The organism is Pseudomonas matsuisoli (genome assembly GCF_014647635.1).
In the GTDB taxonomy this organism is placed as follows: Bacteria; Pseudomonadota; Gammaproteobacteria; order Pseudomonadales; family Pseudomonadaceae; genus Pseudomonas_P; species Pseudomonas_P matsuisoli.
The window spans coordinates 57405-113325 of the sequence record NZ_BMPO01000010.1; the positions used below are offsets into that span (position 1 = coordinate 57405).

The following is a 55921-nucleotide window of genomic DNA, read 5'->3' on the forward strand; positions in this document are numbered from 1 at the left end:
TGCGAACAGCGAGCGATAGGAGTTTTCCGCGTAACCGCGCGAATCGGTGGAGGTCTTTCGCGCCGTACCACTTTTCCCCGCCACGTGATAGCCAGGCACCTGTGCCCGGTAGACGCCACCCGGCGCCTCGACCACCTGTTGCAACATGCCTTGCATCGTTTTGGCGATGTTTTCAGGAATGACCTGCGCGCCCTCAGGCACGTTATCCACGCGGGTCATAGACAGCGGGACGATTTTGCCGTTGTTGGCGAAAACCGAGTACGCATGCACCAGCTGCACAGCGGTCACGGAGAGTCCGTAGCCGTAGGAAAGCGTTGCGGTTTCCGCTTTGCGCCACTCGCGGTAGTTCGGCAGGTTGCCAACGCGCTCACCTGGGAAGCCGAGCCCCGTATCGCGTCCCAACCCCACTTGATGCATGACATTAAAGATGGATTGGCCGCCAATATCGAAGGCGACCTTACTCATGCCGACGTTACTCGACTTGATAAGAATGCCGGTCAGGTCCAGATCGCGACCTTCGGAGCGCGAAACGTCCTTGATGGTATAGCGTCCGATACGCAACGAACCTGGCCATACCTCTACCTTGTCCTCCGGCTTCCAGCGACCGGACTCTAGCGCGGCAGTCATCGAGAACGGCTTCATCGTCGAGCCCGGCTCGAACACGTCGATCATGGCGCGGTTGCGCATCGCGGACGGTTGCAGATTTCGCCGATTGTTCGGGTTGTAGCTCGGCTGATTGACCATGGCGAGGATTTCGCCGGTCTTTACATCAACCATCACCAGGCTGCCCGCCTTCGCGCCGAACTCAGTGATTGCGTTACGCAACTCGCGATGAGCGAGGTACTGCAAGCGCAGGTCCAGAGACAGTGCCAGCGTCTTTCCAGGCTTGGCGTTCTGTGAGACCTGAACCGCCTTGATCAGGCGTCCACGGCGATCCTTGAGGACCTGACGCTTACCTGGAACACCGGACAGCCAATCGTTGAACGCAAGCTCGAGGCCTTCACGCCCGTGATCATCGATATCGGTAAAGCCCAGGACGTGCGCGGTGACGTCCGCGGCCGGGTAAAAACGACGAAACTCCTCTTGGGAATAAACGCCAGGCACTTTGAGATCCAGTACTTGCTCGCCCTTTTCCGGAGTGAGGCCACGGACCAAATACATGAATTCGCGATCCGAGCTTTGCGCGAGACGTTCACTGAGGGCTTTGGGGTCTTGCCCCAACGCACTGGCCAACTCTCCCCAGCGATCGCGGGCGCCAGCCAGCTCCTTACCATTCGCCCACAAGGTGACGACAGGGGTGCTTACCGCGAGTGGCTCACCGTTCCTATCGCTGATCAATCCACGGTGAGCAGGAATAGGAATATGACGAACGCTTCGCGCATCGCCATGCGCTTGCAGGAAGTCGTGATCGAGCACCTGGAGCGTGACGATACGCCAGGCTATCGCCCCGACCATGATGGCCAGCAGCCCGAGCACGACCTGGAACCGCCATGGGATCAGACTGAAATTAATCTTTTTCATGGCGCCACCAACTTAATGTCAGTGGCCGCGGGTACGTGCATGTTCAGCTTTTCGTTCGCCAGCATTTCGATGCGGTTGTGCGCGGTCCAGGTACTCTGCTCGAGGACGAGACGACCCCATTCGGCCTGCACTTTGTCACGGGCGCTCATTTCGGAATAAAGGTTGTTAAGCAGTTGGCGATTCCAGTGCGCGCAGTACGAAACACCAAGCGCCGATACCAGCACGCAAAGAAAAAGCACAGCGATGAGCAGGCCGCCCTTAGGCATCGCTTTACCCTGAGCGCGACTCATCGGACTTTCTCCGCAACACGCATCACGGCGCTGCGCGCACGCGGGTTGGCGCGCACTTCGGCGTCGGAGGCATAAACAGGCTTGCCCAGCAATTTCAGCCGTGGCTCGAACGCGACGGGGCGGATAGGCAGGTCGCGCGGCAGCGTGTCCGCTTCGCCCTTGGCGTGGCGGCGCATGAACTGTTTGACGATGCGATCTTCAAGCGAATGGAAACTGATGACGACCAGACGTCCACCTACGGCAAGCACCTCGAGCGCAGCGTCCAGCCCCTGTTCCAGGTCGGCAAGCTCACTGTTCAGGTGAATGCGCATACCTTGGAAAGCACGGGTCGCCGGATTCTTGCCTTTCTCCCATGCAGGATTGGCCTCTGCCAGAACGGCGGCAAGATCGGCGGTACGCTCGAACGGGCGTTCCTGCCGGCGCGCAACGACTGCCTTCGCCATTCGCTTGGCGAAACGCTCTTCGCCATAGTCACGGAACACCCGTGCGATTTCCGCTTCAGGTGCTTCCGCGATCCATTGTGTGGCGCTCACGCCGACAGCAGGATTCATCCGCATGTCGAGGGGACCATCATGGAGAAAGCTGAAACCGCGTTCAGGGTCGTCGAGTTGTGGCGATGAAACGCCTAAATCCAACAAGACACCATTCACGCGCCCTTCCAGCCCCTGTGCAGACGCCTCCGCCCCAAGCTCGCCGAAGCTGCGCTGCACAACGACGAAGCGGCCGTCCTCGGCCGCTAGCGTTTGTCCTGTTTCGATCGCCCTCGGATCCTTGTCGAATCCGAGCAATCGGCCTGATTCTCCTAGCAACCCCAGTATCCGGCGGCTATGCCCGCCTCTACCGAAGGTCCCATCCAGATAGCGACCATCCGGACGCACATCGAGCGCCGCGACGGCTTCGTCGAGGAGCACGGTGATATGTAGGTAGTCGCTATGAGTGTTCACAGAATCAGATCACGTAGTTCTTCCGGCAAACCGCCGGGTTCTTTAATAGCTGCAAGGTCCGCTTCAGCAACGGCGTTCCATGCATCCTCGTCCCACAGTTGAAACTTGTTCAGCTGGCCCACCAGCATCGCCCGCTTTTCGAGCTTGGCGTAATCACGCAAACGTGGCGGAACCAGAAATCGACCACTGCCATCGAGCTCAAGATCGACCGCGTTGCCGATCAAGAGGCGTTGAAGGCGGCGAGACTCTTCACGTAGCGAGGGCAGCTCTCGAAGCTTGGCCTCGATGAGTTCCCATTCCGGCAGTGGATACACACATAAGCAGGGATCGACGGCATCAATGGTCACGATGAGCTGGCCACTGCAACGCGAAACGAGCTCGTCACGAAACCTGCTCGGCATCGCGAGGCGCCCTTTGGCATCGAGATTGATGGCGTTCGCTCCGCGAAACACGTGACTCCCCTGAATCGCTTAAATGTGCACTTAGAAACCCACTTTGTGCCACTTCCTACCACTTCGGCACACTATAGGAATCCCAGCCCCCCACCGTCAAGGTGGCACGAAGGCTAAAAACTCCTTGCCGGACCGAGCTTTAGCGGCATTCCAAAGATAAACAGAGGGGTATTCGCAGGTCGCGAATAGTAGAAAAGGGAGAAAAATCAAACAGGTAAGAACAGCACTTAAAGCTGTTTCTTAAGAGAAAGACTTTTTCGGTCTTAAAATCGGGGAGTTTTGCGAAAAAAGGAGGTGGAGAGTCGATCTGTAAGCCGGGTTCTGTCGAGGACAGTCATTCCTCTACGACATACATCACTGCATGCCTCTAGCAACCTACCCGGTTCCAGCGCGGGCCACGCCAGCGGAACCCTATTTGGTCTTGCTCCAGGTGGGGTTTACCTAGCCACGAACTGTTGCCAGCCGCGCGGTGCGCTCTTACCGCACCTTTTCACCCTTACCGGCACTTGCGTGCTTTGGCGGTTATTTTCTGTGGCACTTTCCGTAGGCTCACGCCTCCCAGGCATTACCTGGCACCTCGCCCTATGGAGCCCGGACTTTCCTCCCCTGACTTTGCGGAACAAAGTGCAGCGGCGACTGTCCGATCGACTCTCCGGGCGCTAGGGTACTGATGCGCTGCCGCCAGCGCAACCTCGCACGAGGTTAACGCGCCTGCTTGCTCAATGCCCGCTGGTACAGCAGGTTCTTTCGAACCCCCGTGATTTCAGCCGCCAAAACCGCTGCCTGCTTGACGGGTAGCTCGGCTAGCAAGATATCCAGCACACGTTCGGCATTTCCGTCCACGGCATCTTCACCAACCGGAGCGACCCAACCGCCGACGAGTAGCACGCATTCACCGCGCTGTTGATTAGTGTCGTTTTCTATCCATGCGCGAAGCTCCGATAGCGGCAGCGATTTGAGCGTTTCGAATGACTTCGTCAGTTCCCGCGCCAGCACCGCGGCGCGATCCCCACCGAATACATTGGCGAGATCCGCCACCGTAGCAAGCACCCGATGCGGAGCCTCGTAGAAAATAAGGGTTCTGACCTCTTCCTTTATAAGCGCCAATCGAGCCTTCCGAGCAGCCTCCTTCGCGGGCAAGAACCCTTCGAATGCGAACCTGTCAGACGGCAACCCCGCTGCGGATAGCGCCGCGATCAATGCGCAGGCACCAGGCACTGGGACGACCGTAATGCCCGCCGCTCGCGCTTGCCGCACCAGATGGAAACCGGGATCGGAGATCAGCGGAGTGCCCGCATCCGAAATCAGCGCCACGTCCTGACCTTCGAGCAACCGCGCGATGAACCGGGAACCCTGCTCACGCTCATTGTGCTCATGGCACGCGAGCAAAGGCGTCTGGATCCCGAAATGCTGCATCAAGCGGGACGAATGACGGGTGTCTTCCGCGGCGATGACACTGACCTCTCGCAAAATCCGCAAGGCTCGGGCGGTGACATCCTCCAAGTTTCCGATCGGCGTCGCCACCACGTAAAGACACCCTATCGAACCTTCTGACGCAGCCACATTTCACCCCCGGAATACAAAAGTGCCAATTGTAGCCGCTTACGTCATCGCGCACCCGCGGCTCCCTTGGGTACAATCCGGGCCACTTTGGAACGAGACTGGGACCGCTCATGCCCGTTAGATTGCGCTTGATCACCGCCCTGTGCCTCGTCGGCCTTTTCGCCGGCTGTGCCAGCCAGCCCACCAACACACTGGGCGATTTACCACGCGCACCCGCTGCCAGCATCGAGCAGATGCTGCAACAGGCTGCTCAGGCAGGGCCCGAAGAGGCCGCAGCGTTACGCCTGGCCGCCGCGGACAAAGCCATGTCCGACAAGGATTACCGTCGCGCCAATAGCATCCTCCAGGAACCCCCCAATCAGGGCCTCAAGCCGGCGCTAGCGATCTTCGCGAACACACTGCGCGCAGAATTGGCGCTGGTCGACGCCGATTTCAAAGCAGCTCTAGCGTTGCTCGACGCCCCCGAAATGGCACGTTTGGACGAGCTCCCGGTGCAGCAGCAGGTACGCACGCATATGGCGCGTGCGCGGGCACTCGAAGGTGACCAGCAAATACTGGCTGCCGCTCGCCAGCGTACGTTCATCGCCCCCTTGCTCAGCGGAGAGCATGCCACTGCGAACCATGAAAAAATTTGGACGCTCATCGCCTCATTGCCTCGCGAAGAAACCACACAATCAACCGGCGATGTAGACCTCGATGGTTGGCTTGCGCTGGCGAACGCCATTCAAAACGTCGGCACCGTCGCTCAGCAACAGAGTGCGATCGAAAACTGGCGGATGACGCATCCACAGCACCCCGCCGCATTGCAACTGCCGGAGTCGTTGCAAAAGCTGCAGCAACTGGCCAATGAACCGCTAAAGAAGATTGCCTTGCTACTGCCTCAACAAGGGCAGTTGGCGACTGTTTCACGTGCCCTGCGCGACGGTTTCCTCGCTTCACGGTTTACCGAAGCCAGTACTGGCAGCGCCGCACCGGAAGTGGTGTTCTATGACAGTAGCCGCATCGGATCACTGGATGAGTTCTATCGCCAAGCACAGACGGACGGCGTTCAGCTCGTAGTCGGCCCACTGGAAAAGCCACTGGTGCGTCAGCTTGGCGAGCGCAAGCAACTGCCGATCACGACGCTCGCGCTCAACTACAGCGACTCCGCCAGCGGCGTGCCGCCGCAACTCTTCCAGTTCGGCTTAGCAGCAGAAGACGAAGCACGGGAAGCCGCGCGCCGGGCATGGGCTGACGGCAAACGCAACGCGGTCGCAATGGTGCCAATGGGGGAATGGGGAGACCGCGTGCTGGCTGCGTTCCAGCAAGAGTGGCAAGCCCAAGGCGGAATTCTGAGCGGCAGCCAGCGCATCGGCCAGCCGGTCGAGCTTTCCCGGCAAATCGCTAGCCTTCTGCAGGTCAGCGGGAACAGCCGCCGCCAGGACGTAGACTTCATGTTCCTCGCCGCAACGCCGCAGCAAGCGCGCCAGATCAAGCCTACATTGTCCTATCAATACGCCGCCGACCTTCCGGTCTATGCCACCTCGAACCTGTATACCGGCATCGCCGCACAGGGCCAGGACAGTGATCTGGACGGCATCTATTTCTGTGATACACCGTGGCTCCTGAATCCTGATGACCCCCTGCGCCAGCAGATCACCCGTCAATGGCCTCAGGCCGCTGGCAGCATGGGCCGGCTGTATGCAATGGGCGCGGATGCCTATCGACTGGCGCCCCGACTCGCACAGCTCGAAGCGATTCCCGAGACTCGCTTAGAAGGCCTCTCCGGCACGCTAGGACTGACGCCTGATCACCGTATCGAGCGCACCTTGCCGTGGGCACAATTCCGCAACGGCCTCGCTCAGCCAGTGGACGGACTGCTTCCGAGCCCATGATCAGCACGGATCGTCGCGCCAATGGCCAGAATGCAGAGCAACGCGCGCTCGACTACTTGCAGTCGAACGGGCTCAAGCTCGTTGCGAAAAACTGGTCTTGCCGGCGCGGTGAGCTCGATCTGGTCATGCTCGATAGCGATACAGTAGTATTCGTCGAGGTCCGCTTCCGCAAACACGCCGCCTGGGGCGGTGCCGCGGCCAGCGTTGACACCCGAAAGAGGCAGCGGATCATTCTGGCAGCGCAATACTTTCTACAGCGCGAGCCGCGCCTGTCGAACCGCCCCTGCCGATTCGATGTCATTGCAATCAACGCCAACGGCGCTCTCCCCCCAAAGCTGGACTGGATCGCCAACGCATTCGAGGCCTGATACCCCAGGCGAAGGTATTTAGATGGACATGCAATCCCGTATACGCCAGCTCTTCCAAGCCAGCATAGAGACAAAACAGCAGGCGATGGATGTACTGACGCCAACCATCGAGCAAGCCAGCATGCTCATGGTCCAGACACTATTGAGTGAGGGCAAGATTCTGTCCTGCGGCAACGGCGGGTCTGCAGGTGATGCCCAGCATTTCTCGTCGGAGCTGTTGAACCGTTTTGAGCGTGAGCGCCCTAGCCTCCCCGCGCTCGCATTGACGACCGACAGTTCCACCATCACGTCGATCGCCAACGACTACAGCTACAACGAGGTGTTTTCCAAGCAGATTCGCGCGCTCGGCCAGCCGGGCGACGTGCTGCTCGCCATTTCTACGAGCGGCAATTCTGCCAACGTGATTCAAGCAATCCAGGCCGCCCACGACCGGGAAATGCTCGTCGTCGCGCTTACCGGACGCGACGGTGGCGGCATGGCCTCGTTGCTATTGCCGGAAGACGTCGAAATCCGCGTTCCATCGAAGGTGACCGCCCGCATTCAGGAAGTACACCTACTGGCAATTCATTGCCTTTGCGATTTGATCGATCGTCAATTGTTCGGGAGTGAAGAATGAGCCGTACCAAGCTGTTTTGCGCAACCCTTTGCGTTGCCTTAGTCCTTGGCGGGTGCAGCGGCCGCAGCATCGGCAACAAGATAGATGACCAGTTCGTAGCGCCGGATGTAGAGCGCGCTATCGAGAAAGCGAACAAGGACCTCACCTCGCCCAGTTCGCACATCGTCGTCAGCAGCTACAACGGCGTGATATTGCTGGCGGGACAAACCCCGCGCAACGAGCTCAAGGAAACGGCAGAGCGGGCAGCACGCACCGTTCAGGGCGTACGAAACGTGCACAACGAGCTGCACATCAGTGCACCCTCCTCGGCAGTCGCGCGTAGCAACGACGCTTTGCTCACCACACGCATCAAGACGCAGATGTTCGCTGATTCGAACGTACCAGGCAGCCGCATCAAGGTCATCACCGAAAACGGCATCGTGTACTTGCTAGGGCTCGTTACGCGAGCGGAAGCCAATGCCGCAACCAGCCTTGTACAAAGCGTTTCCGGCGTCCAGCGCATCGTTCGCCTGTTCGAGTACACAGACTAAACGCCACTCCGCGCCCCGTTATGAAAGCCCCATTACTGGGGCTTTTTCATTTCCGTAGTCCATCCGATGAAAAGCGCTTGCCGCCTCACAGCCGTAGGGCGGAGTTGTGAAAGACGCCCACCGATCGCGGCATGTGCCTGGCCTAATCCCGTAGCCCTGAAACAAAAATGCCCGATGCATCGCATCGGGCATTTTTGCACCGCACCCCCATTCGCGAACAGGAAATGCGCTACCGAACGAACAGACGTCCTGTCACGATCAGATGACGCCTCGTTCGCGCAGCAGGCTCAGGACCTGCTTCACACATTCGTCGACATCGTGCGCCTGCGTATCGAGCACAAGGTCCGCATCGAGCGGCACGTCGTAAGGGAAGGACTCCCCAGGGACGTTATCCGCTCCTGCTGCGTATAGCCCCTGAGGATCACGTTCGGCGCATATCTGTGGCGATGCCTGGACATAAACCGTCAGCGTGCGACCAGCGCCGATCAGCGCCTTCGCCTGTTCACGGCCTTCGGCGCTTGGCGCGACGAACGCAGCCAGCGAAATGATCCCCGCTTCGTTGAACTGACGGGCTACGTGCGCCGCACGGCGCCAATTCTCGGTACGACCCGCCAGATCCTGTGGCAACCCCTTGTTGAGATCATGACGCAGGTTTTGCCCATCCAGCACATAGACCGCACGCCCCATATCGAAGAGCTTGCGCTCGACCGCGTACGCAAGCGTACTTTTGCCAGCGCCAGACAGCCCTGTAAAAAGAACGGTCGCGGGCTCCTGGCCAAAACGCGCAGCGCGCTCAGCACTCGATACATGGGCGTCACGACCGCCCCGTCCCCGCACACCGGTGCCTATTGGCTCAGAGATGATCATCCCGGCACCCACGGTGCCGTTGGTAAGACGATCGATCACGATGAATGCGCCGGTGGTGCGATTCTGCGCGTATCCGTCCAGGGCAATAGGCGCATCTAGGGCGACTTTCACCCGACCAATTTCATTCAGTTTCAGGCTGCTGGCAGGTCCCCTTTCCAAAGTATTCACGTCGACCTGATGCACGATGCTTGGGATTGAGCCAGGTACATAGCTCGTTGCGCGCTTGATGTCGTATTTCTTACCGGGGAGCATCGGCTCCTCAGCCATCCATACGAGCATCGCCTCGAAGTTATCGGTGACCTGTGGACGATTGTCGGCATGGACGAGCATATCGCCACGAGACACATCTATTTCATCCTCAAGTGTCAGCGTGACAGCTTGCCCAGGGCCGGCCTGCTCCAATTCGCCCTCGAACGTGACGATGGATTTGACGCGACTGGACTTGCCCGACGGCAACGCCGTCAGTTCATCACCCTTGCGTACGATGCCACTGGCCAGCGTGCCGGCGAAGCCACGGAAATTCAGGTTCGGCCGATTGACGTACTGGATCGGGAAGCGCATGTCGTCGAAGTTGCGGTCCGCGGCGACTTCGACCGACTCCAGTATTTCCATCAACGGCTGACCCGTGTACCACGGTGTACGCTCGCTGCGATTGACGACGTTATCGCCTTTCAACGCCGACATTGGCACGAAATGCAGGGATACAGGCGACAAGCCGATACGCTCGGCGAATGTCAGGTAGTCCGCTTTGATCTGCTCGAACACCCCTTCATCGAAATCCCGCAGATCCATCTTGTTGATCGCGACCACGATGTGCCGGATACCCAGCAACGAGGCAATGTAGCTGTGGCGGCGCGTCTGGGTTTGTACTCCGTAACGCGCATCGATAAGGATGATCGCTAGGTCACAGGTCGATGCACCCGTCGCCATGTTGCGCGTGTACTGCTCGTGCCCCGGCGTATCGGCAATGATGAACTTGCGCTTGGCAGTGGAAAAATACCGGTAAGCAACATCGATCGTAATGCCCTGCTCGCGCTCGGCTTGGAGCCCGTCTACAAGCAGTGCGAGATCGACCTCTTCGCCCGTGGTGCCGCTCTTCTTGGAGTCGCGCGTAATGGCCTCAAGGTGATCTTCGTAGATCATCTTCGAATCATGCAGCAGGCGGCCGATGAGCGTACTTTTACCGTCATCGACATTGCCGCAGGTAAGGAAGCGGAGCAATTCTTTACGTTCGTGCTGGGCCAGGTACGCGAGGATGTCCTGGCTGATCAGGTCGGATTGATGAGACATGGTGCGTGATCCTCAGAAGTAGCCCTGGCGTTTCTTTTCTTCCATCGAACCGGTGGCATCGTGATCGATGACCCGGCCCTGGCGCTCGGAAGTTCGCGTCAGCAGCATTTCCTGAATGATGTCCGGCAACGTCGCGGCATCCGATTCGACTGCGCCCGTGAGCGGGTAGCAACCCAGCGTGCGGAACCGCACTTTGCGCGTTTGAATGCGGGACTTCTGCTCGTCGGTCAGATGCTCGAGGATGCGGTCATCATCGATCATGATCAACGCGCCGTTCATTTCAATGACCGGACGCTCCGCGGCGAAATAGAGCGGGACGATCGGGATGCTTTCCAGATAGATGTATTGCCAGATATCCAGCTCGGTCCAGTTCGACAGCGGGAACACGCGAATAGATTCGCCCTTCTTCACGTTGCCGTTGTAGACATTCCACAGCTCGGGCCGTTGATTTTTTGGATCCCAGCGGTGCTTGCTATCGCGAAACGAATAGACGCGCTCTTTGGCCCGCGATTTCTCTTCATCGCGGCGCGCCCCACCGAAGGCGGCATCGAAGCCATATTTATCGAGCGCCTGCTTCAGGCCCTCGGTCTTCATGATGTCCGTGTGCTTCGCGCTGCCATGCGTAAACGGATTGATATCCTGTGCAACCCCTTCAGGGTTGATGTGCGTGATCAGGTCCAGTCCGAGGTCCGTCACCATCTTTTCGCGAAAGGCGTACATGTCCTGAAACTTCCAACGGGTATCGACATGCATCACCGGGAATGGAAGCTTGCCCGGAAAAAAGGCCTTGCGGGCCAAATGCAGCATTACGGCGGAATCCTTGCCGATGGAATACAGCATCACCGGGTTATCGAACTCGGCCGCCACTTCACGAATGATGTGGATGCTTTCCGCCTCGAGTTCTTTCAAATGCGTCAGTTTGTCAAGCATGGCTACTCACGGATCGATTTTATAAAGGCCGACGGGCCGTGGACGAACGACGAACTTTAACACGCACAAATGTTTCAATCAGGACGCCACTTAGACTCAGAACGCATAACGATATAGCCGTCGGCAGGCGCATTCTCGGTTAAATCGGGTTCGGGCAATCGATGAACAAGTGCTCAATTGCGAACCGTCGGGCGAGATACTGCCCCAGCGCCTGAACGCCATAGCGCTCGGTGGCATGGTGCCCGGCCGCAATGAAACTGATGCCGTTTTCCCTGGCACTGTGAAAGGTCTGCTCGGATGCTTCACCCGTAAGATAAAGATCGACGCCGGCGGCAATGGCCTGGTCGATGTACCCCTGAGCGCCTCCTGTACACCAGGCGATCTTTCGCACCGGGTTGTCGCCCTCGACGAGTAACGGTTGCCGCCCGAGGGCAATATGCACGCGCCGGGCGACGTCTTGGGGTGATTCAGGATTATCCAGCGACCCGACCCACACCAGACACTTTGGATCCGTAGGGTCGAGCGTGCCTTCGCAGGTGATGCCTAACTCATGCGCAAGCCGTACGTTGTTGCCGACCTCAGGATGCAGGTCCAGCGGCAAGTGATAGGCAAGCAGACTGATGTCGTGGGCCAGCAATGTTTTCAGGCGACGCTGCTTCATCCCCGTGACCACGGGGCTTTCGTTCTTCCAGAAATAGCCATGGTGAACCAGCACTACATCTGCATTGGCTTCCACGGCAGCGTCTAGCAACGCCTGGCTTGCCGTCACGCCACTGACGATGCGCTGAACGTGCGGGCGTCCCTCGACTTGCAGGCCATTGGGGCAGTAATCCGCTATGCGCGAAACGTTCAGGTAGTTGTTGGCTTCCTCTACCAAGGCACTCAGGGCGATCGCCATTTCAAGACTCCATAACTAGATACCGCCATCATACCGGCCGAACCGGACAGCGCCGAGGGTGCCGCGACCATTCGGTACGCGACATCGCCTGGCCCTATGCAGTGTGCGCGATGATCGTCGACCGCGGCAGGCGCTCCTCGTTTTTGCGCAACGATAGTCCGTATAATGCGCCGCTTTCCGGCTGACCGCGCCGCGACGGATCGCCCCGCGACGGATAGCCCCTCCATCACCGGATTAACGGACGAGATCCCCGCGATGTTCAAGGCGCTGCGTTTCTTTGGCTGGCCCGCCGTGGTCGGCATTCTTCTGGCCCTCGTCGTCTTGCAACGCTACCCGGCCTGGTTCGGCTTGACGGACCGCGCGCTAGGCCTGCGTGAAGCACAAGGCACGCTGCTGGAGGCACCGGCCGTCGCACCGTATTCGTACGCCATTGCGGTGGGCAATGCCGCACCCTCGGTGGCGAACCTGTACACCACAAAAACGGTGAAGAAGAGCAACAGTCCACTGATGGAAGACCCGGCGTTCCGGCGGTTCTATGGCGATAACCTGCCAAGCCAGAAACGCATGGAGTCCAGCTTGGGCTCCGCAGTGATCATGAGCCCCGAAGGCTATTTGCTTACTAATAACCACGTCACCAAAGATGCCGAGCAGATCGTCGTGGCGCTGAAAGACGGTCGGGAAACCATCGCACGTGTGATTGGCAGCGACCCCGAAACCGATCTCGCGGTCTTGAAGATTGACCTCCCAAACCTTCCTGCCATCGCGCTGGGCAAATCCGACAACATCCAGATTGGCGACGTGGCGCTCGCCATTGGCAACCCGTTTGGTGTTGGGCAAACCGTGACCATGGGTATCGTCAGTGCGACCGGCCGCAACCAGCTCGGCCTGAACACCTATGAGGACTTCATTCAAACCGATGCGGCCATTAACCCGGGCAATTCGGGCGGCGCGCTGGTGGATGCGAATGGCAGTCTGATGGGCATCAACACGGCAATCTTTTCCCAATCGGGCGGCTCGCAGGGCATCGGCTTCGCCATACCGATCAAGCTTGCGACCGAAGTCATGAAGTCCATCATCGAGCACGGCCACGTCATCCGTGGTTGGCTTGGCGTCGAGGTTCAGCCCTTGTCAGCGGCGCTAGCCGAGTCGTTCGGCATCCAGGGGCGCTCCGGAATCGTCGTGGCGGGTGTCTACCGAGATGGCCCCGCCGACAAAGCCAAATTGCGGCCTGGCGACCTCATTCTCAGTATCGACGATGAACAGTCCAACGACGGCCGTCGTTCGATGAACCAGATCGCCCGTACACGGCCAGGCGAGAAGATTTCCATTCAAGTGCTGCGTGACGGGAAACAACTTACGCTCACGGCAGAAGTCGGCGTCCGCCCGCCGATGGAAAGCAGCCCGGAAAAATGACGCGCTAGACCGGTCGGCTCGAGCGCGTCCTCACAGCCCGCGAAGCGCCTCTATCAAAGCCGCATTCTGCTCCGGCGTGCCTACCGTGATACGCAAGTGCTGAGCAATACGCGGCTGCTTGAAGTGACGGACGATGATGCCCTGCTCGCGCAGCGACGCGGCGAGAGCACCGGCGTCCCGCTTGGGATGAGAGGCGAAAACGAAGTTGGCCGCAGAAGGCAATACGTCGAACCCCAGCGCTTCCAGCTCGCGCGTAAGCACTCCGCGGCTGTCGATTACCTTCGAACAGGACTGCTCGAAATAGTCGACATCGTCGAAGGCCGCAGCGGCACCCGCTAGGGCTACCCGGTCCAGGGGATAGGAGTTGAAGCTGTTCTTGATCCGTTCGAGCGCTTCGATGAGGTCTGGATGGCCCACCGCGAAGCCTACGCGTAATCCAGCCAGCGCCCGGGACTTCGAAAGCGTTTGCGTGACCAGCAGGTTCGGGTATCGGCGAATCAACGAAATGGCGCTCTGCCCACCGAAATCGATGTATGCCTCATCGACTAACACGACACTGTCCGGGCTTGCCGCCAAAATCTCCTCGACAACCTCCAGGGCCAGTAAGCGGCCAGTGGGGGCGTTGGGGTTCGGGAAAATGATGCCGCCGTTGGCACGCGCATAGTCAGACGCGCGAATGGCGAAGGACTCGTCCAGCGGGATGGCTTCGTAATCGATCCCATACAGGCCGCAGTAGACCGGGTAAAAACTGTAGGAAATGTCGGGAAACAGCAACGGTGCTTCGTGCTGGAACAGTCCCTGAAACGCATGTGCCAGCACCTCGTCCGAGCCGTTACCGACGAACACTTCGTTCGCTTCGATGCCGTAATAGCGTGCAACCGACTGCCGCAGCCGATCTCCACTCGGATCGGGATAAAGCCGCAGATCATCGGTCAGCTCGGCCTGCATTGCCGCGATCGCCTTAGGCGACGGGCCATATGGACTTTCGTTCGTATTAAGCTTCACAAGGCGCGCGACCTTGGGTTGCTCACCCGGAACGTAGGGCACCAGATCGTTGACGAAGCGACTCCAGAACTTACTCATGTCTCACCTTTGGCTGGGTGTATACCGCGCGGCAGATACCCGCGATCGCGCGCAACCTTACACGTCTGAACGTTGACCAGGGCGCTGCGATCCGCAGAACGCCTCACGGCTTGATACGGTATTCAGCGCTTCGCGCATGGGCAGTCAGCGACTCGCCGCGGGCCAGGATCGACGCCGTCTTGCCCAGTTCCGACGCACCGTCCGCAGAGCAATGGATGATCGACGAACGCTTCTGGAAATCGTACACACCAAGTGGCGACGAAAAACGCGCAGTACCGGACGTTGGGAGCACATGGTTGGGGCCGGCGCAGTAGTCGCCAAGCGCCTCAGCGGTGTAGCGACCCATGAAAATTGCACCCGCATGGCGGATCAGCGGCAAGTACTGTTCCGGCGCGTCGACCGAGAGTTCGAGGTGTTCTGGCGCAATCCGGTTGGCAACCTCGATCGCCTCGTTCATATCACGCACGTGAATAAGCGCGCCACGCGCCTCGATGGAGGCCTGCGCGATGGAGGCGCGCTCAAGCGTCGGCAGCAAACGAGCGACGCTTTCGTGCACACGGTCGAGGAACGCGGCGTCAGGACTGACCAAGATAGCTTGCGCATCCTCGTCGTGCTCAGCTTGGGAGAACAGGTCCATGGCAATCCAATCCGGATCAGTCCCGCCATCGCACACCACCAGGATTTCCGATGGTCCGGCGATCATGTCGATGCCGACCTTGCCAAACACATGCCGTTTGGCGGTAGCCACGTAAATGTTGCCTGGCCCGACGATCTTATCGACTGGCGGCACACTCTCGGTACCATAGGCGAGCGCCGCAACCGCTTGCGCCCCACCAATGGTGAATACCCGATCGACCCCGGCGACGGCGGCAGCCGCTAGCACTAACTCGTTGATTTCACCGCGTGGGGTTGGCACCACCATGACCACTTCCGGCACGCCAGCGACTTTCGCAGGAATGGCGTTCATGAGCACCGAAGACGGATACGACGCCTTGCCTCCCGGCACATAAAGACCCGCTCTGTCGAGCGGCACGACCTGCTGCCCCAGTACGGTCCCGTCTGCCTCAGTGTACGACCAGGAATCCTGCTTCTGCCGTTCGTGGTAACGACGAACCCGTTCTGCCGCTGTTTCCAGCGCCGAACGTTGCTCGGAGGAAATTCGCGACAATGCCTGCTCCAGGCGCTCACGTGGCAGGATCAGATCCTTCATGTCGGCAACTTCGAGGCCGTCGAAACGACGGGTGAATTCAACCACTGCCGAATCACCCCGCTCACGCACCGCTCGAATGATCTCCAGCACACGTGCGTTGACCGTATCGTCAGAGACGCTTTCCCAGCTCAGGAGATGGTCCAGGCATTCCGCGAAGTCGGAAGCGGAAGCATCCAGTCGGCGAAGGGAAACGGAAGCGCTCATGTCGAACCTCGTGAGTAGGAGCTGCCCACGGCAACTGGCCGTGGCATTGAAGGGTTATGGAATACCGCTCGATACTGCGCACGCGATCATGCGGTAGAACCACGTCTGGGAGAAACAAAAGAAGAGCGCTGCAATGCCGTCCTGACAGAACGAACCGCAGCATCGGTCGCGCGAACGGGTCAGCGCGACTCGACCGCCTCACGCAGGGTTTCGATCAACGATTGAATGCGCTCGTGCTGCATCTTCATCGAAGCCTTGTTGACGATCAACCGGGAGCTGATCGTCGCGATGATGTCCTGAGGCTCGAGGCCGTTCGCCCGCAATGTGTTACCCGTGTCGACGACATCGATGATCTTGTCCGCCAGCCCCACTAGGGGCGCCAGCTCCATGGAGCCATACAACTTGATCAATTCGACTTGCCGACCTTGTTCCGCGTAATACCGCTTGGCAACGTTGACGAACTTCGTCGCGACGCGCAGTCGTCCCTTCGGCTCAGCCGCACCGACCTTTCCGGCCGTCATCAGCTTGCAACGGGCGATGCGCAGATCGAGTGGTTCGTATAACCCTTGGCCCCCGTGCTCCATCAATACGTCCTTGCCAGCGACACCCAGGTCGGCGGCGCCCTGCTCCACGTAGGTGGGAACGTCCGTGGCACGAACGATCAGCAGCCGAACATCGTCCTGGCTCGTAGGGATGATGAGTTTGCGGCTTTTGTCAGGATTCTCGGTCGGCTCGATACCTGCCGCCGCCAACAGCGGCAACGTGTCATCAAGGATGCGTCCCTTGGACAGCGCGATCGTCAGCATCTCTATTCCTAACGTCTTATACGTTGACCTGGTGTGCGCTCGAACGAGTGCACTGAGTTGAACATCGCCAACCCGCTCTATGGATGCGCCAGCGGCACACATTGGAGCGGGTGAGGAATTCGAACCGGCTCGATCAGCCCGGAACGCGGCGAATCTTGGCACCCAGAAGCTGCAATTTTTCCTCGATGCACTCATAGCCACGGTCGATATGGTAGATGCGGTCGATCAGGGTATCGCCTTCCGCCACCAAACCCGCCAATACGAGGCTGGCCGACGCACGAAGATCCGTTGCCATGACCGGCGCGCCTTTCAGGCTTTCCACTCCGGTGACGATCGCAGCATTACCTTCGACAAGAATCTGCGCGCCCATACGGTTCATTTCATATACGTGCATGAAACGGTTTTCGAAGATCGTCTCGATGACTGTCCCTGTACCCTCTGCAACCGCGTTCATGGAAATGAACTGCGCCTGCATGTCAGTAGGGAAGGCGGGATAAGGCGCGGTACGCAGATTAACGGCACGCGGGCGATTACCCTTCATGTCGAGTTCGATCCAGTCCTTGCCAGTACTGATCTGCGCCCCTGCCTCTTCCAACTTCAGCAGTACCGCTTCCAACGTGGTTGGGTCCGTGTCCTTGACCTTCACGCGGCCGCGCGTGGCAGCGGCGGCGACGAGGTAGGTACCGGTTTCGATGCGGTCCGGCAGCACGTCATAGTGAGCACCACCCAGGCTCTTCACACCGTCGATGGTAATGGTGTCGGAGCCGGCGCCGCGTATCTGCGCACCCATCGCGATCAGGCAGTTCGCCAGGTCTACGACTTCAGGCTCGCGTGCCGCGTTCTCGAGGACCGTACGGCCATTGGCCAAACAGGCGGCCATCATGATGTTTTCGGTGCCAGTCACACTGACCGTATCGAAGAAGAAGTGCGCGCCACGCAGACCACCGGCCGGCGCGCGCGCTTTGATGTAGCCGCCCTCGACATCGATCTGCGCACCCATGGCCTCCAGGCCGCGAATGTGAAGATCCACTGGTCGCGATCCGATGGCGCATCCGCCTGGCAAGGCCACTTCAGCCTCACCGAAACGCGCCACCATCGGCCCGAGCACGAGGATCGACGCGCGCATCGTCTTCACGAGTTCATAGGGTGCCACCAGCGTCTTGATAGCGGTCGCATCCACTTCGACATTGAGCTTTTCGTCGATGACAGGCTGCACCCCCATCCGACCGAACAGCTCGATCATCGTCGTGATGTCATGCAGGTGCGGCAGGTTGCCTACTGTTACCGGCCGATCGGCCAGCAGTGTCGCGGCCAGGATCGGCAACGCGGAGTTTTTCGCGCCGGAAATTCGGATTTCGCCATCGAGACGACGGCCACCGGTAATGATCAATTTGTCCATGGGGGTACTCGGCCCGAAGGCTTAGGAACGTTCGGCCCAGGCGGCCCGACTGTAGAATTTCATCGTTACGGCATGGATGCTGCCATCGGCGATCCACGGATTGAGATGCGCGTAGATGTGCTGCTGCCGCTTCACTGGGCTGAGCGCAGCCAGTTCATCGCTGATAAGGCTTAGTTGAAAATTGCAGCCTTCGCCTTCGACCTCGATTTGAGTCTCGGGCAATTTCGTTTCCAGAAACGTTTTGACTTCAGCAGCTTGCATGTTCACCTCGACCGGCACCCAGCGCACGGGGCCGACATCATATAAAAAAAACCTAGGACTCGCGACCGTACCGACCTGCAAACGCGACCCGAGCGCGTGTACGCCTATCGGGTGGGCAAGAAATCGGATACGCCCGAGACATGGGCGATCTGTCGCAGATCACGCGGAAGATTGGACAGATACAGTGACTTTCCCGCTTGGCGTGCGTCTCGAAGATAGGCAAGGAGCAGCGCCAGCCCGACGCTGTTCGAGCGCTCGACCCCAGCACAATCGAGTTGCAGCTCCCCTCCCTCCGCGCGCCGAATGAGCTCGCGACCTTGCTCCCGCAAGCGCGGGCCAGACCGATGGTCCAGCACGCCCGCCAAGACGAGCGTAGACGTCTGCTCCCCCTGGCGAATGCTGGCTTCATTCATTACCGGTCGCCTGCTGGCCTGCTTGCGAATCCTTGGCCTTGGCAACGACCGAGCCCCATTCGGCGATAGTCTTGTCCAGGTCATTCCCGTTACGGGCCATGGTGTCCGCAAATTGGTCTCGGAACAGCTTGCCGATGTTGATGCCATTGATGATGACGTTGCGCACGAGCCAGCGACCGTCGCGTTCGACCATGGTGTAGGAAACCGGGTAAACGGCACCGTTGCGACCGGTGACTTCCATACCTACGCTGGAGCGACCGTCCCGCTCTTCCCGCGCCGGCAGCATGCGGATGTTCTGGTTGTCGTATTCGAGCAATGCATTGCCGTAGAACTGCATGAGGCTGCGCTTGAAGTTTTCTTCGAAACGCGCCATCTGCTCCGGCGTGGCGTTACGCGAATATTTGACGGTCATGATGCTGCGGGAAATGCCGTCACCATCGACCACAGGGCCCAGGATCTCATTCAATGAGTTGTAAAACGCTTCTGGGTCCTGCTTATAGCGCTCCTTGTTGGCATCAAGGTCGCTCAACAGGGCATCCACCGTGCCTTGTACCACTTGCTGCGGGGAGTTCGCGGCGAACGCGGACACCGGCAGTAGGAGCATCATCAACAGGCAGCAACGACGAAATAGAGTCAACATTATGAAATTCCTTACTTGTTGTTGACCGTGTTCAGCAGAAACTTGCCGATCAGGTCCTCAAGCACAAGAGATGACTGGGTGTCACGGATGGTTCCGTTCTCGGCGAGCAACTCCTCGTCCCCACCGACACTTATACCCACATACTTCTCGCCCAAAAGCCCAGCAGTGAGAATCGATGCGGTCGAATCGATTGGCAGATTATCGACGTCAGAATCGAGCTCCATCGTCACGCGACCGGTAAAGGTGTCGCGGTCAAGATCGATCGCCGTAACCTTGCCGATCGTAACGCCAGCCATGGTCACCCGAGCCCGCACCGACAGGCCGGCCAGATTGTCGAAATGGGCGTACACCTTGTAGGTGTCACCCTGACTGCCAGGCGTCAGCCCACTGACGCGCAACGCGAGCAGCAATGCCGCCAGGACGCCGGCCAGCAGAAACAGGCCTACGCCGATTTCCAAACTGCGGGTTTGCATTAGAAGTCTCCAAACATCAAAGCGGTAAGAATGAAATCAAGCCCCAGTACGGCAAGCGAGGCATAGACGACGGTTCGCGTAGTAGCCCGTCCAATCCCTTCGGAGGTGGGCTCACAGTCGTACCCTTGGAACACCGCGATCCATGTCACGACAAAGGCGAAAACGATACTTTTCACTACGCCGTTGAGCACATCGCCCGTGAAATCGACACTGCGCTGCATGCCGGCCCAGAACGACCCCTCGTAGACGCCGAGCCAGTCGACAGCGACCATTGCGCCACCCCATATGCCGACGACGCTGAAAATCATGGCCAGCAAAGGCATGGAAATGAAGCCTGCCCATAAACGAGGCGCGATCACGTATTTCAGCGGATCGACCCCAATCATTTCGAGACTCGACAGTTGCTCCGTCGACTTCATGTTGCCGATCTCTGCCGTCAGTGCAGAACCCGCACGACCGGCAAACAACAGGGCCGTGACGACCGGCCCCAACTCGCGGAGCAGCGTCAGCGCCACCATCTGACCGACCGCTTCCTCCGAACCATACTTACTTAGAATGCTGTAACCCTGTAGCGACAGCACCATACCGATGAACGCACCGGAGACGACGATGATCGCCAGTGAGAGAACCCCAATGGCGTACAACTGCTTCACCAATAATTGCCAGGCGCTACCCGCGCCGCCGCGACCGAACAGCGCGCGCACCAGAAAAATAGCCGAGCGCCCTAACGCGGCCACGACATCGATCCCGGCGCGACCTAGCAGCCTAACCCGGTCCTGCAGCCCCTTTTTACGCATTCAATTGCTCCCCAGCAGGGCTTCACGGTAATCCACCGCAGGGTAGTGAAAAGGCACAGGCCCGTCCGGCGCGCCTTTCATGAATTGGCGAATCCGTGGATTGTCCGACTCCATGAGCGTTTGCGGCGTGCCATGCCCAAGCACCTGGCCGTCACCGACCACATAGAGGTAATCCGCAATGCTCGCTGTTTCCGCAAGGTCGTGGGACACGACTATGCTGGTAATACCTAGCGCATCGTTGAGCAGGCGTATCAGCCTTACCAGGACACCCATCGCGATGGGGTCTTGCCCTACGAACGGCTCGTCGTAAATAAGAATCTGCGGATCGAGCGCAATAGCGCGTGCGAGCGCTACCCGTCGCTTCATACCCCCGGACAACTCATCTGGCATCAGCTCAACCGCCCCGCGGAGCCCTACGGCTTGGAGCTTCAACAGCACGATGTCGCGAATCATTTCTTCCGGCAGATCGGTATGAACCCGCAGAGGAAACGCCACATTCTCGAAAACGTCGAGATCGGTGAACAACGCCCCGCTCTGGAACAGCACACCCATCTGCTTGCGCACGTCGAACAGATCGCTCCGCGACAACGCCGGCAGGTTGCGACCCTCGACCAAGACTTCACCCCGGGAAGGACGCAACTGCGCACCGATCAAACGAAGCAAGGTGGTTTTGCCACTCCCGGAGGGCCCCATGATTCCTGTCACCTTGCCTCGAGGGATCCGGATGTCGATGCCTTCGAAAATGGCACGTGGTCCACGCCTGAAGGTGACGTCCTTCAGCTCGACCGCGTACTCGTTTACAGCGTTCATCCACTCTCCTGACAAGGGTAAAGGCAACTGGCCGCTCGACGCCCGCCGGATACCGCGGGCACTTTGTTACAGCGATAAGCGCGGCGCCCCATGGAACACGTCGATTCGTTGAAGACGCCAAACAGGGGCGGGACGGCACAAAAGAAGCCAGCGCCTAGAAACGGCGTGCACTATAACAAAGCTGCCATGCCCTCCCAACAGACCGTAATGGAATGACAATAATCAGTCGTTTCGATTGGCGGAACCGCTTCTGGTGGGCTGCACTCAACCTTTAACGCTATAATCCGTCGCTTTTAGCCGCACGACAGCTCATGAATCCAATCGTTAATCCTATCGCCTCCGCCCAGCGCACGATTCGACTCGAACTCGAAGCCGTCGATGCGCTTCTCAAACGCATTGATGACGGTTTCGTCCGTGCCTGCGAGCTCATCATGGCGCGTAGCGGTCGTGTCGTAGTGCTGGGCATGGGCAAGTCGGGGCATATTGGAAACAAGATTGCCGCGACATTGGCAAGCACGGGCACCCCGGCGTTTTTCGTGCACCCGGCGGAAGCCAGTCATGGCGACATGGGCATGATTACCGCGGACGACGTCGTGATCGCGCTTTCGAACTCGGGCAACACTGCGGAAATCGTCACCCTCCTGCCATTGATCAAACGCCTCGGCATCCCGTTGATCAGCATTACTGGAAACCCCGAGTCGGCGCTGGCCCAGGCGGCGGTCGTCAATCTGGACTCCAGCGTTCCCCAGGAAGCCTGCCCACTCAATCTGGCGCCTACGTCTTCGACCACTGTCTCGCTGGTATTGGGTGACGCCCTTGCCATCGCACTGCTGGAGCAGCGTGGGTTCACGGCCGAGGACTTCGCTTTCTCCCACCCCGGGGGCGCCTTGGGCCGCAGGCTGTTGCTGAAGGTCGAAAACGTGATGCACCACGGCGACGCCTTGCCGAAAGTTCTACGAGGCACCTCGTTGCGAGAAGCGCTCGCCGAGATGTCGCGCCAAGGGCTGGGCATGACGGTCGTACTGGAAGCGCACGGTCGATTGGCGGGTATCTTTACCGATGGCGACCTTCGTCGCGCCTTGGATCGCAACATCGATGTCCGTAATGCGATGATCGATGACGTCATGACCGTCCATGGCAAGACTATCGGGCCTGACATGCTGGCCGCGGAAGCGCTCAAGATCATGGATGATCACAAAATCAGTGCACTCGTCGTCGTCGATGGCGATGACCGCCCGATAGGCGCGCTGCATATTCATGACCTTACCCGCGCGGGAGTTTTTTGATGAACCCAGAATTAACAGCGCGCGCGCAATCGATCAAACTGGCCGTCTTCGACGTCGACGGTGTGCTGACAGACGGCCGCCTGTTTCTGTTCATGGACGGTAGCGAGGTCAAGACCTTCCACACGCTGGACGGTCAAGGCATCAAGATGCTCATCAATTCGGGCGTACGCACGGCTATCATCAGCGGCCGAAAAAGCCCCGTCGTCGAGAAACGGGCACGTGATCTCGGCATCGAATTTCTTTATCAGGGCCGGGAGGACAAGCTCGTCGTTCTCGACGAGATACGCCAGGCCATCAATATCGAATACGAACAGATCGCCTACCTTGGCGATGACTTGCCCGATCTACCAGTAATCCGCCGCGTTGGCCTAGGCATGGCCGTCGCAACCGCCAACGCCTTCGTGCGCGAGCATGCGCATGGCATTACCGAAGCCAAAGGTGGACACGGCGCCGCCCGGGAGTTTTGCGAGCTGATCATGCGCAGCCAGGGCACCCTCGAAGCCGCGCAAGCCGCGTACCTGTAGGAGCACACATGGTCGGGAAACTACGCACATGGCTACCCCTGCTGCTGATTGCTTTCGGCCTGGCTGCGCTTGGGTACTGGAATATCCGGCCGGAGAGTTTTCTACAGTCGACCGCCGCACCCGCCTCGAATGAGCGAACAATCGACTTCTACGCCGAAACCGTCCATGCCGTGCAGTTCAGGGAGGATGGCAAACGTGACTACGACATGCATTCGGACCACCTCGAACATGTGCAGAGCACGGATGTTACCTACCTGACCAAGCCACGCATGGAGTTGTACCGGGGTGAAGATATCCCTTGGCACATCCGCAGCGAACGTGGCGAAGTCGGCCCAGAAGGCGAACAGGTCGAACTCATCGACAGCGTGCGCGTGGAGCGCACCGATACCCAAGGGCGCCCTTCTATTCTCACAACATCCCGTCTCACCGTGTTTCCTGATCGGGAATATGCTCAGACCGACCAAGCCGTTAGAATCGACGCCGCCAACGGGGTGACGACCGGCCAGGGCATGAAAGCGTATTTGAACGAAGGCAGGATGATCCTGCTCTCCAACGTAAGAGGCCAGCATGAGGCTCGTTAAAAAATTCCCCTTATTGCTCGGCTTGAGCGCATCGCTGCTTGGCAGCGCCAGTGCCTGGGCATTGCCCAGCGATCGCGATCAACCCATCCGGGTTCAAGCGGACAGCGCCGAGCTCGACGACCAGAAGAAAGTGGCGGTGTATCGGGGCGATGTCGTCATCACCCAAGGCACCATGAAAATCACCGGCGATACGGTCACCATCACGCAGAACGCACGTGGCGAGGTCGATGTATTTACCTCTGTCGGCAAGCCTGCCTACTACGAACAACAACCCAAGGAAGGCGACCCAATCGTCAAGGCCTATGGGCTGACGATTCAATATTTCTCCGCCAACGAGCGCATCACCCTGACGGATCAAGCCAAAGTCGTTCAGCAGGGCAATACGTTCGAGGGCGAGAAGATCGTCTATGACACCCAGCGCCAGATCGTGAATGCTGGGCGTGCGAACGGCACGTCCATCACGACACCGCGGCCCCGGATCGACATGGTCATCCAGCCTCAGAAGAAATCCGAGCAACAGCAGTAGGATCCGTTTCGCTAATGGCCATACTCAAAGCCCAGCACCTCGCTAAGAGCTACAAAAGTCGCCAGGTGGTTCGCGATGTCAGCCTGTCCATCGAAAGCGGGCAAATCGTCGGGCTCCTAGGCCCTAACGGCGCGGGCAAGACGACCTGTTTCTACATGATCGTCGGTCTAGTTCGCGCGGATCAGGGTCGCGTTCTAATCGACGACCTCGACGTCAGCTTCCAGCCCATGCATGGCCGCGCACGATCAGGCATTGGCTACCTGCCCCAGGAAGCCTCGATATTTCGCAAGTTGACCGTGGCCAACAACATCATGGCCATCCTCGAAACCCGTAGCGATCTCGACAAGGCAGGCCGGGAACAAGCACTGGAAAACCTCCTGCAGGAATTCCATATCACACATATTCGCGACAGCCTCGGCATGAGCTTGTCGGGCGGCGAAAGACGGCGTGTCGAAATCGCGCGCGCATTGGCGACCGAACCGAAATTCATCTTGCTGGATGAGCCGTTCGCAGGGGTCGACCCCATCTCCGTGGGCGATATCAAACAAATCATTCATCACCTGCGAGACAAGGGCATTGGTGTTCTCATTACCGACCATAATGTCCGGGAGACGCTGGATATTTGCGAGATTGCCTACATCGTGAATGACGGCCAATTAATAGCCGAGGGGAGTGCCGAAACCATCCTTGCCAATGACTTGGTCAAAGAGGTGTACCTGGGGCACGAATTCCGACTGTAATCGCACCGGCTTTCGTTTATCACCCACGGATAAACGTAGCCGACCAGCGTTTTAGCTGGCCTAACGCGTCATAAACGACGAAATTGCGTCAAAACGGGGGTAGGCAAACGCCACGGAATCAGGCATATAATTTGCTTAACGCATGCGCCGCACTGGCGATCTGAAATGGACGGACGCTGAAGCGTCAGTAATCTAGGTGCGATCCTCTGTCATGAAACCATCGCTAGTCCTGAAGATGGGCCAGCAACTGACGATGACACCGCAGTTGCAACAGGCCATTCGCTTACTCCAGCTTTCCACCCTCGACCTGCAACAAGAGATTCAGGAAGCGCTCGACTCCAACCCCATGCTCGAGCGCCAGGAAGACGGCGAAGATTTCGATACGTCCGATCAGATGGCGGATGCCGCCGAGAAAGGCGACACAGCGCCTACTCACCAAGATAGTTTTCAGGAATCCTCCGTCGCTACGAACAACGAAGCAGAAAACTTCGATGAAAGTGACTGGAGCGAGCGGATTCCCAACGAGCTTCCTGTCGACACCGCTTGGGAAGATATCTACCAGACAAGCGCCAGCAACCTTCCCAGCAACGATGACGATGAATGGGATTTCTCGGCGCGAACGTCCGCAGGAGAAAGCCTGCAGAGTCACCTGCTCTGGCAACTCAACCTAGCGCCGATGTCGGACACCGATCGCCTGATCGCAGTGACGCTGATCGACTGTATCAACGACCAGGGCTATCTTGACGAAAACCTGGCCGACATCACCGCCGGGTTCGATCCTGAGCTCGAAATTGAAATGGACGAAGTGGAAGTTGTCCTGCGCCGTATCCAGTCGTTCGAACCGACCGGTGTCGGTGCGCGAGACCTTCGTGAATGTCTCGCTCTACAGTTACGGCAACTCCCTTCTCATACCCGCTGGCTTACCGAAGCACAGCGCTTGGTGAACGACCATCTCGACGTTCTGGCCAGCCGCGACTACAGCCTCCTCATGCGTCGCATGAAGCTGAAGGAAGACGAACTGCGGCAAGTCATCGAGCTCATCCAGTCGCTGAACCCGCGCCCAGGCTCGCAGATAGAGGCCAGCGAGCCTGAGTACGTGGTCCCCGACGTCATCGTTCGCAAACACAACGAGCGCTGGCTGGTGGAATTGAACCAAGAAGCGATGCCGCGCCTGAGGGTCAATCCGCAGTATGCGGGTTTCGTTCGTCGGGCAGACTCGAGCGCGGACAACACCTTCATGCGCAATCAGCTCCAAGAGGCCCGCTGGTTCATCAAAAGCCTGCAGAGCCGTAATGAGACGCTGATGAAGGTGGCCACACAGATCGTGGAACACCAACGCGGCTTTCTGGACTACGGCGACGAAGCAATGAAGCCACTGGTGCTGCACGACATTGCCGAAGCCGTAGGCATGCACGAATCGACGATTTCGCGCGTGACCACGCAGAAGTTCATGCATACACCGCGCGGCATTTACGAGCTGAAGTACTTTTTCTCGAGCCACGTCAGTACGGCCGAGGGCGGCGAATGCTCCTCCACCGCGATTCGCGCGATCATCAAGAAATTAGTGGCCGCTGAAAATGCGAAAAAGCCATTGAGCGACAGTAAGATCGCTGGTTTACTGGAAGAACAGGGTATCCAGGTAGCGCGCCGCACCGTCGCGAAATACCGCGAGTCGTTAGGGATTGCTCCTTCAAGCGAACGCAAGCGACTGATGTAACGCGTTGCCAGGCTCTTGGACTGCGACCGACATGAATAACAAACATACGTCGTCGGCCAGCCGCAAGAACCGAAAGCCGAAGTGTTTCCGCGGTGATCGAGCGATCGTTCACTGCGTCGCATAGGCAACAAGGAGAACGCGGTATGCAAGTCAATATAAGTGGGCATCAGCTGGACGTCACCGACCCCCTCCGTGAGTACATCGGGGAGAAATTAGGGCGACTGGAGCGTCACTTCGACAAGATCACTAACGTACAGGTGATCATGCAGGTAGAAAAACTCAAGCAAAAAATAGAAGCCACACTTCACATCGCTGGAGGCGAAGTCGTCGCCAACGCCGAACACACTGACATGTATGCCGCTATTGACCTGCTGGCCGACAAGCTCGACCGGCAACTCATCAAACACAAAGAGAAGCAGCTCGATCGTCAGCAAGGGCTTTATGCCCGCTGATACATCGCATTCATCATGATCCGACTTGAAAACATACTGACCCCCGGACGCGTGCTTGCCAACGCTCCGGGTGGCAGCAAGAAGCGCGTCCTCGAACAGATCGCCAAGCTCGTTGCGCAAGATGTTCCTGATATGGATGCCCAGCAGATCTTCGAGAGTCTGGTCGCGCGCGAGAAGCTCGGTTCGACCGGCTTCGGCAACGGTATCGCAATCCCTCACTGCCGCCTGAACGCCTGCCGTACCCCTATCGCGGCGGTATTGAAGTTACAGACAGCCGTCGATTTCGATGCCCTCGATGGCGCCCCCGTGGATCTGTTGTTCGTTCTGCTGGTTCCAGACTCGGCCACTGAGGAGCACTTGCAGTTGCTACGACAAATCGCAAGCCTGCTCGACCGCGCCAGCGTGCGCGAACAACTTCGTAAAGCCCCGGACAGCGAAGCGCTGTACGAGAAAGTCATCGAGATTCAACGCGAGCAGTAACGTGGAAGACGATCGCCCATGACGCAACAGCCCTCGCATCAACTCTCCACCGGAAGCAGGATGGTGTCATGCGACTGATTATCGTCAGTGGTCGATCGGGATCGGGCAAGAGCACGGCACTCGATGTACTCGAGGACAACGGTTTTTACTGCATCGACAATCTGCCAGCCGGGCTGCTCCCGGAGCTCGCTGAGCGCGCCCTGCTCCATACCGAGCTGCTGCACCCCCAAGTCGCGGTATCCATTGACGCGCGGAATCTACCGAGCCAGCTCAAACGCTTCCCTGAACTGCTCGCGGAAGTAAAAGCCCGTTATATTCAGTGCGACCTGCTATTCCTCGACGCCGAGGACGAGACGCTGTTCAAGCGTTTTTCGGAAACCCGGCGCCGCCATCCATTGACCAGCGAAACGCGCTCGCTGGCAGAGGCCATCGATGACGAACGCAAACTGCTCGCGCCCATCATCGAGCTGGCCGACCTGAAGGTCGATACGACGCAACTCAACCTGTATCAACTGCGCGACCTCATCAAGGTCCGACTGCTGAACACGCCGGAACCTGGTACGGCCTTCTTAATCGAGTCCTTCGGCTTCAAACGCGGTATGCCCGTCGATGCGGACTTAGTGTTCGATGTCCGCTGCCTTCCCAATCCATACTGGAAACCCGAGCTACGCGATTACTCCGGCCTCGATCAACCGGTTGTGGATTACCTTCAGGCGCAACCGGACGTCGAAGAGATGTACCAGGACATCCAGGCCTACTTGTCGAAATGGTTGCCTCGCTTCGCTGCGAGTAATCGCGCATACGCGACCGTTGCAATCGGATGCACGGGCGGACACCACCGATCCGTATACCTTGCGGAGCGCCTGGGCGCCGTATTGAAAGATACTTTGAAAAACGTGCAGATCCGCCATCGAGATCTGACTTAAGGAATTGGCAATGCCGGCTCGCGAAATCACCATCATCAACAAGCTTGGCCTGCATGCACGCGCCGCCGCCAAATTCGTGGGCGTCGCCAGCTGCTATTCCTGCGATATCGGCTTAGGCCGGTCCGCCGATCAAACCGTCGACGGCAAGAGCATCATGGCCGTCATGATGCTTGCCGCAGGCCAGGGCACGACATTGCATCTAAAAACTGAAGGCCAGGATGCGGAGAAAGCAATGGACGCGCTTGTGGCACTGATCGAAAACCGCTTCGACGAAGGCGAGTGATTCGCCACTACGCCAGGGCGGTATCGAGCACCATCATCAGGCAAAAACCCGCAACGAGTCCCAGGCTTGCAACCATGTCATGGCCATTGCGCTGCGATCGCGGAATGATTTCGTGAATGACCGCAAACAACATCGCGCCTGCAGCCAGTGACAATCCCCAGGGCAATACCACGGTCGAGACTCCGACCAGCCACGCGCAGATCACTGCGAACACTGGCTCTACCAGGCCTGAGGCTGCACCAATCAATACCGCTTTGGAACGGCTGACACCGGCACCGAACAATACCAACGCGACGATCATGCCTTCAGGTGCGTCCTGTAGCGCGATGCCCAGCGCTAAGCTATCAGACCCCTGCAGCCCGCCGCCGGTGGCAACGCCAACGGCCATGCCTTCGGGGATGTTGTGCAGCACGATTGCCGTCACAAAAAGAATGACACTTCGATCCAGCACGCCGCGTTCGGATACTGAGCGTGGCGCCGGAGACGCGTTAGGAAGAATACGGTCGTAGCACAGCAAACCGACCATGCCCAAGACGACACCGGTCGCCGTTAGGAGGCTGGCGCTCCAGTCGCCGTAACCCTGCTCTTGAGCCGCGCCGATGGCGGGTGTTAGAAGAGAAAACACAGTGGCAGCGAGCATCACACCGCCTCCGAAACCCATCATCAGGTCTTCGGTGCGCTGCGAGATGCTACGGATGAAAAGAACCGGCAACGCCCCCAGAGCAGTGCCCAGGGCACACAGCAAGCCGTCCCGGAGTGCATGTCTGATTGCCGGCGGCCAATCCGTTGCCATCGAAGTGGGCAACCACTCGAAGGCAACGACAGCGCCAACCAGCAACCCAAACAGACTGACTAAACTGAAAATACGCAGCTGGGAATGGGTTGTGGTCAGCATGGGCACCTAGGGGAAACGTTGTCCTGTTTCGACTACGGTGTGATGCGGTCCGTTCAGCCGGCAATAGCGGCCTTGTAGCGGCGCTCGACTTCAGGCCAATTGATGACGTTGTAGAACGCACCGATGTACTCAGGCCGACGGTTCTGATAGCGCAGGTAGTACGCGTGCTCCCAGACATCGAGGCCCAAGATCGGCGTATTCCCGTTCATCAGCGGGCTGTCCTGGTTGCCGGTGCTTTCAACGACCAGCTTTTTCTCCGGCGTCACGCTCAGCCAGGCCCAGCCGCTGCCGAAACGGGTTAGCGCCGCTTTGGTGAATGCTTCTTTGAACGCCTCATAACCACCCAGTTGCTCGCTGATTGCCTTGCCAACGTCACCCTGAGGATCACCACCGCCGTTAGGCGTCATCACCGTCCAGAACAGCGAGTGGTTCGCATGGCCACCACCGTTGTTGGTCACCGCATCGCGCTTGGATTCGGGGACGTCCTTGATGCGGCGCATCAACTGCTCGACTGGTAGGTCAGCCAACGCGTCACCTTCCAGTGCGGCGTTAAGGTTATTGACGTAGGTCTGATGATGCTTGGTGTAGTGGATTTCCATCGTTTGCGCATCGATGTGCGGCTCGAGTGCGTCATAGGCGTAAGGCAAATCAGGCAGTTGGTAAGCCATTTTCTTCTCCTTTCAGTGATACGAATGTCCAGAATCCTGCACGAAATCTAACCCCTCGTGAGCGATCCTCCTATTCAAGAGACGCTCTATGGGCGGATAGGTGCCCCAATCTCTGACGAATTCCAACAATGCAGCATAGCTTCGATTGGAATGACGCAGGGCTGCCTGGTGCTGCGCAGGCGATAACACAGGGCTGCAACAATGCTGAGTCAGTTCGGCATGGCAGGCACATAGATATTCGGACGCTTTTTCAGGCTGCTCTAGACTGATATGCAGGTCGGCCAGATTGTGATGCGTGATGACGAACGCCGCGAAGGCGCCGTCCTGATCTCTCCACTCCAGTAACGAAGACTGGACCCAGGCAAGCGCACCGAGATACACCTCACAGGCCTCTTCTAGGCGCTGGTCCCGGAAAAGCCGGTTACCCTGCTCGATCAGGGTGATCCAACGTTGCGCCGAGGAATCAAGGGCAGCTGCGCTCATGTCAGGGGCGCCACTGGCGGTGGTGACGCGCCTCATGGCGCGAATAGAGCGGTAAGGATTGCTCCAACTGCGTCATTGCGAGACGCCGGCTCAGCGCTGAGACACGCTGGCGATGCGCAGCATCGCGCGCCAGCTGTTCCAGCACATCGATCGGCCTGCACGCGCGGCTTAGGCACTGCTGACGCCAAGCGAAAGGCAAAGCGAGATCCAACGCGGTCTCATGAAGCAGTCTGAAATTCGCCTCATGCGCAAACCACGCATCAAGCTGCCCGCAATGGACCATGGCTTCGGTTTCGACGTTCAAGCGCGCAAAGATCAGATCTTCGCCATGGGAAAAAGGCAGCGCGCATCTGACGCGGGTTCTCAACCAATGCCAATGGTCCAGTGATGGCTTCTTGCGCTGGCTGTCCATGAGACCTCCGCTATCGAATTGATAATCGATATTATTCGCGAAAGAGAACCAGCACAAGATTGCATCCTGCCCATTTCAGTCTGTCGATGGATTACCGGAGGACGAGACGCTACATCGCTTCGCTATGCTCACGTTCGCGGCAGTCCCGCAAGGCACGCCGCGTTCAGGAACCAGCCACGGTCATGCGATCGATCAGCACCGAGCCTGTACGGATATTCCCTCGCGTATCCACGTCACGGCCCACCGCTACGATGCCGCCGAGCATGTCTCGGAGATTGCCAGCAATAGTGACTTCCTGAACGGGGAATTGAATCTCACCGTTCTCAATCCAGTAGCCACCCGCCCCGCGAGAATAATCGCCCGTCACCAGGTTGAGCCCCTGCCCCATCAGTTCAGTGACGAGCAGTCCGCGCCCCATCCGTCGAATCAGCGCCTGCTGGTCTTCCTCTCCGTGACTGACGAACAGGTTATGCACGCCGCCTGCGTTTGCCGTGCTGGGCATGCCCAACTTACGCCCCGAATACGTGCTGAGCACGTAGGAAACGATGTCCCCACCTTCCACGAACGGCTTGGCATAGGTCGCTAGGCCATCGCCATCGAACGTCGCGCTCCCGAGCGCGTGTGGAATATGGGGACGTTCGTCCAGATTCAACCAGGCAGGAAAGAGTCGCTGACCCAGTGAGTCCTGAAGAAACGACGATTGCCGATAAAGGCTGCCGCCGGAGATGGCCGCCAGGAAATGACCAAAAAGTCCGCTGGCAAGCTCCGGCGCATAAAGCACGGGTACGTCGCAGGTCGGGACCGGACGCGCACCGAGACGGCTCAAGGTGCGCTCTGCCGCGCGGCGCCCAATCGACTCCGGCGTTGCCAGCGAGGATGCGCTGCGACTCACGTCATACCAGTAATCGCGCTGCATCTGGCCTTCCCGCTCGCCAATCATCACGCAGCTCAAACTGTGCCGAGTGGACGCCCAGCCACCCACGAACCCATGACTGTTGCCGTAGATGCGGCAGCCCTGATGCGTGCTCAGGCTGGTTCCGTCAGCTCGAAGCGCTTGTGGATTAACCTCGAACGCCGCCGCTTCGCATCGCAGCGCCTGTTCGATAGCGCTCTCTGGCGAAATTGCCCATGGATGGTAGGCGTCCAGATCCGGTAGTGCGTCGGCCTTCGCCATGAGCGCTGCGTCGGCAAGCCCCGCGCAATCGTCTTCCGAAGCATGTTTGGCGATCGCCAATGCGGCCGCGACCGTTTCCTGTATCGCCGCGTCACCGCTTGCCGAAGTGCTTGCCGAGCCCTTGCGCTGGCCGACATACAACGTGATGCCAAAACCCTGGTCGCGGTTGAACTCGACCGTCTCGACCTCCCGTTGGCGAACGGTCGTCGACAACCCTTGCTCCACGGACACAGACACCTCGCAGGCCGTTGCCCCCTGGCGCTTGGCCTCAGCGAGAATGCGCTCGACGCGTTCCTTCAGTGCCGGCAAGGCCTGCGGGCCCACGACTTCATCTGTAGCACTCATATGCTCTCCTATACCTTGTTTGACGTCCGCGCCGCTTCGCGTTGCGCTGGACAGCCGTCGCTGCCGGGCGGACCGGACAAGCGAGGTTCGACTGGTTATCATGGCGGCGTTTTTCAACCCGGAACGCCCCATGGCTGAATCTTTCGACGACTTCTCCGAAGAGAAGAGTAAATCCCAGATCAAACGCGAGCTTCATGCCCTGCAGGCTTTGGGCGAACGTCTCACCACGCTCAAACCTGAGATGCAGGAACGCTTGCCGCTCAGCGACGACATGCGCCGCGCCCTGGAAGCGGCCCCGAAGCACAAGACGCACATTGCCCGTAAGCGTCATATCCAATACCTGGGCAAGCTCATGCGGGATCAGGACGTCGAGGGTATTCTCGCCATCGTCGATCAGCTTGACAGCTCGACTCGCGAGTACAACGAGCGCTTTCATGCCCTCGAGCGCTGGCGCGATCGTTTGGTCGCGGGCGACGACGAGACGCTCGAAGCGTTCGTCGCCCAGTACCCAGAAACCGATCGACAACATCTGCGCGGGCTCATCCGCCACGCCCAACACGAAACCGCACACAATCGCCCGCCGACCGCCACGCGTAAGATCTTCAAATACATTCGCGAGGTCGATGAGCGCCAACGCGGGCTGCTCTGAGCGATCCCACTGCTTGAAGGGCGCAGCGCTCTCGGCGGCGCGCGCCTCACTCGCGCATATCACGCGCCAGTGCCACCCACGGTAATCGCGTCAATTTTCAGCGTCGGCTGACCGACACCTACCGGCACTGATTGGCCGTCCTTGCCACAAGTGCCCACGCCGCCATCCAGTTGCAGATCGTTGCCAACCATCGAGACACGGCTCATTGCCTCCGGGCCATTGCCGATCAGGGTCGCCCCCTTCACCGGCGCCGTGATACGCCCGTCCTCGATAAGGTAGGCCTCGCTCGTGGAAAAGACGAATTTGCCGCTGGTGATATCCACTTGGCCGCCACCGAGATTGGAGCAGTAGATACCTTTCTTGACCGAACGAATGATCTCTTCAGGATCGCTTTCACCGGCCAGCATGTAGGTGTTCGTCATGCGCGGCATCGTCAGGTGGGCGTAGGACTCACGTCGACCATTCCCCGTCGCGGGGACGCCCATCAATCGGGCGTTCAGCTTGTCCTGCATATAACCCTTGAGAACGCCGTTCTCTATCAGGGTCGTGCACTGCGTCGGCGTACCTTCGTCGTCCACACTGAGCGAACCGCGACGGTCCTGCAATGTTCCATCGTCCACAATCGTACACAGCGAGGACGCGACCTTTTCGCCCACGCGCCCGCTGTAGGCCGAACTGCCCTTGCGATTGAAGTCCCCCTCCAGCCCATGCCCGACCGCCTCGTGCAGCAACACGCCGGACCAGCCGGGCCCCAATACCACCGGCAACGTTCCAGCCGGCGCAGCCTTGGCTTCGAGGTTCACCAGCGCCTGGCGCAATGCCTCACGCGCATAGCTGACCGCGCGGGTTTCGCCATTGGCGAGCGGCTCCAGGAAGTAACGGTAGTCGGTGCGCCCGCCGCCGCCGTGCCCGCCACGCTCACGGCGACCGTTCTGCTCGACGATCACGCTGACATTGAAACGGACCAGCGGGCGGATATCCGACGCTAGCCCACCGTCAGTGGAGGCGACTAGGATGCGCTCCCATACGCCAGCCAAGCTCACTGTGACTTGCTTGATACGCGGATCCAGAGCACGGGTGGCCTTGTCCACGTTTTGTAGCAGGCTGACTTTTTCGGCACGACTCAAGACATCCAGCGGATTGCCAGCAATGTACAAAGGCGCAGTTTCGGCCCGGGCGAACGCCTGTACCGACCCTTGCTGACCAGATTGCGCGATGGAGCGTGCCGCACGCGCCGCCTGATGCAGGGCCTCGGCAGTAATGGCATTGCTGTAGGCAAAGCCGGTTTTCTCCCCCGCTAGCGCGCGCACCCCGACCCCTTGGTCGAGATTGAAACTGCCATCCTTGACGATGCCATCCTCAAGCAACCAGGACTCCGATATCTGCCCTTGGAAATACAGATCGCCCGCATCGATACCAGGACCGACCAGCGTTCCTAAGAATGACGGCAGACTATCGATATCCAGTCCACCAGGTGCCAGCAGGTGATCGCTGACCGATTGCAGCATGTCGCTCATGTTTTCTCCGATTCGATGACATATCGCGACGCTAACGTCGCCTTGAAACGTTGGTGGCATACGACAGGCATGCGCGCGCGAATGGATTGCTGTTGAACCGAATCCCGGTCCGCGACCAAGATGGCTTCGCCCAGGTCATGTTCAGTGATAACCGTACCCCAGGGGTCGACGATCATGGAATGGCCATGGGTCTCGCGAGGGCCTGGATGCGTTCCGCCTTGCGCGGCTGCGAGCAGGTAGCACTGCGTCTCGACCGCACGCGCACGTACCAAGACTTCCCAATGCGCCTTGCCGGTTACCGACGTGAAGGCCGATGGCACGCTGATCAGCTCAGCTCCGGCGTTACGGAGTGCACTGTACAACTCCGGGAAGCGTAAGTCGTAGCAAACTGTCATCCCCAAGCGCCCTACCGGCGTGTCCACCACGACGATGTGATCGCCGAAGGCAAAATCGTCAGACTCCCGGTAACGCCCGCGTGCATCGGCAACATCCACATCGAACAAGTGCAGTTTGTCGTACCGCGCGACCCGCCGCCCGCGCTCGTCGAGCAGCAACGAACAGGCGCGGACCTTACCCTTGGGGTCATCATCGGGTGGTAAGGGCAGCGTGCCCCCGACCAACCATACGCCCAATGCTTGAGCGGTCTCGGCTAACCATCGCACGATAGGCCCTTCCCCCGACGCTTCGGCCTCGCCGATACGCTGAGCATCTCGCCGCCCCATTGCTGCAAAATTTTCCGGCAGGACTGCAAGCTTCACGCCTCGGCCAACGGCATCTTCAAGAAGCGCCCTGGCCGTCGCCAGATTTTTCGCCAGATCATCACCACTGACCATCTGGATGACCGCGAGCGACATGGCGCCTCCTTCGATTGGATTGGTCGCAAGCGCCGTACGCTCAAGGACGCTCGAACGTCATTTTGGGTTCCAGCAACGGGCCTTCGACTTTGTAGTGAACGCTGGCGAAACGCGCGACCCGATCCCCCAGAAGGCGATCCACAACGAACAGCGCGCCACCAATTGCCGGCGCACCGACGATCAATGCGGCCAGCGGCAGGTTATTGGTCAACGGTAAAGCGACTTGCATCTGGGCATCGATTTGCTGATTCACCATATCCAACTTACCGTCGATTTCGATATTGGTGGATGGCCCGGTCATGGTAATCGGCTTACGGGTGACGTACATCCCCCGGTCGGCAAGCAAAGTGCCCTTGACCTCGTCATAGGCCAGGCCTCGCCCGAGCAAGTCAGAAAAATCCAGGCGCAAACGCCGACCGATGGCGTTGAAATTGAGCAGTCCAAAGACACGAAGCGCCGATGCCCGTCCTTCGACTTCGACAAAAGCGCCTTTACGCAACCGGGCATCCATCTCTCCGCTGAAGGATTTCAGGCTAACCGCCGCCGGCGACCCCGGCCAATTGCCGTTTACGTCCAGCCGGAAGTCCTCGCTGGTCGCGGTAGGCGCGAACTTCCACGCCAGCAGCACTTCGCTGAGGTTTTCTCCTTCCAGACGTCCTTGGTAATGGCTACGACTGGCCCCTGCAGGCCCGGTCCAGGCGACCGAGCCTGTCAGCTTCAGGCCTTTTTTCAGGTCAAGATCAACATTGTCGAATTGCGCGCCGTTCGGGGTCGGGGTTGCTCGAAACGACCAGGCACCAAGCAACTCGTCGCCCTGGAGTAGACGGTCGATCGTTACCCTAAGGGGGGGCAAGGTCCGCGGATCTAAGTCGGCCAGCGGATCTTTGCGCGCTTCGACGGGGGCATCCGCCGCAGGAGGTGGTTCTGCAGCCGGCAAGCGTAAACGCGACAAGGCGATATCCATCGGCACGTCCTTCGCGTCAGGAATGCCCGCGGTGCCTGCCAAGGTTTCGCTGCCAAGTGTCAGATTCCACCGTCCAGTCGCGCGCTCCAGCAACAGTGAAAGCTTGGCGATATCCAGCCCTGCGCCGGTAAAACGGTCGATATTCAGATCGACACGTCGCACGCCTTGCCCTGGCGCGGGCGCCCCCACGGTATGTTCCGCAGAGGAGGCCTGCGAGGGCGACAGGTACTTCGCCTGTACGGCCTGCCACTCGGCAAGGTCGAATGCGTCCAGATGCCCCGATAACGCCAACCCCGGCGCTTTTGGCTCACTTGCCTGACCACCACCCAGCACCAGCGTACCTTGCAGCGCCTGCCAGTCGTTCCCGGGCAAGCGCAACGCCAGGTTGGCCAATCGATCGTAGTCGGCCCAAAACCGCTGCTCGGGTTGCCCCAGCGTCATCTGGAACGAGGCGGGCCGCGCTTCGGTCGGCGCTTTTCCGAAGGGTGCAGGCAGATCGACCGCCACCCCTTGGAGCGTCGAGTCGATCTTCAAGGTGTTGCCTGCCTCACCAAGATTCAGATCGAGCAGAAACGGTATACGCCCCGACACCGGCAACGGCCGATCGACGTGGAGCCACTCAGCCAATCGTTCCCAGGCCATGTTGCCCGTGGCGGTGACCCGTGAGCGGATATCACCCGCCCTGCCGATGGCGGCGGCCTGTCCTTTGACTGGCTCCCCGAGGAAAACCGCCGTAACGCCCTCTGTGCTCAGGCCTCGCTCGCTGTCGAACCGAAATTGTCCGGCGACACGCTCGAACCGCAAATCCGGCGTAGCGGTGGAGAAGGTGGCGCCCTGCGTCTCGAAGTTCACCACGACCTTTGGCAGCATGCCCTTGCGAAACGGAATATCGAGATCCAGCGTGCCCTGCAAAGGGCCGCGTCCTTGCCATTCGCCGAATCGCTCGGCAGGCGGTATCGGCGCTTCGCTCAACGTTTTCAGGGCATCGTCGACGCTACCAGACACCTCACCCTGCAGTTTCAAGTGAACGATATCGTCGTCAGCCTTCGCGATATCCACCCTCACATCCTTCACCCGGCTGCCGAGAAGCTTCCCCGTGGGCGCTTGCACCCTGACATGGGCGTTCTCGACGAACACCTCGCCGCTGGCTTCACGCAGCAGCGGCCAGCCGCGCTGATACGCCAGCTGCGCATCGCGGGCCTTGGCATACAGCATCAAACGCCGTGCCGTGGGTGGGCTGGCCTTGGACAGCGAGCCCTGATATTGAAAGTAGCCCTCGTCGACCGTTCCGCCCTGAATGGCTGTGGTCAGCCACTCGGCCAATTCCGGGCTGAGTGCCGGCGCACGCGTCGGAATGTAGTCGGCCGTAAACGCCGCGTCGCCGTTACGCAGGCCGACGCGCAGGTCCATGTAGCTTTCCTGAGCGTGGTCACGCTTCAGGCGAATCAGGAAGTCGCCAGCGGCGTTACCTACCGGCCCATCGGCCCGCAGGTAATGCCCGATGAGCGTGAACGCGTCATCATCGAATGTCCACGAGAGCCGCCCTGCCGCATGGTCGTAGCGCCAGGGCTTGGGAAAAAGCTCCGAGAGATGCAGCATGAAATCATCGCTGTCGACCTTGAGCTCGCCTTTGTTCAATCCGCCAGCGATACTTCCGCTGACATTCTCCGCGGCAGGCGCGCCGTGGTAGGCGCCGAACCCGACACGCTCCAGGTTCGCCGCGAGCTGTACCCGCGCTTCTGGGGGCGCGGAAGGGATGTAGCGCAGATCGAGATTACGTATGGCGCCATGCGGGGCGATCGCCTCCAGCGCTTCGCTGGCTTTGGCGGGCAACGGCGCCAGGGCCAGCGCCAGTGGCGTGAGCGGTGCCAGGTCGATCCGATCCGCGACCACCGACCAGGACGCAGGCTCACCATCACCACTCGGCCGCTGGGTGATCAACATGTCGGTCTCGCCCCAGCGCTTGCCTTCCAGCGTTGCCGCCAGTGCATCGAGGCGCAACCGATAGCCCGTGTCCGCATAATCCAAATATGCGGACACGCCCAGGTCGCGCACATCGACTGGGCGTTTGTCTTCGTGAACCACCGCAACCTGCGCAGCGTTCAGTCGGGCCACGGCACGCTGGACCCGCCCCTGCGCCCAATCCAGCCACACCTCTCCGCCACCGGTGAGATGCTGGAGTCGGTATTGCTGCAACAGCGTAGGCGGAATCCACTGCGCCCAATCGCTCTGCGGCAGGCTTAGATAGGCGCGCAAATCGCTTCGGAGGATATCGTTCGGGGCCAGCGCGCCCTGAACGCTAAACGCCAATGGCGCGCCGTCCGGCAACAGTGCGCGCCCGTCCAGGCGCTGCAGGTGGCCATGGGAAGACAGAGACAGATCCAGATAATTAAGCGCAAGCACATCGCCCGCCTGAGGCTGGATGGTGACCTGCGCATCCTGCAGCGCAAGTAATCCGACGTGTTGCAACATCGCCAAAAGCGGACCTGGATCGAACGGCTTCTTCTCAGCCCGGCCCGGAAACCCCTCGACACGCCAGTCGCCGCTGTCCTCTTCGCGAAGCGACAGGCGCAAACCGCTCGCAACCAACCGCGATAGTTGCAACTGACGATCGATGACACTGGCAGGCAGGTCCAGTTCGATGCTCAGGGCATCCAGCCGCAGGGGATTTTCGCCTTCGCCGATTTGCACATCCCGCGCGACCAGCCGCGGCGTCAAGCCATGCCAGCTACCTTCCAGCGCACCGACATGAGTCGGTAGCCCAAAGGCCTGCTCGATGCGTGCTTCAATCTCCGCGCGATATTCGGCAACGGCTGGAATGAGCAGGCGGCCTAGGCTAATCAGCAAAGCGAGCAGGATGATCAGTACTGCCCCAGCCGCGATCACGACACGCAACGCGCGCGAAAGAAACGCCGAGGGCTGACTCATCCTGCCTCGCCTGTGCCCGGTCGGATCAGGCACACGAACTTCACAGCAAGACCACGTCGTATTGCTCTTGCGAATACATGCTTTCGACCTGGAACTTCATCGTGCGGCCAATGAAGATTTCCAGGTCCGCAACGTTCCCCGATTCTTCATCCAGCAAGCGGTCCACGACACGCTGATTGGCCAGGACCAGATAGCCCTCGGCCTGATAGGCACGGGCTTCGCGCAAGATTTCCCGGAAGATTTCGTAGCAGACCGTCTCAGGTGTTTTCAGATTGCCACGCCCCTGACAATGACTGCATGGCTCGCAAAGCACTTGTTCCAGGCTTTCGCGCGTGCGCTTACGCGTCATCTGGACCAGCCCCAGCTCCGTGATACCGATGATGTTGGTCTTCGCATGATCGCGCTCGAGCTGCTTCTCCAGCATACGCAGCACCTGGCGCTGATGATCTTCGTCTTCCATGTCGATGAAGTCGATGATGATGATTCCGCCGAGATTGCGCAGGCGCAATTGGCGCGCGATGGCGGTTGCGGCTTCGAGGTTGGTCTTGAAGATCGTCTCTTCCAGTGTTCGATGGCCAACGAATGCACCGGTGTTGACGTCGATGGTGGTCATCGCCTCAGTTGGATCGATGATCAGATAGCCACCCGACTTCAGCAGCACCTTGCGCTCTAGCGCTTTCTGGATCTCGTCTTCAACGCCATACAGATCGAAGATCGGTCGCTCGCCGGGGTAGTGCTCCAGGCGGTCGGAAACCTCGGGCATGAGCTCGGCCACGAACCCCAAAGCCTTCTGAAACGTTTCTCGCGAATCGATGCGAATCTTCTCGATACGAGGGTTCACCAGGTCGCGCAGCGTACGCAGCGCCAAGGTCAAATCATCGTAGATCAGCGTCGGTGCATTCACGGTCTGCATTTGCGCACTGATCTGGTCCCAAAGACGGCGCAGATATCGAATATCCGCCAGGATGTCTTCCGCCCGCGCGCCGTCCGCAGCTGTTCGCAGGATGAAGCCGCCGGTCTCCTGGATGCCCTCGGCGGCGATGCAGTCGGCGACGGTCTTCTTTAGCCGCTCGCGCTCGGCTTCGTCCTCGATTTTTAGCGAAATACCGACGTGACTCGTCCGCGGCATATATACGAGGTAGCGCGAAGGCACCGACAAGTGCGTCGTCAGCCGCGCACCCTTCGTACCGATTGGGTCCTTGGTGACCTGTACGACAAGGCTCTGGCCTTCTTGAACCAGCGTACTGATGGTCTCGGCCGCGTTACCTTCACGCGTCGATATCTCCGAGGCATGAATAAACGCGGCGCGTTCCAGCCCAACATCCACGAATGCCGCCTGCATGCCCGGCAATACACGCACGACCTTACCTTTGTAGATATTGCCGACGATCCCGCGCCGTTGGGTGCGCTCGACATGGACCTCCTGTAGCACGCCGTTCTCGACGAGGGCCACACGCGACTCCATGGGCGTAATATTGATCAGAATCTCTTCGCTCATCGCGCTTCGCTCTTTGTCTGCCAACAGGAGATACCGACCTTTGCAAGCAAGCCGCTGGTCTCGAACAGTGGCAATCCCACGACCGCCGAATAGCTGCCTTGCAGGCTTTTGACGAAGACCGCACCACCGCCCTGGATCGCGTACCCCCCAGCCTTGTCGGCAGGCTCACCCGTGGCCCAGTAACGCTCGCACTCTTGAGCATCGATATGACGAAATTCGATCCCTGTGCGAACGACGCGGACTTGGGTCTGCGCTTCGAAGTAGACCGCAACGGCGGTCAAAACGTCATGTGACGTGTCTGACAATCGCGCGAGCATACGCAATCCATCCGCACGGTCGACGGGTTTTCCCAGAATCTCGCCTTCGACCACGACTGCAGTGTCCGCACCGAGGACGACCGCATCGCCCGGAACTCGACCGGCGACCGCTGCGGCTTTGGCGCTCGCAAGGCGGCTTACATACTGCTCGGGGGACTCATCGCTGAAAGGCGTCTCATCGATGTCGGCGACGACGATCTCATACGCCAACCCAATCTGATCGAGAAGCTCACGTCGGCGTGGCGAAGCGGATGCAAGGTACAGACGGCGCGACGTCATTGCGCACCCCGCGCCATGACGGGCAGGACCTGCGGCAACCATGCGTGCGCGGACAAAATGAAATGCGGTGTGCGAACGAGCCGCCGATGAACGCTTTCGCGGTCGACACGATCCCGCTGGATCTTGGTCATGCGTAGCCCTCCTTGTTATTGGCATCCGCCGAGCACGAACGACGGCATCGTAGGAAGCCACACGTACCGAGGCGGCGCAGTGATCGCTAGTTGACCCTTAATCGCTGGTGTAGGCCTCTCAGCGCCACCAATACCCACGGCCAGAGCAAGGCGCTCACCACCGCAGGAAGAATGAAGGCAAGGGTCGGCGGACGGTTCCCGGTCAAGGCGTGAAGCCAGAGCTGAACCAATTGCGCGAGCCCATAGACTACCAGCAGAACCAGGCTCTGCTGCCACATCGGAAACATCCGCAAACGCTGCTGCAAACTCAACACGAGGAAGGCGACCAGCGTCAGTATCAATGCGTTTTGCCCAAGCAGGGTCCCGTACAGCACATCTTCAGCCAGACCGAGCACCCAGGCCGTCGTCATGCCTACTCGGTCAGGAAGTGCGAGCGCCCAATAGGTCACGAACAGCGCCAACCACAGCGGACGACCGATCTGCATGAACTCGGGCAAAGGCGCGACACTGAGCAAGAGCGCGACCGCGAACGTGAGCCAAATGACCCAGACCTTTCTTGCGGGGCCAGCCATGTCAGCGATCTCCGTCGGACGGTATAGGAGCCGCGCCGCCTGGCGCAGGGTCCGTTGCAGGGCGTGATTCCAAGGCTGGGGGTGCGACCGGTGTCGCCTCCTGGGAGGGTGGTTTGCCGGCGGCGTCGGAAGAGCGCTCGGCCGCTTCACGGTCAGCCTTTTCCTGAGCGAGCGCCGCATCGTTGGCGCGTTGTTCTGGCGAGCGGGTATCCGTGAAGACCAGCAGCACATAGCGACTTCGGTTCAGCGCCGCTGTTGGCACCGCGCGCACGATCGCGAAGGGTTGGCCGGAGTCGTGAATGACCTCCTTGACCGTCGCCACCGGATAACCGGCCGGGAACCGCTGCCCCAGCCCAGAACTGACCAAAAGGTCGCCCTCACGAATGTCTGCGGTGTCGGCGACATGCCGCAGCTCGAGACTTTCCGGGTTGCCACTGCCTACCGCGATCGCCCGCAGTCCATTACGGTTCACCTGTACCGGAATGCTGTGCGTCGTATCGGTAAGGAGCAAAACCCGCGCGGTATAAGGCATCACTTCCACCACCTGCCCCATCAGGCCAGTGGCATCAAGGACAGGCTGGCCTACGGCGACGCCGTCCTTCCCGCCCTTGTCGATCAAGATGCGATGGGTGAACGGGTTTGGGTCGACACCAATGAGCTCGCCCACCAGTACGTCATCGTCCACCAGTGCCGACGAATTCAGCAGTTCACGCAAACGGACGTTCTGTTCGGTCAGCGCGGCAAGCTTCTGCAAGCGACGCTGCATGAGCAACGCTTCGGCCTTGAGCTTTTCGTTCTCGGCCAACAACTCGCTATGGCTACTGAATTGTTCGTTCGCACGATCCCAGGTTCGCGCAGGCAAGTCGGCCAACCAATAGAACGGCGTGAGCACCAAGCCCATTTGCGACCGTACGGGGCGCAGCGTATCGAAACGCGAGTCGAACACCATCAGCCCGACCGAAAGTACGGCAAGCACCAATAGGTGGATTCCAAAGGAAGGACCCTTGGCGAACAGCATCGGTTTGATGGCGGTAACCTCGCGCAGGGAGCCGAGCGTCGATGGCGGGATCGGACCGATCTGGAGCAAGGACGTCACGCCCGTCTCGTTGCCCCATTACTCGGTCACGTTCGACCTGCTGCTCGACTTACTCGGTGGAAAGCAGATCCATGGCGTGACGGTCCATCATCTCCAACGCGCGACCGCCTCCACGCGCGACGCAAGTCAGAGGGTCCTCGGCGACGATGACGGGCAATCCGGTTTCCTGGGAGAGCAACTTGTCCAGATCACGCAGCAGCGCGCCGCCGCCCGTCAACACCAGCCCGCGCTCAGCGATGTCGGATGCCAACTCCGGAGGCGACTGTTCCAGTGCGCTTTTTACCGCCTGAACGATGGTTGCCAGGGACTCTTGCAGGGCCTCGAGCACTTCACCCGAGTTCAGCGTGAAGCTACGTGGCACGCCCTCGGCCAGGTTACGACCGCGAACGTCGATCTCACGAAGCTCGGCGCCTGGGAATGCCGCACCGATCTCCTGCTTGATGCGCTCCGCGGTGGATTCCCCGATGAGACTGCCGTAGTTACGGCGAACATAGGTCACGATGGATTCGTCGAAACGATCGCCACCTACGCGAACGGATTCCGCATAGACCACGCCATTGAGCGAAATCAGCGCGATCTCCGTGGTACCGCCGCCGATATCGACGACCATTGATCCCCGTGCTTCTTCCACCGGCAAACCGGCACCGATCGCGGCCGCCATGGGCTCTTCGATCAGAAACACTTCGCGCGCGCCAGCACCCAGTGCCGATTCACGAATGGCACGGCGCTCAACCTGAGTGGACTTGCACGGCACGCAGATGAGTACGCGCGGGGAAGGTTGCAGGAAGCTGTTTTCGTGCACTTTGTTGATGAAGTACTGCAGCATCTTCTCGCAGACGCTGAAGTCGGCGATCACGCCATCTTTCATCGGACGGATAGCGTTGATGTTGCCAGGCGTACGCCCGAGCATGCGCTTGGCATCGGTACCGACTGCAACGACGCTCTTCTGGTTGCCGTGATTACGAATGGCTACTACCGAAGGTTCGTTGAGGACGATGCCGCGATCGCGCACATAAATAAGAGTGTTGGCTGTGCCCAAGTCGATCGACAGATCGCTGGAAAACATGCCACGAAGCTTTTTGAACATGGAGATGATGACCCTAGACGAAGCGCGGGGAAAACGCTGGGTAAAAAGTGCGGCAAACTCTAACAACGCCGAACCTTTTGGGCAAGGCGGCAACTGCGCTAAATTGCGCGCGTTTCTGCGCTATCCGCTTCACGAACGCCGCGAATGCGCGCCTGTTCGGTGAGGATGTCCAGGCCCATCACGGCCCTGTGGAAACGACGTTCCCGCATCGACCGTACCTAACTAGCTATATAGTTAGTTAAACTAAGCGCCACCCATGAAGCGGGGCGCGGATATTTCACTGGTTTCCCGCGGTGGCCGTCGCCTCCCTCCTTCCGCTTTTTCGCTGGAGACCCTGATGGCGATTGAACGCTCCGAAGTGGAAAAGATCGCTCACCTGGCCCGCCTCGGGCTGGATGAAGCCGACCTGCCACGCACCACCGAAACCCTGAACAACATTCTCGGCCTGATCGACGCCATGCAAGCGGTCGACACCGATGGTATCGCGCCGCTGGCTCACCCCCTGGAAACTACGCAGCGCCTGCGCGTCGATCTCGTGACCGAGGCTAACCGTCGCGAGGCTTACCAAGCTGTCGCCCCGGCCGTGGAAGACGGCCTCTACCTCGTGCCGAAAGTCATCGAATAAAGGAAAAGGGTTTCCCATGCATCAATTGACCCTGGCCGAAATCGTACGCGGCCTTCAGGACAAGCAGTTCTCCTCCGAAGAATTGACCGGTGCGCTGCTCGCCCGCATCGCCGACGTCGACACGCGTTTGAACAGCTTCATCTCCGTCACCGGGGACCTTGCCATTGCCGACGCCAAGGCCGCCGACGCCCGTCGTGCGAAAGGTGAAAGCGACCCCCTGCTCGGCGCGCCCATCGCCCACAAGGACCTGTTCTGTACCGAGGGCGTGCTGACGACGTGCGGCTCGAAGATCCTGCACAATTTCAAGGCGCCGTACGATGCGACGGTCGTTGCCAAGCTCAAAGAAGCGGGTGCGGTCAGTCTCGGCAAACTGAACATGGACGAGTTCGCCATGGGCTCGGCCAACGAATCCAGCCATTTCGGACCCGTCAAGAATCCCTGGGACACCGAACGTGTGCCAGGCGGCTCATCGGGCGGTTCGGCGGCAGCGGTTGCCGCACGCCTGATCCCTGCCGCCACCGGCACCGATACTGGCGGCTCGATCCGCCAACCCGCCGCGCTGACCAACCTGACCGGCATCAAGCCTACCTACGGCCGGGTCTCGCGCTGGGGCATGATCGCCTACGCCTCCAGTCTCGACCAGGGCGGCCCCATGGCCCGCACCGCCGAAGATTGCGCATTGCTGCTTGGTGCCATGGCAGGCTTCGATCCGAAAGATTCCACCAGCATCGACCAGCCGGTCGATGACTACCTTGCCGTACTCGCCCAGCCTCTGGCTGGGCTGCGCATTGGCCTGCCGAAGGAGTACTTCGGCGCCGGCCTCGACCCACGCATCGCAGACAAGGTCATGGCTGTCGTCGAAGAGCTGAAAAAACTCGGTGCCACCGTCAAGGACATCAGCCTGCCGAATCTGCAACACGCCATTCCCGCGTATTACGTGATCGCACCCGCAGAAGCCAGCTCCAACCTGTCGCGTTTCGACGGCGTGCGTTTCGGCTACCGCTGTGAAGACCCGAAAGACTTGATGGACCTGTACAAGCGCTCGCGCGCCGAAGGCTTCGGTGACGAAGTGAAGCGCCGCATCATGGTCGGCACCTACGCCCTGTCCGCCGGCTACTACGACGCGTACTACCTCAAGGCGCAGAAGATCCGTCGCCTGATCAAGAACGACTTCGTCAGCGCCTTCGAAGGTGTCGACGTGATCCTTGGCCCGACCACGCCGAACCTGGCCTGGAAGCTCGGCGAGAAAGGTGGCGACCCGGTTTCTGCTTATCTGGAAGACATCTACACCATCACCGCCAACCTCGCCGGTATCCCCGGCCTGTCGATGCCCGCTGGCTTCGTCGACGGCCTGCCCGTCGGCGTGCAGCTGCTCGGCAACTACTTCCAGGAAGGCCGCCTGCTCAACGTCGCCCATCAGTACCAACAGGTGACTGACTGGCATCAACAAGCACCGAGCGGATTCTGAGGACGACACACATGCAATGGGAAACCGTGATAGGGCTGGAAATACACGCTCAGCTCAGCACTCAATCGAAGATTTTCTCCGCCAGCGCCACCACCTTCGGCGCCGAGCCGAACACCCAGGCCAGCCTGGTCGACCTCGGGATGCCGGGCACCCTGCCGGTGCTCAACGAAGAAGCGGTACGCATGGCCTGCCAGTTCGGGTTGGCCATCGACGCGGATATTGCCGAGCGCAACGTCTTCGCCCGCAAGAACTACTTCTATCCGGACCTGCCGAAGGGCTACCAGACCAGCCAGATGGATCACCCCATCGTTGGTAAAGGCTTCCTCGACATCACCCTGGAAGACGGCACCGTCAAGCGCATCGGCATCACTCGCGCGCACCTGGAAGAAGATGCCGGTAAGAGCCTGCACGAAGACTTCCATGGCATGAGCGGCATCGACCTGAACCGCGCCGGCACACCGCTGCTGGAAATCGTCTCCGAGCCAGATATCCGCTCCGCCAAGGAAGCGGTGGCCTACGTCAAAGCGATCCACGCCCTGGTGCGCTATCTCGGCATTTGCGACGGCAACATGGCCGAAGGCTCGCTGCGTTGTGACTGCAACGTTTCCGTACGCCCGAAAGGTCAGGAAGCTTTCGGCACCCGAGCCGAGATCAAGAACGTCAACTCGTTCCGCTTCATCGAGAAAGCAATCAACCACGAAGTGCAGCGTCAGATTGAGCTGATCGAAGACGGCGGCAAGGTGGTGCAGGAAACCCGCCTGTACGATCCGAACAAGGATCAGACCCGCTCCATGCGCAGCAAGGAAGAAGCCAACGACTACCGTTACTTCCCCTGCCCCGACCTGCTGCCTGTGGTGATCGAGCAGAGCTTCCTCGACGACCTACGCAGTAAGCTGCCAGAGCTGCCACCGCAAAAGCGCGAGCGCTTCGAGAGCCAGTTCGGTCTTTCCACCTATGACGCCAGCGTGCTCTCGGCGAGCCGCGAGCTGGCCGACTACTTCGAGGCCGTCGAGAAGACCTGCGGCGACGCCAAGCTGTCCGCCAACTGGGTGATGGGCGAGCTGTCCAGCCTGCTCAACAAGGAAGGCCTGGAGATCGAGCAGTCCCCCGTATCCGCCGAACAACTGGGCGGCATGATCCTGCGCATCAAGGACAACACCATCAGCGGCAAGATCGCCAAGATGGTCTTCGAAGCCCTGGCCGCCGGCGAAGGCTCGAGCGCCGATGAAGTGATCGAGAAGAAGGGCCTCAAACAGGTCACCGACTCCGGTGCCATCGAGAAAATGCTCGACGAGGTCCTGGCCGCCAACGCAGAGCAGGTCGAGCAGTACCGCGCCAGCGACGAAGCCAAGCGCGGCAAGATGTTCGGCTTCTTCGTCGGCCAAGCCATGAAGGCATCCAAAGGCAAGGCCAACCCTGGCCAGGTCAACGAGCTGCTCAAGAAGAAGCTGGAAGGCTAGATGACGCGATCCCGGAACAGCGCCGCTCGAAGCCATGACGCTCTTCCCTCAGCTTGAGGTTGTGGCGCTTTTTACTCGTGGGAGCGGGCCATGCCCGCGAAAGATGGCATTCGGGTGAAGCGGTGCCGGGTTTGAGTACGCTTCGCGGGCGTGGCCCGCTCCCACAATAGGCGTTGATCCTTGCTCAAGACACTGGGGTTTAATTAATAAAAGATCTTCGACAGGTTCTTAGGCAATTACGCCCCATCTAAACGCGAACCGGCCGCTTCGCTTGCGGTCGATAAGCGACTCTCCGCCACAAGACAGATGCATATGCCCAAGTTCATCGCGCTGCTATTCATCCTCTTGCTTGCAGGTTGCGCCAGCCAACCCTCCGGCACCATCGATCCACATGGCTACAAGGCGGACGGAAAAGCCTCTTGGTACGGCAGCGCGCACCATGGCAAGCGGACCGCCAGCGGTGAACGCTTCGACCAAAACGCACTGACCGCAGCCCACCGAAACCTTCCGTTCGGGACGCTGGTTCGCGTCACCAACCTGTCGAACGACCGTAGCGTGGTATTACGTATCAATGATCGCGGCCCTTTTACGCGCAGTCGCATCATCGATGTGTCCCGTAAGGCCGCCGTAGCCCTCGACATGGTTCGAAGCGGTACGGCGAAGGTTCGCGTGGAAGCCCTTGAGCGCTGAGAACGCCTGAATGTCATCGCTGATACTGAGCATGAGCCCGTCCGTATACGTCTACCTGGGCCTCGGCTTGCTGCTCATGACCTTGGGCGCGCATGCCGTGATTCGCGGGCTTATTCGGCTGACCAGCCGTGGAGGCGGCAATGCGGTCGCTGCCGGGCTTATCGTGTTGATCGTTCTGGCAATGCCTGACACCGCTGTCAGCCTGAAAGCTACCGGAGACGGCCTGGGCGACCTGGCCATTGGTAGCGTCGTCGGTAGCGGTATCGCCAACCTCTTCCTGCTGCTGGGCGTTGCGGCAGTATTACTTCCCTTACGTGCCTCGAGTTTCGTCGTGAAACAGACGATGCCGGCATTTGCAGCCGCCATCATTCTCGTCTGGCTCCTCGCAGAGGACGGCACACTAACGGGTGTCGACGGTGGTCTGCTGTTAGCCGCATTCACGGCGTACTGCCTGTGGCTCGCGAGGTCGCACGGGCAGTTCTTTGAGGACCTACATCGCCTCACCCAGGCGCGCGTTACTCGTGGGAATTGGTCGTTTCTGCCCGTCTCGATCGAAATCACGGCCACGCTGGCGGGAATTGCGCTACTGATCGCCGGAGCCGAGGCCCTGACAAAAGGCGCTGTGGAGCTTGCCCGCGAGCTTGGCCTTTCCGACCTCGTCGTTGGCCTCACGGCCACTGCAGGTGGTACGGCACTCCCCGAACTGCTTGTCTGTATCGTCGCCGCACTCCGAGGCCGACCGCAGATTGCAATAGGCCTGCTGATCGCGAGCGGCATGATCAATCTGCTGTTTGTACTGGGTTTGTCGGTGCTGATCGCACCGGGCGAGCTATCCGTCTCACCGAACGCGCTTTCGTTCGATATCCCTACCGTTCTGTTCGCAGGCGCCGTGGTCATGCTTCTGCTGGCGGGGAACAGAATCATTGGGCGAGTGGGAGGGCTGATTCTGTTGGGGTACTACGGAATTTATGTGCTGTATCTGGCGCTGTTTTCCGCCGGGATGCCGCAGTTCGAGGCGTATCGGCATGCGGTGGTCTGGTATGTCGTGCCGGGTTCGCTGGTCGTATTGAGCGCATGGGCTGTTTGGCGTGCCCGGCGGGTTGCGTCTCTCAACGTTTAGCGTCCTTGTGGGAGCGAGCCATGCTCGCGAAAGCGATTCTAATCGCGGCGACTATGTTGATTCTGCCTGCGTAATTCGCGGGCAACCGGAGCGCCGGCCGGCCAGCTCCTACAAAAGATTGCGTCTGCCGCAAGACAGCGCCACCCCGATGGCGAGACAAAGCTATCGCGCTGAATCCATCGAGACAGTGGCTATTGATCACTGCCGCATCGGCATCTGATCGATCGTCGCAAAGATTTCTTTCGGCTCCAACGAGCCCTCCTGCCGCACCTTTACTCCGCCATCTTTACCCACCAGGAAAACCGTAGCCGGCCCTTCGGCTTTGGCGTCTAGCGCTCCCAGTAGAGCATCCGCCTGCTCCGGCGTGAGAGGCTCGTCGTTACGCGTTGCGCGACCATCCACGACACGGTACAGGACCATCTCGCGCTCGATGAATGCCTCGCGATTCTCAGGCGACTGCAACGAATCGTTGAGCGCTTTCAGGACGGGGTCTTCAGGAGAAGGAACGACGATGACCAATGGTCTTGTCTTCCAATGTTCAGCGTCGAGTGGGTTGACACTTTCGGCGTTGGCCGTCGCCGCGAAGGCCACACCTAACACGGCGAACAGGAACGACTTCATAGATAGCTCTCCGGCTGCACTCTCTTATTGAGTGACTTGCCGGATTTGCGCTTGGTTCTCGGAAATAGCCACACGGATGTTGCTTGGCGTTACCAAGCACACGCTACCCGCGTCAGATCCACTCGCCCCACTGCAGCACGATGATGCCGATGTTGGTCGTCAGCACCGCCATGAGCGTGGTGACCACGATGATCGCCGCCGCAAGTTCGTCATTCCCGTTGTAAGCACGCGTCATGACGTAACTGGCCGCGGCTGTCGGCGCACCAAAATACAGGAACAACACGCCCAAGTCCGCGCCACGAAAGCCCAACAACCAGGCGATGAACGTAAAGATGATCGGCATCCAGACCATCTTCACCAAGCTCGCTTCCAGCGCGACGCCGCTGCTCTTACGTAAGGAGGCGAGCGAAAGGGTGCCGCCAATGCAAATCAGCGCCAATGGCAGCGTGAGCTGAGCGAAATAGTGGCCAGAGGTCAGCATCCAGGCCGGAATGGGGATTTGGAACGCCGCAAATGGAATCGCGGCGACGACGCCGATGATAAGAGGATTGCTGACGATACTCTTGAGCAGACTCCATGGATCCGCCTTCGCCGTCGGGCTGTAGACCGCGAGCACGATGGCCGACAGGCTATTGTAGAAGATGATGACCGCTCCCGCCAGGATGCTCCCCAACGAGAGGCCATACGAGCCATACATGCTCGTGGCGAGGGCTAGGCCGATAATGCCGTTGTTGCCACGAAAAGACCCTTGGGCAAACACGCCACGATCCGCATAGGGGCACCGCCAGATCGCCCACGCCCAGGACAAGAAGAAGCCCAGCACCGATGCAATGGCAAAATAGATCAGAACGCCTGGCTGAAGCCCCGCATCGATGTCGACCTCAACGATGCCGAGAAACAACAGCGTCGGCATCGTCCCGTTGAAAACCAATTTCGATGCCGTATTGATGAAGGTCGTGTCGATTGCGCCAATCCGCTTGAGCAGCACGCCGATGAACAACATGGAGAATACTGGCGCGGTGATCGCTAGGGTTTGGCTAAGAATGGTGTACATGGGCGCACGATCATGAGCTGAAAGAAGTCCTGTGACGGCTCAGCCAGGAGAGCCGACACACGAAGTAACGACCACTCATCGCTTCTGGTCTCCGTCAATCAGCGACGTACGGGTCGCTTCTGCAACTTGCGCTGAAGGGTACGACGATGCATGCCCAGGGCCCGGGCCGTGGCGGAGATGTTGCCGTCATGCTCGGTCAGTACGCGCTGGATGTGCTCCCACTGCAACCGGTCCACCGACATCGGGTTATCCGGCACCAGCGTGTCCAGATCGGCATGCTCGGAAAGGAGCGCCGTCAGCACATCGTCAGCGTCGGCGGGCTTGCAGAGATAGTTACGCGCGCCACGCTTGATCGCTTCCACGGCGGTGGCGATGCTCGAATAGCCGGTAAGAATCACCACCCGCATTTCAGCATCGAGCTCGAGAAGACGCGGCAACAACACCAATCCCGAGTCCCCCTCCATCTTCAGATCGAGGACTGCATATTCCGGTAGATCCTGGCTGGCGACTGCCAAGCCTTCCTCAGCCGAACCCGCGGTGCTGACGCGAAAGCCACGCCGAGACATGGCCCGCGCCATCACCCGCGTGAAGGTCGGATCATCGTCTACCAGCAAGAGATGCGGTTGCTCCTCGCCTTCGACCAGTTGTTCTTCAGTCATAGCCCTTCTCCCGACGCCTGGCGCGGCAACCGTAGCTCGGTCAATGTTCCGCCACCCTGTTGGTTATAGAGTTTCACCGATCCGCCCGCCCGCGTCACGCTGGCCTGGCTTAGAAACAGGCCGAGGCCGAAGCCTTTGCCGTTGCTGCCCTTCGTGGTGATGAAGGGTTTACCGATCTGATCCGCGATATGCAGCGGAACGCCGCTACCGTTATCGCGAATACGGACGACCATGCCTTCCTCGCTCCAATCGATCTCGACGTCGAGATCCGTCGGGCAGGCATCGGCAGCGTTATTCAACAGATTCAACAGCGCCTGACTCAGATCCGGCGGAGGCACCAGCTGTGGCGGTTCGCCCTTGCCTTCGCACCGCTTGCGGTAGGTCACCTCCGGACGCATCAGATGCCAGCGTTCCAATACGGCGTGCACCCAATCGACCACGCTCTGCCGCTCCACAGCCTGCCGGCGCTCCGCTTCAGCCGCGCGAACCAGTTGCTGCAAGCTCTCCTTGCATTGCTTGACCTGCTCCTGGAGAACGGCCAAATCTTCCTGGAGGTGCGGGTCGGGATGATCTTCGCGAAGCTCCGCCAGCAGGACGCTCATGGTCGCCAACGGCGTACCGAGCTCATGCGCAGCGCCTGCGGCTTGCGTCGCCACGGCGAGCAATTGTTGATCCCGTAAGTCCGCTTCGCTACGCGCGGCACGCCGCAGTTCTTGGCGGCGGAGCTCTTCGGACATGCGCGCGGCGAAGAATGTGATCAGTGCAGCCGACAGCGCGAAACTCAGCCACATGCCATAGACGAACAGCGACTCGCGGCGAACGATGGTCGTGTCCAGCGGATGCGACCACATCACCAGCAGCGTGTAAGACGCCAGCGCCAATCCCGACAACGCCAACGTGAAGACCCACGGCAAGGTCGCGGCGGCGATCGTCAGCGGTACCAGGTAATAAGACACGAAGGGGTTCAGCGAACCGCCGGTGTAGTACAGCAGCACGCTGTGGATGACCAGATCGCACGCCAACTGCGCACCGTACTCCACTTCAGTGACCGGCCATGGGCCTCGCAGGCGAACGGCCGTGAGCGCACACAGCCCCAGCGATACGCAAAGTGTAATTGCCAGCGGCACCCACGGCAGATTAAGCAGGCCCGTGACATAGGCGAGCCCGACCGAGCCCGCCTGTGCCGCAAGCACGAGCAAGCGAATGAGGGTGAGCCGCCAAAGATTTTGATGGTTGGCGGACAGCAGAAGCGTAGGTGCGGCGGGCATGGCGTCTCCGTAGGGCTGCGCCAGTATAGCGAAGCCGCGGTCTGCCCTTGCCCCTTGCGGCAACCGGTCGCACTCTTCAAGCGAGCGCACACGTCCGAACAGAATGCGCTTGAGAAGGTCTTTCATGCACGCATCATCGACCGGTACCGTTTCGGCCGTCCACACGCGATGTTGTGACGTTCATAAAAGGAGAAGTCATGTCAGCCGTTACCCGTCTTTCCGCAGCTGTTGCGCTCATCGGCACCATTGCCCTGCCCCTGGCCGCCGCTGCCGATGAACCCCGCTACAACCAGATTTCGCTGCGCGCCGAGGTCAGCCAACAGGTTGCCCGCGACCGTATGGAAGTCACTCTGTACAGCGAAGCACAGGATAAGGATCCCGCCAAACTCGCAGCCCAGATTACTCAGACAATGAACGAGGCTCTGGCGACTGCGCGCAAAGCCAAGGACGTCAAAGTCAGCCTGGCGGGCCGTAGCAGCTACCCTGTCTATGAGGAAAAAGGCAAATCGATCATCGCCTGGCGCGAACGCGCTGAGCTGCGCCTGGAAGGCAGCGACTTCGCCGTATTGTCGAAACTCACGGGCGAGCTGTTGGGCGACCTGAGCATGGGCAACATGACATTCAGCGTGTCTGACCAGACCCGCAAGCAAAGCGAAGACGCACTCATCAAGCAAGCCGTGGATGCATTCAAGGCACGCGCCCAAATCACGACCGAAGCCCTTGGCGGCAAAACCTACAAGCTGGTCAGCCTGAACCTGAACAGTTCGGGATACCAACCACCGATGCGCATGCAGGCCATGGCCAAATCCGCCCGCATGGACGCGACCCCCGAAATCGAAGCGGGCACCAGCGACGTCACCGTCAATGCGGATGGCGTGATCGAAGTCGAGATGCCCTAAAGTCTCGATCGAAAGGCCGACACCGTAGCGCCCCTTGAGCATGGGCAGGATGGATCAGCGACCCAGTCGCGGAATCCACCGCTCACCTTGTCCAAGACGTCGCGTCGGCCGGTCGAACTGCCAGGTAAACGGTGGAAGCCCTTCGGGATTCCACCCGACGTCGGCAATCACACAACGCCTACCACGAACCCGCACTACGCTAAAAAGTACGAGACAACGCTCAACCCGGCACACCCCCTGCATACATCGACAAGCCACCCTGGCTCATGACTACAACGACAACCGATAAGAGGTCGAAATGCGCAAAACCCCATTGATCAACGCACTCGTCACCGCAGGTTTGCTGATCGGTACACCGCTTGCCCACGCGGCGGGAACCCTGGTGTTCTGTTCCGAGGCCAGCCCAGCGGGATTCGACCCCGCGCTTTACACCTCCGGCACTGAATTCGACGCGGCGGCAGAAACCGTCTTCAACCGTCTCACTCAGTTCAAGCGCGGCAGTACCGAAGTCGTACCGGGTCTTGCGGAGAAATGGGAGACCAGCGAAGACGGCCTCACCTACACCTTCCATCTGCGCAAAGGCGTGAAATTCCATACTACGGACTACTTCACGCCGACCCGTGACTTCAACGCTGACGACGTACTGTTCACCTTCCAGCGCATGCTGGACAAAGCACATCCCTTCCGCCAGGCGTACCCCACCGAATTCCCCTATTTCACCGGCATGAGCATGGACAAGAACATCGCCCAAGTGGAAAAGGTCGACCCGCAGACCGTGCGTTTCACCCTGCGCACGGTGGACGCAGCCTTCGTGCAGAACCTTGCCATGAGCTTCGCCTCCATCCAGTCGGCTGAGTACGCCGACAAGCTGCTGGCTGAAGGCAAAGCTGCCGACATCAACCAGAAACCCATCGGCACGGGCCCATTCGTCTTCAGCCGTTACCAGAAGGATTCCGTCATTCGCTACAAGGGCAATCCGACCTACTGGAACCCGGCGGATGTGAAGCTGGACAACCTTATC

59 protein-coding genes and 1 other RNA gene (2 of these 60 only partly in view) are annotated in these 55921 nt (G+C 59.6%); 23 read left to right on the plus strand and 37 right to left on the minus strand.

Annotated elements, in window-relative coordinates; all coding sequences use genetic code 11:
* The 6 genes from IEY47_RS18560 to rsmI form a co-directional block, all read right to left on the minus strand.
* Window positions 1–1521, minus strand: the 5' portion of a protein-coding gene (locus tag IEY47_RS18560; RefSeq protein WP_188985463.1) for a peptidoglycan D,D-transpeptidase FtsI family protein. Its footprint begins 213 nt before the window's first position; 1521 of the gene's 1734 nt are visible here — the first part of the coding sequence; its start codon is at window positions 1519–1521; the stop codon falls past the left edge of the window.
* Window positions 1518–1811 carry a cell division protein FtsL gene (gene ftsL, locus IEY47_RS18565; RefSeq protein WP_188985465.1) on the minus strand — a complete coding sequence of 98 codons (294 nt, stop codon included), beginning with the start codon at window positions 1809–1811 and terminating at the stop codon, window positions 1518–1520. Before ftsL ends, IEY47_RS18560 begins: the two co-directional genes overlap by 4 nt.
* Window positions 1808–2755 carry a 16S rRNA (cytosine(1402)-N(4))-methyltransferase RsmH gene (gene rsmH, locus IEY47_RS18570; protein WP_188985467.1) on the minus strand — a complete coding sequence of 316 codons (948 nt, stop codon included), beginning with the start codon at window positions 2753–2755 and terminating at the stop codon, window positions 1808–1810. Before rsmH ends, ftsL begins: the two co-directional genes overlap by 4 nt.
* A complete protein-coding gene (mraZ, locus tag IEY47_RS18575) occupies window positions 2752–3207 on the minus strand; it encodes a division/cell wall cluster transcriptional repressor MraZ (RefSeq protein WP_188985469.1) in 456 nt (151 codons plus the stop codon). Before mraZ ends, rsmH begins: the two co-directional genes overlap by 4 nt.
* 294 nt (window positions 3208–3501) lie before the next feature.
* Window positions 3502–3859: RNase P RNA component class A (rnpB, locus tag IEY47_RS18580), an RNA gene on the minus strand.
* 50 nt (window positions 3860–3909) lie between these two features.
* The gene (gene rsmI, locus IEY47_RS18585; protein ID WP_188985471.1) at window positions 3910–4770 is read right to left on the minus strand and encodes a 16S rRNA (cytidine(1402)-2'-O)-methyltransferase; all 861 of its coding nucleotides are present in this window, start codon (window positions 4768–4770) and stop codon (window positions 3910–3912) included.
* Between the two features lie 110 nt (window positions 4771–4880).
* Here rsmI and IEY47_RS18590 point away from each other — a divergent pair, with 110 nt between their 5' ends.
* From IEY47_RS18590 to IEY47_RS18605, 4 genes are read left to right on the plus strand one after another with little or no spacing between them, the layout of a single operon-like run.
* Entirely contained in the window at window positions 4881–6644 is a 1764-nt protein-coding gene (locus tag IEY47_RS18590; protein ID WP_188985473.1) for a penicillin-binding protein activator, read from the plus strand.
* Window positions 6641–7012 (plus strand): YraN family protein, encoded by a 372-nt coding sequence (locus tag IEY47_RS18595; protein WP_188985475.1) that lies wholly within the window; start codon window positions 6641–6643, stop codon window positions 7010–7012. The genes IEY47_RS18590 and IEY47_RS18595 overlap by 4 nt, the downstream gene beginning before the upstream one ends.
* Before the next feature lie 22 nt (window positions 7013–7034).
* A complete protein-coding gene (locus IEY47_RS18600) occupies window positions 7035–7628 on the plus strand; it encodes a phosphoheptose isomerase (RefSeq protein WP_188985477.1) in 594 nt (197 codons plus the stop codon).
* Complete coding sequence (locus IEY47_RS18605) at window positions 7625–8158, plus strand: BON domain-containing protein (protein ID WP_188985479.1); 534 nt, start codon at window positions 7625–7627, stop codon at window positions 8156–8158. Before IEY47_RS18600 ends, IEY47_RS18605 begins: the two co-directional genes overlap by 4 nt.
* Window positions 8159–8416: 258 nt before the next feature.
* Here IEY47_RS18605 and cysN read toward each other — a convergent pair whose 3' ends face one another.
* The 3 genes from cysN to IEY47_RS18620 all read right to left on the minus strand — a co-directional run bounded on the left by cysN (window position 8417) and on the right by IEY47_RS18620 (window position 12143).
* Window positions 8417–10315, minus strand: a complete 1899-nt coding sequence (gene cysN / locus IEY47_RS18610; protein ID WP_188985481.1) for a sulfate adenylyltransferase subunit CysN — start codon at window positions 10313–10315, stop codon at window positions 8417–8419.
* Between the two features lie 12 nt (window positions 10316–10327).
* Window positions 10328–11245 (minus strand): sulfate adenylyltransferase subunit CysD, encoded by a 918-nt coding sequence (gene cysD / locus IEY47_RS18615; RefSeq protein ID WP_188985483.1) that lies wholly within the window; start codon window positions 11243–11245, stop codon window positions 10328–10330.
* A 139-nt stretch (window positions 11246–11384) separates the two neighbouring features.
* Window positions 11385–12143: a Nif3-like dinuclear metal center hexameric protein gene (locus IEY47_RS18620; protein ID WP_188985485.1), complete on the minus strand. Its 759-nt coding sequence runs from the start codon at window positions 12141–12143 to the stop codon at window positions 11385–11387.
* Between the two features lie 255 nt (window positions 12144–12398).
* On the opposite strand from IEY47_RS18620, the gene algW reads away from it, so the two are divergent.
* Complete coding sequence (gene algW / locus IEY47_RS18625) at window positions 12399–13556, plus strand: Do family serine endopeptidase AlgW (protein WP_188985626.1); 1158 nt, start codon at window positions 12399–12401, stop codon at window positions 13554–13556.
* Between the two features lie 30 nt (window positions 13557–13586).
* Here algW and hisC read toward each other — a convergent pair whose 3' ends face one another.
* The 10 genes from hisC to IEY47_RS18675 form a co-directional block, all read right to left on the minus strand.
* Entirely contained in the window at window positions 13587–14639 is a 1053-nt protein-coding gene (gene hisC / locus IEY47_RS18630; RefSeq protein ID WP_188985487.1) for a histidinol-phosphate transaminase, read from the minus strand.
* Between the two features lie 103 nt (window positions 14640–14742).
* Entirely contained in the window at window positions 14743–16053 is a 1311-nt protein-coding gene (hisD, locus tag IEY47_RS18635) for a histidinol dehydrogenase (protein ID WP_188985489.1), read from the minus strand.
* Window positions 16054–16232: 179 nt separating this feature from the next.
* Window positions 16233–16859 carry an ATP phosphoribosyltransferase gene (gene hisG / locus IEY47_RS18640; RefSeq protein WP_188985491.1) on the minus strand — a complete coding sequence of 209 codons (627 nt, stop codon included), beginning with the start codon at window positions 16857–16859 and terminating at the stop codon, window positions 16233–16235.
* A gap of 133 nt (window positions 16860–16992) precedes the next feature.
* Complete coding sequence (gene murA, locus IEY47_RS18645) at window positions 16993–18258, minus strand: UDP-N-acetylglucosamine 1-carboxyvinyltransferase (RefSeq protein WP_188985493.1); 1266 nt, start codon at window positions 18256–18258, stop codon at window positions 16993–16995.
* A 21-nt stretch (window positions 18259–18279) separates the two neighbouring features.
* Window positions 18280–18519, minus strand: a complete 240-nt coding sequence (locus IEY47_RS18650; protein ID WP_188985495.1) for a BolA family protein — start codon at window positions 18517–18519, stop codon at window positions 18280–18282.
* Between the two features lie 104 nt (window positions 18520–18623).
* The gene (locus IEY47_RS18655; protein ID WP_188985497.1) at window positions 18624–18932 is read right to left on the minus strand and encodes an STAS domain-containing protein; all 309 of its coding nucleotides are present in this window, start codon (window positions 18930–18932) and stop codon (window positions 18624–18626) included.
* Window positions 18925–19572, minus strand: coding sequence for an MlaC/ttg2D family ABC transporter substrate-binding protein (locus IEY47_RS18660; RefSeq protein WP_188985499.1), 648 nt, complete (start codon window positions 19570–19572; stop codon window positions 18925–18927). Before IEY47_RS18660 ends, IEY47_RS18655 begins: the two co-directional genes overlap by 8 nt.
* 11 nt (window positions 19573–19583) lie before the next feature.
* The gene (mlaD, locus tag IEY47_RS18665; RefSeq protein ID WP_188985501.1) at window positions 19584–20045 is read right to left on the minus strand and encodes an outer membrane lipid asymmetry maintenance protein MlaD; all 462 of its coding nucleotides are present in this window, start codon (window positions 20043–20045) and stop codon (window positions 19584–19586) included.
* A complete protein-coding gene (gene mlaE, locus IEY47_RS18670) occupies window positions 20045–20842 on the minus strand; it encodes a lipid asymmetry maintenance ABC transporter permease subunit MlaE (RefSeq protein ID WP_188985503.1) in 798 nt (265 codons plus the stop codon). The genes mlaD and mlaE overlap by 1 nt, the downstream gene beginning before the upstream one ends.
* Window positions 20843–21652 carry an ATP-binding cassette domain-containing protein gene (locus IEY47_RS18675; protein ID WP_188985505.1) on the minus strand — a complete coding sequence of 270 codons (810 nt, stop codon included), beginning with the start codon at window positions 21650–21652 and terminating at the stop codon, window positions 20843–20845. It abuts the gene before it with no gap.
* A gap of 311 nt (window positions 21653–21963) precedes the next feature.
* Here IEY47_RS18675 and IEY47_RS18680 point away from each other — a divergent pair, with 311 nt between their 5' ends.
* The 10 genes from IEY47_RS18680 to IEY47_RS18725 all read left to right on the plus strand — a co-directional run bounded on the left by IEY47_RS18680 (window position 21964) and on the right by IEY47_RS18725 (window position 29167).
* A complete protein-coding gene (locus IEY47_RS18680; RefSeq protein WP_188985508.1) occupies window positions 21964–22938 on the plus strand; it encodes a KpsF/GutQ family sugar-phosphate isomerase in 975 nt (324 codons plus the stop codon).
* On the plus strand, window positions 22938–23462 hold the full coding sequence (locus IEY47_RS18685) for a KdsC family phosphatase (RefSeq protein ID WP_188985510.1): 525 nt from the start codon (window positions 22938–22940) through the stop codon (window positions 23460–23462). Before IEY47_RS18680 ends, IEY47_RS18685 begins: the two co-directional genes overlap by 1 nt.
* A gap of 8 nt (window positions 23463–23470) precedes the next feature.
* Window positions 23471–24043 (plus strand): LPS export ABC transporter periplasmic protein LptC, encoded by a 573-nt coding sequence (lptC, locus tag IEY47_RS18690; RefSeq protein WP_188985512.1) that lies wholly within the window; start codon window positions 23471–23473, stop codon window positions 24041–24043.
* Entirely contained in the window at window positions 24030–24569 is a 540-nt protein-coding gene (gene lptA / locus IEY47_RS18695) for a lipopolysaccharide transport periplasmic protein LptA (protein ID WP_188985514.1), read from the plus strand. The genes lptC and lptA overlap by 14 nt, the downstream gene beginning before the upstream one ends.
* Window positions 24570–24583: 14 nt before the next feature.
* Entirely contained in the window at window positions 24584–25309 is a 726-nt protein-coding gene (gene lptB / locus IEY47_RS18700) for an LPS export ABC transporter ATP-binding protein (protein WP_188985516.1), read from the plus strand.
* A 211-nt stretch (window positions 25310–25520) separates the two neighbouring features.
* Window positions 25521–27026, plus strand: a complete 1506-nt coding sequence (locus tag IEY47_RS18705) for an RNA polymerase factor sigma-54 (RefSeq protein ID WP_188985518.1) — start codon at window positions 25521–25523, stop codon at window positions 27024–27026.
* A 143-nt stretch (window positions 27027–27169) separates the two neighbouring features.
* Entirely contained in the window at window positions 27170–27478 is a 309-nt protein-coding gene (gene hpf, locus IEY47_RS18710) for a ribosome hibernation-promoting factor, HPF/YfiA family (RefSeq protein ID WP_188985520.1), read from the plus strand.
* Between the two features lie 15 nt (window positions 27479–27493).
* Window positions 27494–27958, plus strand: coding sequence for a PTS IIA-like nitrogen regulatory protein PtsN (gene ptsN, locus IEY47_RS18715; protein WP_188985522.1), 465 nt, complete (start codon window positions 27494–27496; stop codon window positions 27956–27958).
* A 68-nt stretch (window positions 27959–28026) separates the two neighbouring features.
* On the plus strand, window positions 28027–28884 hold the full coding sequence (rapZ, locus tag IEY47_RS18720) for an RNase adapter RapZ (protein ID WP_188985524.1): 858 nt from the start codon (window positions 28027–28029) through the stop codon (window positions 28882–28884).
* Window positions 28885–28894: 10 nt separating this feature from the next.
* Entirely contained in the window at window positions 28895–29167 is a 273-nt protein-coding gene (locus IEY47_RS18725) for an HPr family phosphocarrier protein (protein ID WP_188985526.1), read from the plus strand.
* A 7-nt stretch (window positions 29168–29174) separates the two neighbouring features.
* On the opposite strand, the gene IEY47_RS18730 is transcribed toward IEY47_RS18725, so the two are convergent.
* The 5 genes from IEY47_RS18730 to pmbA form a co-directional block, all read right to left on the minus strand.
* Entirely contained in the window at window positions 29175–30062 is an 888-nt protein-coding gene (locus tag IEY47_RS18730) for a ZIP family metal transporter (RefSeq protein WP_188985528.1), read from the minus strand.
* A 53-nt stretch (window positions 30063–30115) separates the two neighbouring features.
* Window positions 30116–30730 (minus strand): superoxide dismutase, encoded by a 615-nt coding sequence (locus tag IEY47_RS18735; RefSeq protein ID WP_188985530.1) that lies wholly within the window; start codon window positions 30728–30730, stop codon window positions 30116–30118.
* Between the two features lie 12 nt (window positions 30731–30742).
* Complete coding sequence (locus tag IEY47_RS18740; protein WP_188985532.1) at window positions 30743–31213, minus strand: DUF2753 family protein; 471 nt, start codon at window positions 31211–31213, stop codon at window positions 30743–30745.
* 1 nt (window position 31214) lies between these two features.
* Window positions 31215–31625, minus strand: a complete 411-nt coding sequence (locus IEY47_RS18745; protein WP_188985534.1) for a FagA protein — start codon at window positions 31623–31625, stop codon at window positions 31215–31217.
* Window positions 31626–31788: 163 nt separating this feature from the next.
* Entirely contained in the window at window positions 31789–33144 is a 1356-nt protein-coding gene (pmbA, locus tag IEY47_RS18750; RefSeq protein ID WP_188985536.1) for a metalloprotease PmbA, read from the minus strand.
* A 130-nt stretch (window positions 33145–33274) separates the two neighbouring features.
* Between pmbA and yjgA the strand changes: the two genes are divergently transcribed.
* Entirely contained in the window at window positions 33275–33793 is a 519-nt protein-coding gene (gene yjgA, locus IEY47_RS18755) for a ribosome biogenesis factor YjgA (RefSeq protein WP_188985538.1), read from the plus strand.
* 59 nt (window positions 33794–33852) lie between these two features.
* Here the strand turns inward: yjgA and tldD are convergent, their stop codons facing one another.
* The 9 genes from tldD to mreB all read right to left on the minus strand — a co-directional run bounded on the left by tldD (window position 33853) and on the right by mreB (window position 45036).
* A complete protein-coding gene (gene tldD / locus IEY47_RS18760) occupies window positions 33853–35310 on the minus strand; it encodes a metalloprotease TldD (RefSeq protein ID WP_188985540.1) in 1458 nt (485 codons plus the stop codon).
* Complete coding sequence (locus IEY47_RS18765) at window positions 35307–36164, minus strand: carbon-nitrogen hydrolase family protein (RefSeq protein WP_188985542.1); 858 nt, start codon at window positions 36162–36164, stop codon at window positions 35307–35309. The genes tldD and IEY47_RS18765 overlap by 4 nt, the downstream gene beginning before the upstream one ends.
* A 40-nt stretch (window positions 36165–36204) precedes the next feature.
* The gene (locus IEY47_RS18770) at window positions 36205–40056 is read right to left on the minus strand and encodes a YhdP family protein (RefSeq protein WP_188985544.1); all 3852 of its coding nucleotides are present in this window, start codon (window positions 40054–40056) and stop codon (window positions 36205–36207) included.
* A 40-nt stretch (window positions 40057–40096) separates the two neighbouring features.
* Complete coding sequence (gene rng, locus IEY47_RS18775; protein ID WP_188985546.1) at window positions 40097–41554, minus strand: ribonuclease G; 1458 nt, start codon at window positions 41552–41554, stop codon at window positions 40097–40099.
* On the minus strand, window positions 41551–42150 hold the full coding sequence (locus IEY47_RS18780; protein WP_188985548.1) for a Maf family protein: 600 nt from the start codon (window positions 42148–42150) through the stop codon (window positions 41551–41553). Before IEY47_RS18780 ends, rng begins: the two co-directional genes overlap by 4 nt.
* A complete protein-coding gene (locus tag IEY47_RS20615) occupies window positions 42147–42281 on the minus strand; it encodes a hypothetical protein (RefSeq protein ID WP_268240494.1) in 135 nt (44 codons plus the stop codon). The genes IEY47_RS18780 and IEY47_RS20615 overlap by 4 nt, the downstream gene beginning before the upstream one ends.
* An 86-nt stretch (window positions 42282–42367) precedes the next feature.
* Window positions 42368–42853 (minus strand): rod shape-determining protein MreD, encoded by a 486-nt coding sequence (gene mreD / locus IEY47_RS18785; RefSeq protein WP_188985550.1) that lies wholly within the window; start codon window positions 42851–42853, stop codon window positions 42368–42370.
* Window position 42854: 1 nt separating this feature from the next.
* Window positions 42855–43829 (minus strand): rod shape-determining protein MreC, encoded by a 975-nt coding sequence (gene mreC, locus IEY47_RS18790; RefSeq protein WP_229779525.1) that lies wholly within the window; start codon window positions 43827–43829, stop codon window positions 42855–42857.
* 169 nt (window positions 43830–43998) lie between these two features.
* Window positions 43999–45036 carry a rod shape-determining protein MreB gene (gene mreB / locus IEY47_RS18795; protein ID WP_188985552.1) on the minus strand — a complete coding sequence of 346 codons (1038 nt, stop codon included), beginning with the start codon at window positions 45034–45036 and terminating at the stop codon, window positions 43999–44001.
* Window positions 45037–45373: 337 nt separating this feature from the next.
* On the opposite strand from mreB, the gene gatC reads away from it, so the two are divergent.
* The 5 genes from gatC to IEY47_RS18820 all read left to right on the plus strand — a co-directional run bounded on the left by gatC (window position 45374) and on the right by IEY47_RS18820 (window position 50399).
* The gene (gatC, locus tag IEY47_RS18800) at window positions 45374–45661 is read left to right on the plus strand and encodes an Asp-tRNA(Asn)/Glu-tRNA(Gln) amidotransferase subunit GatC (RefSeq protein ID WP_188985554.1); all 288 of its coding nucleotides are present in this window, start codon (window positions 45374–45376) and stop codon (window positions 45659–45661) included.
* Window positions 45662–45677: 16 nt separating this feature from the next.
* The gene (gene gatA / locus IEY47_RS18805; protein WP_188985556.1) at window positions 45678–47129 is read left to right on the plus strand and encodes an Asp-tRNA(Asn)/Glu-tRNA(Gln) amidotransferase subunit GatA; all 1452 of its coding nucleotides are present in this window, start codon (window positions 45678–45680) and stop codon (window positions 47127–47129) included.
* Window positions 47130–47140: 11 nt separating this feature from the next.
* A complete protein-coding gene (gene gatB, locus IEY47_RS18810; RefSeq protein ID WP_188985558.1) occupies window positions 47141–48589 on the plus strand; it encodes an Asp-tRNA(Asn)/Glu-tRNA(Gln) amidotransferase subunit GatB in 1449 nt (482 codons plus the stop codon).
* Window positions 48590–48901: 312 nt separating this feature from the next.
* The gene (locus tag IEY47_RS18815) at window positions 48902–49279 is read left to right on the plus strand and encodes a septal ring lytic transglycosylase RlpA family protein (RefSeq protein ID WP_188985560.1); all 378 of its coding nucleotides are present in this window, start codon (window positions 48902–48904) and stop codon (window positions 49277–49279) included.
* 31 nt (window positions 49280–49310) lie between these two features.
* Window positions 49311–50399, plus strand: coding sequence for a sodium:calcium antiporter (locus IEY47_RS18820; protein ID WP_188985562.1), 1089 nt, complete (start codon window positions 49311–49313; stop codon window positions 50397–50399).
* A gap of 198 nt (window positions 50400–50597) precedes the next feature.
* On the opposite strand, the gene IEY47_RS18825 is transcribed toward IEY47_RS18820, so the two are convergent.
* The 4 genes from IEY47_RS18825 to IEY47_RS18840 all read right to left on the minus strand — a co-directional run bounded on the left by IEY47_RS18825 (window position 50598) and on the right by IEY47_RS18840 (window position 54001).
* The gene (locus IEY47_RS18825) at window positions 50598–51020 is read right to left on the minus strand and encodes a DUF4174 domain-containing protein (protein ID WP_188985564.1); all 423 of its coding nucleotides are present in this window, start codon (window positions 51018–51020) and stop codon (window positions 50598–50600) included.
* Window positions 51021–51132: 112 nt separating this feature from the next.
* Window positions 51133–52074: an AEC family transporter gene (locus IEY47_RS18830; protein WP_188985566.1), complete on the minus strand. Its 942-nt coding sequence runs from the start codon at window positions 52072–52074 to the stop codon at window positions 51133–51135.
* A 98-nt stretch (window positions 52075–52172) separates the two neighbouring features.
* Window positions 52173–52733 (minus strand): response regulator transcription factor, encoded by a 561-nt coding sequence (locus IEY47_RS18835; RefSeq protein WP_188985568.1) that lies wholly within the window; start codon window positions 52731–52733, stop codon window positions 52173–52175.
* Window positions 52730–54001 carry an ATP-binding protein gene (locus IEY47_RS18840; protein ID WP_188985630.1) on the minus strand — a complete coding sequence of 424 codons (1272 nt, stop codon included), beginning with the start codon at window positions 53999–54001 and terminating at the stop codon, window positions 52730–52732. The genes IEY47_RS18835 and IEY47_RS18840 overlap by 4 nt, the downstream gene beginning before the upstream one ends.
* Window positions 54002–54198: 197 nt before the next feature.
* Here IEY47_RS18840 and IEY47_RS18845 point away from each other — a divergent pair, with 197 nt between their 5' ends.
* Both IEY47_RS18845 and IEY47_RS18850 read left to right on the plus strand, forming a co-directional pair.
* Window positions 54199–54900 (plus strand): SIMPL domain-containing protein, encoded by a 702-nt coding sequence (locus IEY47_RS18845; RefSeq protein WP_188985570.1) that lies wholly within the window; start codon window positions 54199–54201, stop codon window positions 54898–54900.
* A gap of 298 nt (window positions 54901–55198) precedes the next feature.
* Window positions 55199–55921, plus strand: partial view of an ABC transporter substrate-binding protein gene (locus IEY47_RS18850; protein ID WP_188985572.1) — the 5' portion only. 876 nt of this gene lie beyond the right edge of the window; 723 of the gene's 1599 nt are visible here — the first part of the coding sequence; its start codon is at window positions 55199–55201; its stop codon lies beyond the right edge, outside the window.

Bases quoted from the DNA above. Each gene is read 5' to 3' on its own strand.
- yjgA (WP_188985538.1), top strand. From the start codon at position 33,275: ATGGCTGAATCTTTCGACGACTTCTCCGAAGAGAAGAGTAAATCCCAG.
- IEY47_RS18770 (WP_188985544.1), bottom strand. From the start codon at position 40,056: ATGAGTCAGCCCTCGGCGTTTCTTTCGCGCGCGTTGCGTGTCGTGATC.
- IEY47_RS18675 (WP_188985505.1), bottom strand. From the start codon at position 21,652: ATGAACGCTGTAAACGAGTACGCGGTCGAGCTGAAGGACGTCACCTTC.
- murA (WP_188985493.1), bottom strand. From the start codon at position 18,258: ATGGACAAATTGATCATTACCGGTGGCCGTCGTCTCGATGGCGAAATC.
- mreB (WP_188985552.1), bottom strand. From the start codon at position 45,036: ATGTTCAAAAAGCTTCGTGGCATGTTTTCCAGCGATCTGTCGATCGAC.
- IEY47_RS18595 (WP_188985475.1), top strand. From the start codon at position 6,641: ATGATCAGCACGGATCGTCGCGCCAATGGCCAGAATGCAGAGCAACGC.
- IEY47_RS18735 (WP_188985530.1), bottom strand. From the start codon at position 30,730: ATGGCTTACCAACTGCCTGATTTGCCTTACGCCTATGACGCACTCGAG.
- lptA (WP_188985514.1), top strand. From the start codon at position 24,030: ATGAGGCTCGTTAAAAAATTCCCCTTATTGCTCGGCTTGAGCGCATCG.
- cysD (WP_188985483.1), bottom strand. From the start codon at position 11,245: ATGCTTGACAAACTGACGCATTTGAAAGAACTCGAGGCGGAAAGCATC.
- IEY47_RS18655 (WP_188985497.1), bottom strand. From the start codon at position 18,932: ATGAATGAAGCCAGCATTCGCCAGGGGGAGCAGACGTCTACGCTCGTC.
- mlaE (WP_188985503.1), bottom strand. From the start codon at position 20,842: ATGCGTAAAAAGGGGCTGCAGGACCGGGTTAGGCTGCTAGGTCGCGCC.
- IEY47_RS18765 (WP_188985542.1), bottom strand. From the start codon at position 36,164: ATGTCGCTCGCGGTCATCCAGATGGTCAGTGGTGATGATCTGGCGAAA.
- IEY47_RS18600 (WP_188985477.1), top strand. From the start codon at position 7,035: ATGGACATGCAATCCCGTATACGCCAGCTCTTCCAAGCCAGCATAGAG.
- IEY47_RS18835 (WP_188985568.1), bottom strand. From the start codon at position 52,733: ATGACTGAAGAACAACTGGTCGAAGGCGAGGAGCAACCGCATCTCTTG.
- IEY47_RS18590 (WP_188985473.1), top strand. From the start codon at position 4,881: ATGCCCGTTAGATTGCGCTTGATCACCGCCCTGTGCCTCGTCGGCCTT.
- IEY47_RS18680 (WP_188985508.1), top strand. From the start codon at position 21,964: ATGAATCCAATCGTTAATCCTATCGCCTCCGCCCAGCGCACGATTCGA.
- ftsL (WP_188985465.1), bottom strand. From the start codon at position 1,811: ATGAGTCGCGCTCAGGGTAAAGCGATGCCTAAGGGCGGCCTGCTCATC.
- IEY47_RS18845 (WP_188985570.1), top strand. From the start codon at position 54,199: ATGTCAGCCGTTACCCGTCTTTCCGCAGCTGTTGCGCTCATCGGCACC.
- IEY47_RS18780 (WP_188985548.1), bottom strand. From the start codon at position 42,150: ATGACGTCGCGCCGTCTGTACCTTGCATCCGCTTCGCCACGCCGACGT.
- IEY47_RS18705 (WP_188985518.1), top strand. From the start codon at position 25,521: ATGAAACCATCGCTAGTCCTGAAGATGGGCCAGCAACTGACGATGACA.
- IEY47_RS18650 (WP_188985495.1), bottom strand. From the start codon at position 18,519: ATGCAAGCTGCTGAAGTCAAAACGTTTCTGGAAACGAAATTGCCCGAG.
- IEY47_RS18820 (WP_188985562.1), top strand. From the start codon at position 49,311: ATGAGCCCGTCCGTATACGTCTACCTGGGCCTCGGCTTGCTGCTCATG.
- IEY47_RS18725 (WP_188985526.1), top strand. From the start codon at position 28,895: ATGCCGGCTCGCGAAATCACCATCATCAACAAGCTTGGCCTGCATGCA.
- IEY47_RS18840 (WP_188985630.1), bottom strand. From the start codon at position 54,001: ATGCCCGCCGCACCTACGCTTCTGCTGTCCGCCAACCATCAAAATCTT.
- hisC (WP_188985487.1), bottom strand. From the start codon at position 14,639: ATGAGTAAGTTCTGGAGTCGCTTCGTCAACGATCTGGTGCCCTACGTT.
- gatA (WP_188985556.1), top strand. From the start codon at position 45,678: ATGCATCAATTGACCCTGGCCGAAATCGTACGCGGCCTTCAGGACAAG.
- ptsN (WP_188985522.1), top strand. From the start codon at position 27,494: ATGATCCGACTTGAAAACATACTGACCCCCGGACGCGTGCTTGCCAAC.
- mreD (WP_188985550.1), bottom strand. From the start codon at position 42,853: ATGGCTGGCCCCGCAAGAAAGGTCTGGGTCATTTGGCTCACGTTCGCG.
- IEY47_RS18620 (WP_188985485.1), bottom strand. From the start codon at position 12,143: ATGGCGATCGCCCTGAGTGCCTTGGTAGAGGAAGCCAACAACTACCTG.
- gatC (WP_188985554.1), top strand. From the start codon at position 45,374: ATGGCGATTGAACGCTCCGAAGTGGAAAAGATCGCTCACCTGGCCCGC.
- lptC (WP_188985512.1), top strand. From the start codon at position 23,471: ATGGTCGGGAAACTACGCACATGGCTACCCCTGCTGCTGATTGCTTTC.
- tldD (WP_188985540.1), bottom strand. From the start codon at position 35,310: ATGAGCGACATGCTGCAATCGGTCAGCGATCACCTGCTGGCACCTGGT.
- pmbA (WP_188985536.1), bottom strand. From the start codon at position 33,144: ATGAGTGCTACAGATGAAGTCGTGGGCCCGCAGGCCTTGCCGGCACTG.
- rng (WP_188985546.1), bottom strand. From the start codon at position 41,554: ATGAGCGAAGAGATTCTGATCAATATTACGCCCATGGAGTCGCGTGTG.
- rapZ (WP_188985524.1), top strand. From the start codon at position 28,027: ATGCGACTGATTATCGTCAGTGGTCGATCGGGATCGGGCAAGAGCACG.
- hisG (WP_188985491.1), bottom strand. From the start codon at position 16,859: ATGCTGACGATCGCGCTGTCCAAGGGACGCATCCTTGATGACACGTTG.
- hpf (WP_188985520.1), top strand. From the start codon at position 27,170: ATGCAAGTCAATATAAGTGGGCATCAGCTGGACGTCACCGACCCCCTC.
- gatB (WP_188985558.1), top strand. From the start codon at position 47,141: ATGCAATGGGAAACCGTGATAGGGCTGGAAATACACGCTCAGCTCAGC.
- IEY47_RS18740 (WP_188985532.1), bottom strand. From the start codon at position 31,213: ATGAGCGCAGCTGCCCTTGATTCCTCGGCGCAACGTTGGATCACCCTG.
- IEY47_RS18825 (WP_188985564.1), bottom strand. From the start codon at position 51,020: ATGAAGTCGTTCCTGTTCGCCGTGTTAGGTGTGGCCTTCGCGGCGACG.
- IEY47_RS18730 (WP_188985528.1), bottom strand. From the start codon at position 30,062: ATGCTGACCACAACCCATTCCCAGCTGCGTATTTTCAGTTTAGTCAGT.
- IEY47_RS18660 (WP_188985499.1), bottom strand. From the start codon at position 19,572: ATGTTGACTCTATTTCGTCGTTGCTGCCTGTTGATGATGCTCCTACTG.
- IEY47_RS18745 (WP_188985534.1), bottom strand. From the start codon at position 31,625: ATGGACAGCCAGCGCAAGAAGCCATCACTGGACCATTGGCATTGGTTG.
- cysN (WP_188985481.1), bottom strand. From the start codon at position 10,315: ATGTCTCATCAATCCGACCTGATCAGCCAGGACATCCTCGCGTACCTG.
- hisD (WP_188985489.1), bottom strand. From the start codon at position 16,053: ATGAGCGCTTCCGTTTCCCTTCGCCGACTGGATGCTTCCGCTTCCGAC.
- IEY47_RS18815 (WP_188985560.1), top strand. From the start codon at position 48,902: ATGCCCAAGTTCATCGCGCTGCTATTCATCCTCTTGCTTGCAGGTTGC.
- IEY47_RS18685 (WP_188985510.1), top strand. From the start codon at position 22,938: ATGAACCCAGAATTAACAGCGCGCGCGCAATCGATCAAACTGGCCGTC.
- mlaD (WP_188985501.1), bottom strand. From the start codon at position 20,045: ATGCAAACCCGCAGTTTGGAAATCGGCGTAGGCCTGTTTCTGCTGGCC.
- algW (WP_188985626.1), top strand. From the start codon at position 12,399: ATGTTCAAGGCGCTGCGTTTCTTTGGCTGGCCCGCCGTGGTCGGCATT.
- lptB (WP_188985516.1), top strand. From the start codon at position 24,584: ATGGCCATACTCAAAGCCCAGCACCTCGCTAAGAGCTACAAAAGTCGC.
- IEY47_RS18605 (WP_188985479.1), top strand. From the start codon at position 7,625: ATGAGCCGTACCAAGCTGTTTTGCGCAACCCTTTGCGTTGCCTTAGTC.
- IEY47_RS20615 (WP_268240494.1), bottom strand. From the start codon at position 42,281: ATGACCAAGATCCAGCGGGATCGTGTCGACCGCGAAAGCGTTCATCGG.
- IEY47_RS18830 (WP_188985566.1), bottom strand. From the start codon at position 52,074: ATGTACACCATTCTTAGCCAAACCCTAGCGATCACCGCGCCAGTATTC.